Here is a 49,575-nt window from a genome sequence, read left to right on the forward strand (position 1 = left end):
GCCTCGCCAGCGCGCCGCGACGCGCTGGCTTCGCCGTCTGCGCTGGCTTCGCCGCGCGTGTCGCCGTCCGCGCCGTCTCCGGCCGCGCGCGGCGAGGGACCCTCGTCGTTCCCCGTGAGCCCGGTGGCTCCGTGGTCGGCCGTCGTGGTGGGTGCGGGCTGGGCGCCGGGGCGCTCCGGTTCCGGGCGTGCCGGGGCCGCGCCCGTCGGGTCGCGGTCGTCGGTGCCGGGTGCGGGCGCCTGCTGGCCGTCCGCCCTGGCGGGCGTGCTTTCGGACCGCGGCGTGCCGCTCCCGGCGCTCTCGTCCACGGTGTCCCCTCGTTCGAAACGTCTCCCGCCCCTGCCGTGGCGCGGTTCACACACGATCATGCAGGGCCGGAGGGTCTGTCGTCGATGGTATGCGGCCGTTGTCAGTGGTGGGTCGTAGGGTCTTCGTCATGGAGACCAGGACCGACGCCGCCGTGGCGTCCGTGACGGCCGCGCGCCCGGATTCGCTGTCGCCCTCGCGGGCCGGTGACTTCATGCAGTGCCCGCTGCTGTATCGCTTCCGGGTGATCGACAAGCTGCCGGAGAAGCCGAGCGAGGCGGCCACGCGCGGCACGCTGGTCCACGCGGTCCTGGAGAGACTGTTCGACGCGCCGGCGGTGGAGCGCACCGCGCCGCGCGCCAAGGCCCTGGTGCCGGGGCAGTGGGACCGGCTGCGGGAGGCGAAGCCGGAGCTGGCGGAGCTGTTCGCGGACGACGCCGAGGGCGAGCGCCTGGCGCGCTGGCTCGCGGACGCGGAGCGGCTCGTCGAGCGGTGGTTCACGCTGGAGGACCCCACGCGTCTGGAGCCCGCCGAGCGGGAGCTGTTCGTGCAGGCCGAGCTGGAGTCGGGCCTGAAGCTGCGCGGGATCATCGACCGGGTGGATGTGGCGCCCACCGGCGAGGTCCGGATCGTGGACTACAAGACGGGCAAGGCCCCGCGTCCGGAGTACGCGGAGGGCGCGCTGTTCCAGATGAAGTTCTACGCCCTGGTGGTGTGGCGGCTGAAGGGCGTGCTGCCGCGACGGCTGCAGCTGGTGTATCTGGGCAGCGGCGATGTGATCACGTACGACCCGGTGGCCGCGGATCTGGAGCGGGTGGAGCGGAAGCTGCTCGCGCTGTGGGAGGCGATCGTCACCGCGACCGAGACGGGTGACTGGCGGCCGCGGCCGACGAAGCTGTGCGGCTGGTGCGACCACCAGGCCGTCTGTCCGGAATTCGGTGGTACTCCCCCGCCGTATCCGCTGCCGGTGAGGGCGCCCGAGTCGGCCGTCGAGGAGCAGGGCAGAATGGGCCCGGGCTAGGCGAAGGAGAGTTACGTGGCCATCCGCGTCCTACTGGTCGATGACCAGCCGCTGCTGCGCACGGGTTTCCGGATGATCCTGGAGGCCGAGCAGGACATCGCGGTCGTCGGCGAGGCCGGAGACGGCCTGCAGGCTCTGGATCAAGTGCGGGCGTTGCAGCCCGATGTGGTGCTCATGGACATCCGCATGCCGCGGATGGACGGGGTGGAGGCCACCCGGCAGATCACCGGGCCCGGCCGGGACGGCCCGGCGAAGGTGCTCGTCCTGACCACGTTCGACCTCGATGAGTACGTGGTGGAGGCGTTGCGCGCGGGTGCCAGCGGCTTCCTGTTGAAGGACGCCCCGGCGAACGAGCTGGTGCAGGCGATCCGGGTGGTCGCCGCGGGCGAGGCGATGCTGGCGCCGAGCATCACGCGGCGGCTCCTCGACAAGTACGCGGGGCATCTGCCCTCGGGTGACGAGCCGGTTCCGGACACGCTGCACACGTTGACGGACCGGGAGGTGGAGGTCCTCAAGCTGGTGGCTCGGGGTCTTTCCAACGCGGAGATCGCCGCGGATCTGTTCGTGAGCGAGACGACCGTGAAGACGCACGTGGGGCACGTCCTGACGAAGCTGGGCCTGCGGGACCGGGTGCAGGCCGCGGTGTACGCGTACGAGAGCGGTCTGGTGCGGCCGGGGGCGCAGTAGCCCCCTGGGCCCGGCCGGGCCGCCGCGCGGCGGGAACCCGGCGGCGCGGCGAGAGCACGGCGAAGGCGAAGGCCCGCGCCCCGGACGGGGTGCGGGCCTTCGCCGCGTGGTGGGGCCGTCAGTCCTTGCTCAGCTCCCAGAAGCGGAACACGGTCGAGGCGTCCAGGCAGGACTCGACGCCGTAGACGTTGTCACGGGCCACCGCGTACTGCTTGGCCTGCCAGACGGGCAGCAGGGGCAGTTCGGTGGCGACGATGTCCTGGAGGCGGCCGTAGTCCTTGTCGGTGGAGTTGCGGTCGCTCTGGGCGGCGGTGGCCGGGATGATCTTCTCGGTGATGGCGCTGTTCTCGTAGTTGTTCGACAGGACGTTGCCCTTGCCGAAGAACGGCTGCGTGAAGTTGTCCGGATCCGGGTAGTCGGGCACCCAGCCCTTGACGTAGACGCCGTACTTGCCGGCCTTGATGTCCTTCTCGTACTGCTCGAACTCGATGGACTTCACGTCGGCCTCGAACAGGCCGCTGGCGTTGAGCTGCTTGGCTATGGCGCGCATCTCGTCGTCGGTCGCGGGACCGTAGCGGGAGGGCGTGGACCACAGGGTGAGCCGGACCTTGCTGTCGATGCCCGCCTGCTGCAGGGCGTTCGCGGCCTTGGCGCGCTGGGGGCGGGCGCCGTAGGTGTCGAAGAAGGCGGTGTTGTGGCCGCCGACTCCGGCCGGGACGATCGAGTACAGCGGTGTGGCGGTGCCCTGGTACACCTGGTCGACCAGTGCTTCGCGGTCGAGGAGGTAGGCCATGGCCTTGCGGACGCCGGGCTTGCCGACGACGGGGTCCTTCACGTTGAAGACCAGGTGCTGGACTTCGGCGCTGGTGCCCTCGACGACCTTCAGGTCGTGGTCGGAGTTCTTCTCGATGTCGGCGATGTCACCGGCGGCGAGGCCTCGGTAGGCGACGTCGATCTTCTTGTCGGTGAGGGCCCGCTTGAGGGCCTTGCGGTCGCCGTGGAAGAAGCGGAGGGTGACGCCCTCGTTCTTGGCCTTGGCGGAGCCGTGGTAACCGTCGTTGACGGAGAAGACCGCCTCCTGCTTGCTGAAGGAGTCCAGCTCGTAGGGGCCGGAGCCGACGGCCTCGCCGTCGGCGCGGAGCTTGTCCTTGGGGTACTCGCGGTGGTCGACGATGGAGCCCGCACCGGAGGCGATCTTGCTGGGGAAGGTCGCGTCGGGGAACTTCAGCCGGAAGACGACGGTCTTGGCGTCCGGGGTCTCCACGCGGTCGAGCATGGGGAACATCAGCGCCGGACCGTTGTCGTCGTTGATCTTCCGCATGCGGTCGAAGGAGAACTTGACGTCCTTCGAGGTGAGGGCGTTGCCGTTGCTGAACTTCAGCCCTTCGCGCAGCGTGCAGCTGTAGACGCGGGTCTTCTGGTCGGTGAAGCCGCACTTCCTGGCGGCTTCGGGCTCCGGTTCGGTGGCGCCCTTGGGGAAGCTCAGGAGCGACTGGAAGACGTTGTTGAACAGCAGCCACGAGCCCGGGTCGTAACCGGCGGCCGGGTCGGTGGCGAGCACCTCGTCGGACATGCCGACGACCACGGAGTCGCTGTCCTCGGCCGATCCGGAGGACTCGGAGCCACATCCGGTCAGCAGGGCGGCGGCCAGGCCGGAGGAGAGGGGCAGGGCCAGCCACGGGTTGCGCATTTTCACTTGCGTGCCTTGTCTTTGTATCCGTCTCGGGTGCGGCGCCGGTCAGTCGCCCACACCACGGGCGAGCTCCCACAACTGCAGGTTGGAGGAGGAGTTCAGGGCCCACTCGACACCGGTGATGTCGTCGCGGGCGGCGATGTACTGCTTGCCCTGCCACAGCGGGAGCACCGGGACGTCCTCGGCGACGATGTCCTGGATCCGCTCGACGCTCTTGGCGGCGCTGAGGCGGTCGGCCTCGCGGCGCGATGCGGGGATCAGCTCCGTGTTGATGGTGTTGTTGCGGTAGGGGGAGCCGAGGAAGTTGTCCTGGGCGAGGAACGGCGCGAGGAAGTTGTCCGCGTCGGGGAAGTCGGGGAACCAGCCCATGCCGTAGACGTCGTACTTGCCCTTCTGCGCGGCGGCGCGGAAGGTGTTCCAGACGTCGCCCTTGACGCTCACGTCGAACAGGCCGCTGTCGTTCAGCTGCTGGCGCAGCGTCTCGAACTCCTGCTTGGTGGCGGGGCCGTAGTGGTCGGTGGTGTAGTGCAGGGTCAGCTTCACCGGGGTGTCGACGCCCGCCGCGGTCAGCAGTCCCTTGGCCTTCTTGACGCTCGGCTCGTTGTAGCGGTTGAAGAACGAGTTCGAGTGGCCGGTGATGGTGGTCGGCACCAGGGAGTACAGCGGGTCGGCCGTGGAGCCGTACACCTTGCTGACCAGCGCGCCGCGGTCGATGAGCTGCGCCATGGCCTGGCGGACGGCCTTGTCCTTGACGGTCTGCGCGCTGGTGTTGAAGGCCAGGTAGCGGATTTCGAGGCCGGGCATGTCGACGAGGTCGATCTTCTTGCCCGGGCTGGCGTCGAGGCGCTCGATCTGCTCGGGGGACATCGTGCGCGTCATCAGGTCGATGTCGCCGTCTTCCAGGGCCTTGCCCATGGCGGAGGCGTTCACGAAGGTGCGCAGTTCGACCTTCTTGTTCTGCGGGGTGAAGGCGCCCTGGTAGTGCGGGTTCTTGGTGAAGACGGCCTTGACGAGCTGGTTGTTCTTCACTTCCTGCTTGACCGTGTACGGCCCGGAGCCGTCCAGGGCGAAGCCGGTGCGCAGCTTGTCCTTGCGGTAGTGGTCGGGGCTGACGATGCCCGCGGTCGGGGTCGCGAGCTTGTACGGGAAGGTCGCGTCCGGCGTCTTGAGGTGGAAGACGATGCCGCGCTCGCCCTGGACCTCGATGGTCTCGACGTTGGAGACGAGGCCGTCGGAGCCGCTGGGGTTGGCGACCTTCATGTCGCGCACGCGCTCGATGGAGAACTTCACGTCGGAGGCGGTGAGCGGCTTGCCGTCGGCGAACTTGAGGTCCTTGCGCAGGGTGCACGCGTAGCGCTCGTTGCCCGTGTCGGTGAAGCCGCACTTCTGGGCGGCCTCCGGCTCCGGCTCGCCGCCCCCGCGCGGCAGGGCCATGAGCGTCTGGAGGGTCTGGCGCAGGACGTTCCAGGACCCGGCGTCGTAGGCGTAGGCCGGGTCGAAGGGTGCCGGGACCTCCTTGGAGGCCGTGAACCGGTCGGTGGTGCCCGCTGCGATGGGGTCGTCGCCGTCCCCGCTGCCCGACCCGCCGCACGCGGCGAGGGCGGGGGCGAGCAGACCTATGAGGGCCGGCAGCACCAAAGTCTTGCGGTTCATGCTGGAAGTTCTCCAGAACTCTTGATCCCGTGTGTCCGGCAACGGCGGGGTGGGGTTGATAGGGCACGGGGGGTGGCGATGTTCTCGCGACGAGATTAGTCCGCACCGCCAGGAGCGCTGGCGAAGACCGGAGTTGGTCCGCCATCACACAGGGATACCGGGCGGGGACGCACCGATAATCCGACACCGGAAGGTTTCGTGCAGGGACGACTCAATCAGGACACAAGGTCAGGGTGCAACAGGGGGTCAGAGGGCTTCCTGCACACGTTCGCACCTCTGTCGACCCCCTTCCCAGTGGGAAACGTCACACTTTCAACTGGGCGCGCTGTCTGGGCTTTTCGGCCACGAGGCTCATTCCCCCTCGGCTCCCGAGGCTCATTCCCCTCAGCTCCGGGCGGCGGGGGCGCTCATGAGGCCGCGCAGGAACGTCAGGTCGACGTGTTCGAGGGACGGTACGACGGTCCGGCCCGCGGCCGGGGCGATGGGGGCGACGGAGGGCACGGCGAGGACGCGGCAGCCGGCGGCCTCGGCGGCGGCCACGCCGGTCGCGGTGTCCTCGATGACCGCGCAGCGGCCCGGTTCGGCGCCGAGGCCGGAGGCGGCGATGAGGTAGGGGTCCGGGTGCGGCTTGGTGCGCGTCACCTCGTCCCCGGCGACGGTCAGCGCGAAGTGGTGGGCGCCGATGGAGTCGAGGACGCGGTCGATGATGCGCCGGTGGGAGGCGGAGACCAGCGCCATCGGCACCTCGTGGGCCGAGAGCTCGGCAAGGAGCCGGGCGGCGCCGGGCATCAGCGGCAGGGTGCGGCTGATGCGGTCCTCGAAGCCGTCGTTGAGGAGGGTGGTCAGCTCGGCGAGGGTGATGTCGGCGCCGGTGGCCTCGATGAGGAAGCCCGCGCTGCGGGACATCGGACCGCCGACGACGACATCGCGCCAGGCCTCGTCGAGGGTGTGGCCGAGCGCGGCGAAGACCTCGACCTCCGCGTCCCACCAGAAGCCCTCGGTGTCGACGAGGGTTCCGTCCATGTCGAGCAGGACTGCCTGCAGGGCGGAGCCTTCGGCCGTTCGCGTACCGAGCGCGGGAACCGTGCTGGTCATCCGGGCACCTCCATAAGGGACGAGAAGGCCGGCCCCCAGCGGGGACCGGCCTACGAGCTGGACCGACCAGTGTACGACTGCCCCGATCCGCGCGCCTCGGGGATTCCCGGGGGCCGGGGCGCGGGGGCCCCGGCGCTCCGGCGCGGCGGTCAGCGGGCGTTGAAGTACTTGGCCTCGGGGTGGTGGATGACGATGGCGTCGGTGGACTGCTCGGGGTGGAGCTGGAACTCCTCGGAGAGCTGGACGCCGATGCGTTCGGGCTGCAGGAGCTCGGCGATCTTCGCGCGGTCCTCCAGGTCGGGGCAGGCGCCGTAGCCGAGGGAGAAGCGGGCGCCGCGGTACTTGAGGGCGAACATGTCCTCGACGTCGGCGGGGTCCTCGCCGCCGAAGCCGAGTTCGGCGCGCACGCGGGCGTGCCAGTACTCGGCGAGGGCCTCGGCCAACTGCACGGAGAGGCCGTGCAGTTCCAGGTAGTCGCGGTAGGAGTCGGCGGCGAACAGCTCGGCGGTGGCCTCGCCGATCTTCGAGCCGACGGTGACGACCTGGAGGCCCACGACGTCCGTCTCGCCGGACTCCTCGGGGCGGAAGAAGTCCGCGAGGCACAGGTGGCGGCCGCGGCGCTGGCGCGGGAAGGAGAAGCGGGTGCGTTCGTTGCCCTGCTCGTCCAGGAGGATCAGGTCGTCGCCCTTGGAGACGCAGGGGAAGTAGCCGTAGACGACGGCGGCTTCGAGGAGGTTCTTCGTCTGGAGGTCGTCGAGCAGGCCGCGCAGCCGGGGCCTGCCCTCGGTCTCGACGAGCTCCTCGTAGGTGGGTCCGTCGCCGGTGCGGGCCTGCTTCAGGCCCCACTGGCCCTTGAACAGGGCGCCCTCATCCAGCCAGGAGGCGTACTCCTTGAGCTGGATGCCCTTGATGACGCGGGTGCCCCAGAACGGCGGCGTGGGCAGGGGGTTGTCGATGGCGACGTCGGAGCGGGCGGGGCCCTCGGGCTCCTTGACCTCGACGGCGGGCGCCTCGCGCTTGGGGACGCGGCGCTGCTTGAGTTCGGGCAGGCTCGCGCCGGGCACGCCGCGCTTGACGGCGATGAGGGCGTCCATCAGGCGCAGGCCCTCGAAGGCGTCGCGGGCGTAGCGGACCTCGCCTTCGTAGATCTCGTGGAGGTCCTGCTCGACGTAGGCCCGGGTCAGGGCCGCGCCGCCGAGGATGACGGGGTAGTCGGCGGCCATCTGGCGCTGGTTGAGCTCCTCCAGGTTCTCCTTCATGATCACGGTGGACTTGACCAGGAGCCCTGACATGCCGATGACGTCGGCCTTGTGTTCCTGGGCGGCGTCGAGGATCGCGGCGACGGGCTGCTTGATGCCGAGGTTGACCACGTTGTAGCCGTTGTTCGACAGGATGATGTCGACGAGGTTCTTGCCGATGTCGTGGACGTCGCCGCGCACGGTGGCGAGGACGATGGTGCCCTTGCCCTCGGCGTCGGACTTCTCCATGTGGGGTTCGAGGTGGGCGACGGCGGTCTTCATGACCTCGGCGGACTGGAGCACGAACGGCAGCTGCATCTGGCCGGAGCCGAAGAGTTCGCCGACGACCTTCATGCCCTCCAGGAGCGTGTCGTTGACGATGTCGAGGGCCGGGCGGGTCTGAAGGGCCTCGTCGAGGTCGGCCTCCAGGCCGTTCTTCTCGCCGTCGATGATGCGGCGCTGGAGGCGCTCGTCCAGCGGCAGGGCGAGGAGTTCCTCGGCCTTGCCCGCCTTCATCGACTTCATGTTGACGCCCTCGAAGAGCTCCATGAGCTTCTGCAGGGGATCGTAGGCGGGTTCATCCCCTTGCTGGGGGCGTCGGCGGTCGTAGATCAGGTCGAGGGCGACCTTGACCTGCTCCTCGTCCAGGCGGGCGATCGGCAGGATCTTGGAGGCGTGCACGATGGCGGAGTCCAGGCCCGCCTTGACGCACTCGTCCAGGAAGACGGAGTTGAGGACGACGCGGGCGGCCGGGTTGAGGCCGAAGGAGATGTTGGACAGGCCGAGCGTGGTCTGCACGTCCGGGTGGCGCCGCTTCAGCTCGCGGATGGCCTCGATGGTGGCGATGCCGTCGCCCCGGGACTCCTCCTGGCCGGTGCAGATGGTGAAGGTCAGGGTGTCGATGAGGATGTCCGACTCGTGGATGCCCCAGTTGGCCGTCAGGTCCTCGATGAGGCGCTCGGCGATGGCGACCTTGTGCTCGACGGTGCGGGCCTGGCCCTCCTCGTCGATGGTCAGGGCGATCAGCGCGGCGCCGTGCTCCTGGGCGAGCGCGGTGACCTTGGCGAAGCGGGAGGCGGGGCCGTCGCCGTCCTCGTAGTTGACGGAGTTGATGACGGCGCGGCCGCCCAGCTTCTCCAGGCCCGCCTGGATGACGGGCACCTCGGTGGAGTCGAGGACGATGGGCAGGGTGGAGGCGGTGGCGAAGCGTCCGGCGAGTTCCTCCATGTCGGCGACGCCGTCGCGGCCGACGTAGTCGACGCACAGGTCGAGCATGTGGGCGCCTTCGCGGATCTGGTCGCGGGCCATCTCCACGCAGTCGTCCCAGCGGGCCTCCAGCATGGCCTCGCGGAACTTCTTCGAGCCGTTGGCGTTCGTACGCTCGCCGATCGCCATGTACGAGGTGTCCTGGCGGAACGGGACAGTCTGGTAGAGGGAGGCGGCGCCGGGCTCGGGGCGCGGCTCGCGCGCGGTCGGGGCGAGCCCGCGCACCCGCTCGACGACCTGGCGCAGGTGCTCGGGCGTGGTGCCGCAGCAGCCGCCGACCAGGGAGAGGCCGTACTCGCGGACGAAGGTCTCCTGGGCGTCGGCCAGTTCGGGAGCCGACAGCGGGTAGTGGGCGCCGTCCTTGCCGAGGACGGGCAGGCCGGCGTTGGGCATGCAGGCCAGCGGGACGCGCGAGTGGCGGGCCAGATAGCGCAGGTGCTCGCTCATCTCGGCCGGTCCCGTGGCGCAGTTCAGGCCGATCATGTCGATGCCCAGGGGTTCCAGGGCGGTGAGCGCGGCGCCGATCTCGGAGCCCAGCAGCATGGTGCCGGTGGTCTCCACGGTCACGGAGCAGATCAGCGGCAGGCGGGTGCCGGTGGCGTCCAGGGCGCGGCGGGCGCCGAGGAGGGCGGCCTTGGTCTGGAGCAGGTCCTGGGTGGTCTCCACCAGGAGCGCGTCGGCGCCGCCCGCGATCATGCCTTCGGCGTTCTGCTGGTAGGCGTCGCGCAGGAGGGTGTACGGGGCGTGGCCGAGGGTGGGCAGCTTGGTGCCGGGGCCCATGGAGCCGAGGACCCAGCGCTGCTGGCCGGTGGCGGCGGTGAACTCGTCGGCGACGTCGCGGGCGATGCGGGCGCCGGCCTCGGACAGTTCGAAGACGCGCTCGGGGATGTCGTACTCGCCGAGGGCGGCGTGGTTGGCGCCGAAGGTGTTGGTCTCCACGCAGTCGACGCCCGCGGCGAAGTACTCCGAGTGGACGGAGGCCACGATGTCGGGGCGCGTGACGTTCAGGATCTCGTTGCAGCCTTCGAGGTTCTGGAAGTCCTCGAGGCTGGGGTCCTGTGCCTGCAGCATGGTGCCCATCGCTCCGTCGGCGACGACCACGCGGGTCGCGAGTGCCTCACGAAGGGCGTCGGCCCGCTGCCCGGCGGAGTTGTCCGCCGTGGAAACGGATGAGGGGGTCGGCGACGAGGCCATGAATGAGCTCCCTGGAGTGCGACGGCTGTCGGCTTTGCGGCTTCGCTGGGAAGGCGCACCCGGCCAGGGTAGCTGGGACCCGGCCGCTGGCGTGAGGGCGTTCCACGGGCCGGACGAGTGGCTGGAAGTCGCCGGTGGGTCGTGCGGGAGGGAAACGGGCGGTGCGCATCCTTAGCCAGAGGTCGGCAACGACCGATAGTGTTCAGCATTGCCGAACGGTGACCCCGTTCGCTAGGTCGCCGCGGGATCGAGTGTCCGGCACAAGGGACGTGCAGGGGCACGGGACGGAGGAATGGGCTGCGATGGCACGCAACATCCAGTCGCTCGAACGGGCCGCCGCGATGCTGCGCCTGCTCGCCGGTGGCGAGCGCCGGCTCGGCCTCTCCGACATCGCCTCCGCCCTGGGGCTCGCCAAGGGCACGGCCCACGGCATCCTGCGCACGCTCCAGCACGAGGGGTTCGTGGAGCAGGACCCCGCGTCGGGGCGCTATCAGCTGGGCGCGGAGCTGCTGCGGCTCGGCAACAGCTATCTCGACGTGCACGAGCTGCGGGCGCGCGCGCTGGTGTGGACCGACGACCTGGCCCGGTCCAGCGGCGAGAGCGTGTACCTCGGCGTGCTGCACCAGCAGGGCGTGCTGATCGTGCACCACGTCTTCCGGCCGGACGACAGCCGTCAGGTCCTTGAGGTCGGGGCGATGCAGCCGCTGCACTCCACGGCGCTGGGCAAGGTGCTCGCGGCGTACGACCCCGTGGCGCACAGCGAGGCCCTGGAGGCCGACCGGATCGCGTTCACGGACCGCACGGCCAGTGGTGCGGCGGCGTTCGAGGCGGTGCTCGACCTGACGCGGGCGCGGGGGTACGCCACGGACACGGAGGAGACCTGGGAGGGCATCGCGTCCGTGGCCGCGCCCATTCATGACCGGCGGCGGATGCCGGTGGGGGCCGTGGGGGTCACGGGGGCGGTGGAGCGGGTGTGTCCGGGTGGGGAGCTTCGGCCTGAGCTGATCGCCGCGGTGCGGGATTGTGCGCGGGCGGTTTCCCGGGATCTTGGGGCCAGCCGGTTCTGAGGCCTCGCGGTGCGCCCCAGGCCCGCCCCTTCCCGATCCGGGGGCTGCCGCCCCCGGCCCCCCGCTCAACTGCATTGGCGCTTCGCGCCTCGTCCTCAAACGCCGGACGGGCTGGAAGCTCGCCGCTGCGCGGCTGGCCCTCAGGCACGGGGCAGGTGGGATTCACTCGGTCATCGATCGGTCTTAACGATCAATAACGATCGTGTTTTCAATTACAGAAGTCTTGACGCGCTGGTAACCCCAGAGTCAGACTCGCGTCCACCGGTCGGCATTGTCGAACAGCTAACGGCATTACGCGTTAGAGTGGGGCGAGCCTAGGGCCGGCAACGCCCTCACCTGAGGGCGCGGACCACCGGAGGGACCCGGGGTTCGCCTTCCCCTGGACGAAGGACAAAGGAGTCGCGGGTGTCCAGCCACGACATCTTCCTCGGCGAGACCATCGGTACCGCCGTGCTCATCTTGCTGGGCGGCGGCGTCTGCGCCGCTGTCACGCTCAAGCGCTCGAAGGCCAAGGACGCGGGCTGGCTCGCCATCACCTTCGGGTGGGGCTTCGCCGTCCTGACGGCCGCCTACCTGGCCGGCGGCGTCTCCGGCGCCCACCTCAACCCGGCCGTCACCATCGGCCTCGCGGTCGAGGGCGGCACCAAGTGGAACGACGTGCCGCTCTACCTGGCCTCGCAGCTCCTGGGCGCCATGATCGGCGCCGTGCTGATGTGGGCGACGTACTACGGGCAGTTCCAGGCCCACCTCACGGACCCCGAGGTGATCAAGGCACAGCCCGCTGAGGAAGGCCTCGTGGACCAGAAGGCCGCGCCGAAGGCCGGCCCCGTGCTCGGCATCTTCTCGACCGGCCCCGAGATCCGGAACATCGCGCAGAACCTCGTCACCGAGATCATCGCCACGACCGTGCTCGTCCTGGCGATCCTCACCCAGGGCCTCAACGACGGCGGCAACGGCCTCGGCACCCTCGGTGCCCTGATCACCGCGCTCGTCGTGGTCGGCATCGGCCTCTCGCTCGGCGGCCCGACCGGGTACGCCATCAACCCGGTCCGCGACCTGGGTCCCCGCATCGTCCACTCGCTGCTCCCGCTCCCCAACAAGGGTGGCTCCGACTGGTCGTACGCGTGGATTCCCGTGGTCGGTCCGCTGATCGGCGGCGCTCTCGCCGCTTTCCTCTTCAAGCTGTTCTGAGCGAACCCGCCGACCACACGACCACGACGTACTTCAGGAGCACACCGTGACCGACGCACACACCGCCGGGCCCTTCATCGCCGCGATCGACCAGGGCACCACGTCCTCGCGCTGCATCGTCTTCGACCGGGACGGCCGCATCGTCTCCGTCGACCAGAAGGAGCACGAGCAGATCTTCCCGAAGCCGGGCTGGGTGGAGCACAACGCCACCGAGATCTGGACGAACGTGCAGGCGGTCGTCGCCGGGGCCATCGAGAAGGCCGGCATCACGCGCGACGACATCAAGGCCATCGGCATCACCAACCAGCGCGAGACCACGCTGCTGTGGGACAAGAACACCGGTGAGCCCGTCCACAACGCCATCGTCTGGCAGGACACCCGCACCGACGCCCTGTGCAAGGAGCTCGGCCGCAACGTCGGCCAGGACCGCTTCCGCCGCGAGACGGGCCTGCCGCTGGCCTCCTACTTCGCCGGGCCCAAGGCCCGCTGGCTGCTCGACAACGTCGAGGGCCTGCGCGAGCGCGCCGAGGCGGGCGAGATCCTCTTCGGCACCATGGACTCCTGGGTCATCTGGAACCTGACGGGCGGTGTGAACGGCGGCAAGCACGTCACCGACGTCACCAACGCCTCCCGCACCATGCTGATGAACCTGCACTCCATGGAGTGGGACGAGCGCATCGCCGAGTCCATCGGCGTGCCGCTCGCCATCCTGCCCGAGATCCGCTCCTCCGCCGAGGTCTACGGCGAGGTCACCGGCGGCGAGCTCGGCGAGCTGCTCGGCGGCGTCCCCGTCGCCTCCGCGCTCGGCGACCAGCAGGCGGCCCTGTTCGGCCAGACCTGCTTCGCCGAGGGCGAGGCCAAGTCCACGTACGGCACCGGCACGTTCATGCTGATGAACACCGGTGAGAAGGCCATCAACTCCTACAGCGGGCTCCTGACGACGGTCGGTTACCAGATCGGCGACCAGAAGCCCGTCTACGCCCTCGAGGGCTCCATCGCCGTCACCGGGTCGCTCGTGCAGTGGATGCGCGACCAGATGGGCCTCATCAAGTCCGCCGCCGAGATCGAGACGCTCGCGTCCTCGGTCGAGGACAACGGCGGCGCCTACTTCGTCCCGGCCTTCTCCGGCCTGTTCGCCCCGTACTGGCGCTCCGACGCCCGCGGTGTGATCGCCGGTCTGACCCGGTACGTCACCAAGGCGCACATCGCGCGCGCCGTCCTGGAGGCCACGGCCTGGCAGACCCGTGAGATCACCGACGCCATGACGAAGGACTCCGGCGTCGAGCTCGCGGCCCTCAAGGTCGACGGCGGCATGACCTCCAACAACCTGCTGATGCAGACCCTCTCGGACTTCGTGGACGCCCCCGTGGTGCGCCCGATGGTCGCCGAGACGACCTGCCTCGGCGCCGCCTACGCCGCCGGTCTCGCCGTCGGCTTCTGGTCCTCCACCGACGACCTGCGCGCCAACTGGCGCCGGGCCGCCGAGTGGACCCCCCGCATGGACGCGGACGTCCGCGCCCGTGAGTACAAGAACTGGCTCAAGGCCGTGGAGCGGACCATGGGCTGGCTCGAAGACGAGAGCTGACCACACCCCAGCTCAGCTGACGAGGAGCAATAACCATGACCACCCTAGAGAGCGGCCCCGTCATCTCGGCACTCGGGACGCCGCCGGCCGCCGGCGGCAACCCGAGCCGCGCCGAGACCCGGGAACGCCTTTCCAAGGCGGCGTACGACCTCCTGGTGATCGGCGGCGGCATCCTGGGCATCTCCACGGCCTGGCACGCCGCGCAGTCGGGTCTCAGGGTGGCCCTGGTGGACGCCGGCGACTTCGCCGGCGCCACCTCCTCCGCCTCCTCCAAGCTTCTCCACGGCGGTCTGCGCTACCTGCAGACCGGCGCGGTGAAGCTGGTCGCGGAGAACCACTTCGAGCGGCGTGCGGTGTCCCGTCAGGTGGCACCGCACCTCGCCAACCCGCTCACCTTCTACCTGCCGGTGTACAAGGGCGGCCCGCACGGCGCGGCCAAGCTCGGCGCGGGCGTCTTCGCCTACTCGGCCCTGTCGGCCTTCGGCGACGGCGTCGGCCACCTGCTCTCCCCCGCCAAGGCGGCGCAGGACGTGCCGGAGCTGCGCACCGACAACCTGAAGGCCGTCGCGGTGTACGGCGACGACCAGATGAACGACGCCCGCATGGCCCTGATGACGGTCCGCGCGGCCGTCGAGGCGGGCGCCGTCGTCCTCAACCACGCCGAGGTCACCGGCCTGCGCTTCACCAACGGCCGGGTCACGGGCGCCGACCTCAAGGACCGTCAGTCCGGTGACGAGTTCGGCGTCAGCGCCCGGCTCGTCCTGAACGCCACCGGTCCCTGGGTCGACCACCTGCGCGCGATGGAGGACCCGAACGCGGCGCCCTCCATCCGCCTGTCCAAGGGCGCGCACCTCGTGCTCAAGCGGACCGCCCCGTGGAAGGCCGCCCTGGCCACGCCGATCGACAAGTACCGCATCACGTTCGCCCTGCCCTGGGAGGACATGCTGCTGCTCGGCACGACCGACGAGGAGTACGAGGGCGACCCGCGCGACGTGTCGGTCACCGAGAAGGACACCGCGCAGATCCTGGACGAGGCCGCGTTCTCCATCCGCGACCAGCAGCTGTCCCGTGACCTGATCACGTACTCCTTCGCGGGTCTGCGGGTGCTTCCCGGCGGGCCCGGCGACACCTCGAAGGCCAAGCGCGAGACGGTCGTCACCGAGGGCCGCGGCGGCATGCTGTCGATCGCGGGCGGCAAGTGGACGACGTTCCGCCACATCGGCCGCACCATCATGAAGAAGCTGGAGTCGCTGCCGGGCCACCCGCTGGGCGACGACTACGAGCCGATCTCCACGCTGCCGAAGAAGCTGCCGCTGCCCGGCATCGCCAACCCGCGCGCGGTCGCCCACCGCCTGCTGGTCGACGGCCCGGCGCCCGGCCCGCGCATGGCGCCGGACACCGCCCGCCACCTGGCGACGCACTACGGCTCGCTGTCCTTCGACATCGCCCGCCTGGCGAACGAGAACCCGGAGCTCGCCGAGCGCGTCCACCCCGACGCCCCGGAGATCTGGGCGCAGGTCGTGTACGCGCGCGACCACGAGTGGGCCGAGACGGCCGACGACGTGCTGCGCCGCCGCACGACCCTGACGATCCGCGGCCTGGCCACGGACGAGATCCGCGGCAAGGTCGAGGACCTTCTGGGCAAGAAGAGCTGATTCAAGGCCCGAGGCCCGAGGTCCAAGGGCAGTGGGTTTGGTAAGGGGCGGTCGCTATAGCGGCCGCCCCTTACTCATGCCTCTACAGGTACGCGTGTGTCTCTACAGGTACTCGTGTGCCTCTCCAGGGGTGCCATGCCACCGCTACACCCCCGCAATGTTCACCCCGCACAGTTGAAGCATGAAGTTTCAAGTGCTGTCTCTCATCTCGCACTCCCCGCACCCGCTGACCGGTGAACTGTCCACCGCCGCCGAGCGGTTCGAGGACGTCGTCGAGGTCGGCGTGGAGGCGGAACGGCTCGGGTACGACGCGTACGCGGTGGGCGAGCGGCACGCGGGGGCCTTCCTGTCGTCGAGCCCCACGGCCGTGCTCGGCGCGCTCGCGGCCCGCACGTCCCGGATCAGGCTGCTCACCGGCGTCACGGTGCTCGCGATCCTGGACCCGGTGCGGGTCGCCGAGGACTACGCGACGCTCGACCAGCTCTCGCGCGGACGCGTGGAACTGGTCGTCGGCAAGGGCGCGGAGGCGGGCCACTTCAACCTGTTCGGCCTCGACGAGGCGCGCCAGTGGGACCTCCAGAAGGAGAAGTACGAGCTCCTGCGGCGCCTGTGGCGGGAGGAGAACGTCAGCTGGGAGGGCGCGTTCCGGCCCGCCCTGAGCGACGTGACGACCGTGCCGCGCCCGTACGCGGGCCCGCCGCGCGTCTGGCACGGCTCGGCGACCTCCCTCAACTCCCCCGAACTGGCCGCGCTGCACGGCGACCCGCTGTTCACGGCCAACGCCATCCAGCCGCGCGCGGCGTACGCGAAGCTGATCGCGCACTACCGCGAGCGGTTCGAGGCCCACGGCCACGACCCCGCCGACGCCCATGTGGCGGCGGGCTCGGGCGGGCTGCTCATCGCGGACAGCGCGGAGCGGGCCGTCAGCCGCTACCGGGACCTGTACGAGGCGAAGGTGCGCCAGACGTTCCGGCCCGACCTCGCGGGCAAGGCGGGCTACAACACGCCCTTCCGCACGATCGAGGACGCCATCGCCGACGGGCCCCAGCTCATCGGCTCGCCGCAGCAGATCATCGACAAGATCCTCGGCTATCACGCGGTGTACCGGCACGATCTGCAGTCCATCACGGTCGATGGGTTCGGGCTTTCGCGCGGCGAACAGATCGACACGTTGCGGAGGTTCGCGGAGGAGGTCGTGCCGGTGGTGCGGCGGGAGGCGCCGTCTACGCTGTGGCAGCCGCCCACGGGCTAGCCTGCGCGGGGCGCCCCAGACCCGCCCCTTCCCGATCCGGGGGCTGCCGCCCCCGGGCCCCCGCTCAAAGCCATTGGCGCTCCGCGCCTCGTCCTCAAACGCCGGACGGGCTGAAGATCCCCGGCCGTGGCTGCGACAGTCTTAGCCCCCCCCCCAAGGAGCCCCATGCCCATGTCCGCCGCCGCCACGCACCCCATTTCCGGGATCCCCCGTGCCGGCCTCCCCCACCACGCCGTCGTCGTCGGCGACCCGTCGCGCGCGGCGGCGGTCGCCGCGCTCCTGGACGCCGCGAAGGAGGTCTCGTACCACCGCGAGTACCGCACCTTCACCGGCACCTGGAAGGACCTCCCGGTGGTGGTCGCCTCGCACGGGGTGGGCGCGCCGGGGGCGCTGCCGCTGTTCCAGGAGCTGGCGCGGTCGGGTGTGACGCATGTCATCCGCCTTGGCACGGCGGGCGCGATCCGCCCGGGCGTCGGGGACGGCGACCTGGTGATCGCGGACGCGGCGGTGCGCGACGACGGGGTGACCCAGCAGTTGATCCCCGCCGAGTACCCGGCCTTCGCGGCGCCGGAGGCGGTGCTCGCGCTGCAGCGGGCGGCCCGTGCCGCCGGTGCCCCGCACCACCGGGGCGTGGTGTGGACGCGGGCGGCGTTCCAGCCGGGCTTCCTGCCGCTGCCCGCCGCGGCGTACGAGCGGGCGGGGGTGGTGGCCATCGAGATGGAGCTGAGCGCGCTGTACGTGTTCGCGGCCACGCACGGCCTGGTCGCGGGCGGCGCGCTGGTCGTCGACGGCGCGAACGCCGACGAGCTGGTCGACGCGGAGGCCACCGGCGGCTACGACCCCCACAAGGCCGCGGTCGCCGACGGGGTCGCCCGCGCCGCCCGGATAACCTTGGACGCGCTGCGCTCACTGGCCGCCGACGTCCCCGCGCAGTCCGGCTAGCGCCATCCCCGCGATCGCGCCCCTCGCACCACCCTTCGCACCACCCCTCGTACCCCTGGAGAACCGCACCGCATGCTCCCCATCGACCTCCTCGTCCACGGCGGCGACGTCCTGACCGTCGACGCGTCCGGCACCGTGGTGCCCGACGGCGCCGTCGCCGTGCGCGCGGGCGAGATCGTGGCCGTCGGCCCGGCCGCGCGCCTGCGCGCGGAGTACGACGCGGTCGAGGAGATCGACGCGCGCGGCTGCCTCGTCCTGCCGGGGCTCGTCAACGCGCACACGCACCTGGGGATGACTCTGCTGCGCGGCACCGCCGACGACGTCACGCTCCAGGAGTTCCTGGAGCGCGTGGTGCCGCGTGAGGCGGAGCTGCTCTCCGCGGAGACGGTCGCGGTGGGCACCCGGGCGGCGATCGCCGAGTCGGTGCGCGGCGGGGTCACTACCGCGCTCGACATGTTCTGGTTCCAGGAGGCCGCCGAGGCCGTGGCGCGCGAGGCCGGGTGGCGTCTCCTGACGGGGCCGACGTTCATGGACGTGCCGGGCCCGCCGGACGGCCGCCCGTACGCGGAGCGGCTCGGCTGGGCGGGCGCGTATCTGGCGGGCCGCACCCCGGCGCCGGGCACCCGTCCCGTCGTCTTCGCGCACTCCGCGTACACGCTGGCGCCCGAGCAGCTCGCCGCGATCACCGCGCTCGCGCGGGCCCATGACGCGCTGCTGCACCTGCACGCCGCCGAGAACGCGGCGGAGGTGGCCACGGTCACCGAGCGGTACGGCATGCGGCCGGTGGAGCTGCTCGACTCCCTTGGCGTGCTCGGCCCGGACACGCTCCTCGCGCACGCCGTCGACCTGACCGACGGCGAGATCGCGGCCCTCGCCCGCACCGGCACGGCCGTCGCGCACTGCCCGGCCTCGAACCTGAAGCTGGGCTGCGGCATCGCCCGCGTGCCCGAGCTCCTGGCCGCGGGGGTCACCGTCGGCCTCGGCACGGACGGCGCGGTCAGCTCCAACACCCTGGACGTCCTTGGCGCCGTGCGGCTCGCCGCGCTCGTGCACAAGGCGGGCGGCGACCCGACGGCCGTCGGCGCCGAGCAGGCCGTGCGGATGGCGACGATCGAGTCGGCGCGGGCGCTCGGCCTCGGCGACCAGCTGGGCTCCCTGGAGCCGGGCAAGCGCGCCGACCTGATCGTGCTCGACCTCGCCCGCCCGCACCTGGCGCCCCGCCACGACCCGTACGCGACGCTCGCGTACGCCGCGGCGGCCGCCGACGTGCGCGACACCGTCGTCGACGGCCGCGTCCTGATGCGCGACCGCGCCCTGCTCACCCTCGATGAGCGACGCGCCCTGGCCGCACTCCAGGAGGCCGTCGCCCCGTCCGCGCCGGTGCGCGTGCGATGACCCCCGAGCGCCCCGCGCCCACGCGCGGCTTCACCGGCCGCGCCCGCGCCGCCGACCGCGACCCCCGGCTGCCCCCGGGGCAGTACGACGCCCGTGACACCTGGCCGGTGCTTTCCGCCGAGGTCACGCCGCGCCTGGCCGCCGCCGACTGGACGTTCCGCGTCGCCGGGCGCGTGGCCAACCCGCGCTCCTGGAGCTGGGACGAGGCGCACGCGCTGCCCGCGTCCGAGTACCGGGGCGACATCCACTGCGTGACCAGCTGGTCCAAGTTCGGGGTGCGCTTCGGCGGCGTCAGCGTGGACGCGTTCCTCGCCGCCGCGGGCGGCCCGCTGCCGGACGCCACGCACGTTCTCGCGTACTCCCACACCGGCTACACCGCGAACCTGCCGCTCGCCGACGTCACCGGTGGCAGGGCGTGGATCGTCTGGGAGTACGAAGGGCGGCCGCTGGCGCCCGAGCACGGCGGCCCGGCCCGGCTGATCGTCCCGCACCTGTACTTCTGGAAGAGCGCCAAGTGGATCGCGGGCCTTGAGGTCCTCGACCACGACGAGCCGGGGTTCTGGGAGAAGAACGGCTACCACCACCGGGGCGACCCGTGGCGTGAGGAGCGTTACGCCGGTGACTGACAGCTCTCCACGGCCGTTCGTGCCCCCGACGGCCTTCGCCGTGCCCGGCCGCATCGCGGTGAGCGAGCAGGCCGCGGCCCACTGGCAGCCCGCGCTGATCACCGAGATCCGCCGCGAGACGCCCGCCGCTTCGACGTTCCGGCTCAAGGTCCCCCAGTGGCGGGGTCATCTGCCGGGACAGCACCTGATGCTGCGGCTGACCGCCGCGGACGGCTATGTCGCCCAGCGCCACTACTCGCTGGCCTCGGCGCCCGACGACAGCGGCGAGATCGAGCTGACCGTGGACCACGTGGCGGGCGGCGAGGTGTCGGGGCATCTGCACACCGTCGCGGCCGTGGGCGACACCGTGGAGGTGCGCGGCCCGCTGTCCGGGTTCTTCGCCTGGCCCGGCGACCGGCCCGCGCTGCTGCTCGGCGCGGGCTCGGGCGTGGTCCCGCTGATGTCGATGATCCGCCACCACCGGCGGGCGGGCCTCGGCGTGCCGCTGCGTCTGGTCGTCTCGGCGCGCACCCGCGAGGACCTCATCTACGCGGCCGAGTACGGCGCCGAGACCGATGTCCTGCTCACCCGGTCCGAAGGCCGTCTGAGCGCCCGGCACCTGGCGCACCACCTCGGCGCCGGGCGGCCCGCGGGCGGCTGGGAGGCGTACATCTGCGGCTCGAACGGCTTCGCCGAGCACGCCTCGCGGCTCCTGGTGGACGGCGGGCAGCCCGTGGACCGGATCAGGATCGAACGGTTCGGCTGACCCGTGGCCCGGGCAAGGGCCATAATCATCCGATACATCCGACGTCTGAGTCACTGGGGCGAGGTGCCATGGCGGTCACGGACGAGGCCATCGAAAAGATCAAGGGCATGATCGTCTCGGGCGCGCTGCGCCCCGGCGACCGGCTGCCCAAGGAGAGCGAACTCGCCGCGGAGCTCGGCCTGTCCCGCAACTCGCTGCGCGAGGCGGTGCGCGCGCTCTCCCTGATCCGCATCCTGGACGTACGCCAGGGCGACGGGACGTACGTCACCAGCCTGGACCCGCAGCTGCTGCTCGAAGCGCTGAGCTTCGTGGTCGACTTCCACCGCGACGACACGGTCCTTGAGTTCCTCGCCGTGCGCCGCATCCTGGAGCCGGCCGCGACGGCCATGGCGGCCTCGCTGATCAGCGAGGCGGAACTGGACGCGCTCACCGAGCAGTTGGACGCCCTGGGCGCCGAGCCTTCCGTGGAGGAGCTGGTCGCCTGCGACCTGGAGTTCCACCGCGGCATCGTCAAGGCGGCCGGCAACTCCGTGCTGTGCTCGCTGCTGGACGGCCTCTCCGGGCCGACGACCCGGGCCCGCGTCTGGCGCGGCCTCACCCAGGAGGACGCGGTGAGCCGCACCCTGCACGAACACCGGGCGATCCTCGGCGCGCTGCGCGACCGGGACGCGGAGGCGGCCAGGTCCTGGGCGACGGTGCACATCGCGAGCGTGGAGCAGTGGCTGCGCTCGACGCTCTGAGCGCGCCTGCCCGGCGCACCCCTGTGCCGCGGGCTCGGCGGGACGCTCGGCGTGGCACTCGGCGTGACACTCGACGGGACAGGAGTGACGGGCAGCTGACCTGGGCAGTGATCCGGCACTCGGCGTCACCAGGGGGCTGCGGAGGCCCCCGCGGGACGCCGTAAGGTTGGGGCGTACTTAGAGGAGAACGTCGGAAGGAGGCCTGGGTGATCGAGCTCGAGGGGGTACCCGAGCTGATCGACCCGGTCATGGTGGCCGCGTTCGAGGGCTGGAACGACGCCGGCGACGCCGCCTCCACCGCGGTCGCGCATCTCGACAAGGAGTGGAAGGGCGAGGTGTTCGCGGCGCTGGACGCCGAGGACTACTACGACTTCCAGGTCAACCGTCCCACGGTGTGGCTGGACGGCGGAGTGCGCAAGATCACGTGGCCGACGACCCGGCTCTCGGTGGTCCGCGTAGGCGGCGAGAAGCCGCGTGACCTCGTCCTGGTGCGGGGCATCGAGCCGTCCATGCGCTGGCGCTCGTTCTGCAACGAACTGCTGGGCTTCGCCCACGAGCTGGGGGTCGAGCTCATCGTGATCCTCGGCGCGCTCCTGGGCGACACCCCGCACACCCGGCCGGTCCCGGTCAGCGGCGTCACCTCGGATCCGGACCTGGCGCGCACCATGGACCTGGAGGAGACCAAGTACGAGGGCCCGACGGGCATCGTCGGCATCCTCCAGGAGGCGTGCACGCACGCGGGCGTGCCCGCCGTCAGCCTCTGGGCCGCCGTGCCGCACTACGTCTCGCAGCCGCCGAACCCGAAGGCGACGCTCGCGCTCCTGAACCGCCTGGAGGACCTGATCGACCTCAGGATCCCGCTGGGCGAGCTGACGGAGGACGCGCGGGCCTGGCAGCTGGGCGTCGACCAGCTGGCCGCCGAGGACAGCGAGGTCGCCGAGTACGTGCAGTCCCTGGAGGAGGCGCGGGACACCGCGGAGCTGCCGGAGGCGTCGGGCGAGGCCATCGCCCGGGAGTTCGAGCGCTATCTGCGGCGGCGTGACGGGGGTGGGCCGGGTCCCGGCCAGGTCGGCGGGGTTGGCGGGGTCGGCGGGGTCGCCTCGGAGGGCGACGGGGCGGCGTATCTGCGCGACGCCCCGAGCGAGCGCACCCGCCCGCCGAAGCCGCAGCCCCGCCCCGAACCGGGCCCGGAGTCCGGCACGGGCCCCGCGCCCAGGCCCACGACGGGCGACAAGCGGGACGACGACGGGGACGAGGCGCGCCGGGACGAAGCAGGGCCGGACGAGGCGCGGCCGGACAAGGGCCAACCCGACAAGGCCCGACCGGACGAGGCCCGACCGGACGAAGCACAGCCGGACGACTCCCCCTCCGAAGAACCTCCCGAGGGTCCATCCGGAACCTCGTCCGGAGATTCGTCCGAGGACTGAGCACCCGCGTCGGCAGACGCACCGGCCCGTCCGGCCCCAGGGGCGGCACCCGCGAGGGTGCCGCCCCCGCGTGCTTTCGCACACCGCCCGCCCCAGGCGTCTCGCTCACCTTTGGCCGGTTTGCGGCGTGACATGGATTAATCGGTGAATTGCACACGGTTCCCCGGTCAACTTCTCTTCAAACGCAGTTGGGCGAAAGGGGTCTGGACGTCCTGGCGCGTCGGTAGCAGGGTGTGCAGCGACCGAACGCCCGGGGCGGCAATCGAAGGGAGCGGTGAAGTGATGACCGACCAGGTGGGGCACGGTGGCGATCCGGGAGGCAGCGGCCCTGGACCGGACGGAGCGGGATTCACCTATCGGGCGGCCGAGCGCGAACTCATCGTCGTCGCACGGCCGGAGGCCCGGCTGCGCGCCCAGGAGCGGGGCGTCCGCTCGGCGTCGGGCGCTGACCTGTCGGCCCTGAACATGTTCCTCAGCGACGAACAGCTCGCCTTGGAGCCGCTGTTCGGCGGCGAGGACCGGCTGCGGGCGGCGCCGGGCGCCGTCGAGGACGTCACCGACCTGACGCTGTTCTACCGCGTGCGCGGCGGCGACGACCGCGCCGATGAGCTGCGGGCCCGGATCGCGGCGCTGCCCGGCATCGACACCGCGTACGTCAAGCCCGGCGCGGTGCCCGCCACGCTCGGCGCCCTCGGCCGCCACGGCGGCACCGGGGAGCCGGACGAGACCCGGCGCCGCAAGGAGGGCGCCCCGGTCACCCCCGACTTCAGCGGCCGCCAGGGCTATCTGCGCCCGGCGCCGGAGGGCGTCGACGCGCACTGGGCCTGGCAGCGGCTCGGCGGCGGCGGCGAGGGCGTGACCGTCATCGACATCGAGGGCGCCTGGCAGCTGAGCCACGAGGACCTGGCGGCGAAGCTCGCGGGCGTGGTGATCGGCACCCCGATCCAGGACCTGGCGTGGCGCAACCACGGCACGGCCGTCATCGGGGTGATCGGCGGCGACCGCAACGCGTTCGGCGTCACCGGCATCGTGCCGGACTCGGTGACGGCGGCCGCGTCGTTCCTGCCGAGCGGCACGGCGGCGACGATCCACGCGGCGGCGGACCGGCTCGCCTCCGGCGACGTCATCCTGATCGAACTGCACCGCCCGGGGCCGAGGTTCGACTTCGAGGAACGCGACGACCAGCGCGGCTACATCGCCCTGGAGTGGTGGCCCGACGACTATGCGGCGATCCGCTACGCCACGGCCAGGGGCATCGTCGTCGTGGGCGCGGCGGGCAACGGCGCCGAGTCGCTCGACGACGCGGTGTACGAGCGCCGTCCGGACGAGTTCCCGTCCTGGTGGCGCAACCCGTTCAACCCGTCCAACCCGTCCTCCGACGCCGTCCTGGTCGGCGCGGGCGCGCCGCCGCCCGGCACCCACGGCCGCGACCACGGCCCGGACCGCTCGCGCCTGGCGTTCTCCAACTACGGCGCCCGTCTGGACGCGCAGGGCTGGGGCCGTGAGACCACGACGTCCGGCGGCTTCTGGAACCAGCCGGGCGACCTGCAGGGCGGCGTGGAGGAGATCGCCTGGTACACGGACACGTTCTCGGGCACGTCGTCGGCGTCCCCGATCGTGGTCGGCGCGCTCGTCTCGCTCCAGGGCATGCTCAAGGCCGCGGGCCAGCAGCCGATGACGTCGACGCACGCGCGTGACGTGCTGCGGGCCACGGGCTCGCCGCAGCAGGACGGCCCGGGCCGGCCCGCCTCCCAGCGGATCGGCAACCGCCCCGACATCAGGGCCGCGGTGACCAAGCTGCTGCCGTCGGCGGTGGGCTCGGGCCGCGCCGAGCGCTACTGGGACGAGCTGATCCCGTATCCGCCCGAACTCCCGCCGCGCCTGCGGCTCTTCGTGGCCGGGGAGTGGCGGAACCTGAACCACCCGACGCCGGAGATCCGCCAGGCGGTGCACTCCGCCTTCGCGAGCGGCTCCCCGGACGTACGCGTCTGGTTCTCCGACGACGAGGTCGTGGGCCTGGTCGTCACCGGCTGAACCGGCACGGCACGGCACTGCACGGCACGTACAGGAAACCAGGAAGCCTGGAAACCAGGCACCAGGAAACAAGGCAACGGACCGACCATTGAGGGAAGGTGGCACCCGCATGAGCACCACCCCGCAAATGAGTCAGCTGGGCCAGCAGTACGGTCAGCAGCCCTTCGGCTCGCAGCAGTACGGCCAACAGCAGCCGTTCTCCCAGCAGCAGTTCTCCCCGCAGCAGTACGGCCAGCAGCCCTTCGGCCAGCAGTACGGCCAGCAGGGCCCGAGCACCGCGCCCCCGCAGACCGGCCAGCAGGGCCAGCGGCAGACGTTCGGGCAGCCGGGCATGTTCCCCGGCCAGCAGGGCATCGGCCAGCAGCAGGGCCAAGGGCAGCAGTTCCCGGGCCAGCAGACGCAAGGCCAGCAGATCCCGCCGCACCTGCGCCAGCAGATGCAGCAGCTCGGCCAGCAGCCGCCGTTCCAGCAGCTGCTCCAGCAGCTCGGCCAGCAGCAGGTCCCGCAGGCGCAGGCGCCCACGATCTCCACGCAGGCCCTGTCGGGCAACGTGGCGGAGAGCTTCTGGGACGTCCTCCAGCCCCTGCCCGGCCAGGCGACGCTGCTCTATCTGTACGTCGACGGCGACTGGCGGGTGTTCATCAACCCGCTCGACCGCACCCGCGACCAGGTCCAGGAGGCGTTCGCGTACGGGCAGCCGGTCATCGGCTACTACGACACCAACAACCCGGGCATCCTGCTCGCCATCGTGATCACCAAGTGATCCGTACGGCAGGAGCGTGAGGCGTACGTGCGACGGCGGCGCCGGGCGGAATGGTTCCCGCCCGGCGCCGCTCGCCGTGTCCGTGTGCCTACAGGGCCACGCCCAGCAGCGCGTCGACGGCGCGGGACACCACGCCGGGCGCGCCCTCGTCCGTGCCGCCCTCGGTGTCCTGGCGGGCGGCCCAGCGGTCGACGGCGGCGAGCGCGGCGGGCGCGTCCAGGTCGTTGGCCAGGGCCTCGCGCAGCTCCTCGACGAGGGCGTCGGCGCCGGGGCCGTCAGGACGGGACACGGCGGCGCGCCAGCGGCCGAGGCGCTCGACGGCGTCCTGGAGGACCTGGTCGGTCCACTCCCAGTCGGCGCGGTAGTGGTGCGCGAGGAGCGCGAGCCGGATCGCGGCGGGGTCCACGCCGTCGCGGCGCAGCTTCGACACGAACACCAGGTTGCCCTTGGACTTGGACATCTTGGCGCCGTCGAGGGCGACCATGCCCGCGTGGACGTACGCCTTGGCGAAGGGGTGCTCGCCGGTCAGGGCCTGCGCGTGCGAGGCGCCCATCTCGTGGTGCGGGAAGGCGAGGTCGGAGCCGCCGCCCTGGATGTCGAAGCCCATGCCCAGGTGGTCGAGGGCGATGGCCACGCACTCGATGTGCCAGCCGGGGCGCCCGGGGCCGAGCGAGGCGCCGTCCCAGCTCGGCTCGCCCTCGCGGGCGGCCAGCCACAGCATCGGGTCGAGCGGGTTCTTCTTGCCGGGCCTGTCCGGGTCGCCGCCGCGCTCGGCGGAGAGCAGCCGCATGGCGGCGGCGTCGAGCCCGGAGACCTCGCCGAAGTGCGGGTCGGACTCGACGGAGAAGTAGACGTCGCCTTCGAGCTCGTAGGCGGCGCCGAGGTCCCGCAGGCGTTCGACGAGCGGCACGATGCCGGGTATCGACTCGACGGCGCCGACGTAGTGCTGGGGCGGCAGCAGCCGCAGGGCGGTCATGTCCTCGCGGAACAGCGCGGTCTCGCTCTGCGCGAGCTCCACCCAGTCCTTGCCGTCGCGGTTGGCCCGCTCCAGGAGCGGATCGTCCACGTCGGTCACGTTCTGTACGTAATGAACCTGCCGCTTGGTGTCGAGCCACACGCGCTGCACGAGGTCGAACGCGTTGTAGGTCGCCGCGTGACCCATGTGGGTCGCGTCGTACGGAGTGATCCCGCAGACGTAGAGACGGGCGACGGGACCGGGCTCGAGGGTGACGAGTCCACCGGTCGCGGTGTCGTGGATCCGGAGGTCGCGGCCCTTGCCGGGCAGGGCGGGGACCTCAGAAGCGGGCCAGGCATACATGCCCTGAGCCTAACCGGATGCACCGTCCACATACGACCCCGGGATCGTGATCACCTCGCGGACGTGTCCGGGCGGCGTCACACGGGCGGCCTCCGGGGGCGGCGTCACACAGGCGGCCAGGGAATGGCGGGCCACTCGCCCGAGGGCGCGGGGTGCCGCCCGGCGGCGAGCAGCGCGTCCACGCGGGCCCGGATGGCCGCCACCTCGGCGGACGTGATCAGCTCGGCGAGCCGCGCGGCGAGGGGCCGCTCGGCGCCGAGCGCCTCCCGCAGGGCCCCCAGGCGGGCGACGGCCTCCTCGGTGAGCTTCTCCCCGGCCCACCCCCACAGGAGCGTCCGCAGCTTGTCGTCGACGTGGAAGGTCACTCCGTGGTCGATGCCGTACAGCCGCTCTTCGACCCCCACCAGCAGGTGCCCGCCCTTGCGGTCCCCGTTGTTGATCACGGCGTCCAGGACGGCGAGGCGCCGCAGGCGGGCGTCGTCGGCGTGCACGAGCAGCGCCGTGCGCCCCTGACCCACCTCGGCGAACCCGACGGCCTTCCAGCCGTCCCCGGGCTCCTCCCCCTCGACCAGCGCGAGCAACTCGTCACCGCCGCCGTCGCCGTCACCCTCCGGGTCGGGCGCCTCGATCCACAGCTGGACCATGCCCTGCCCGTAGGGCCCGTCCCGCAGCACGGTGGGCGGCACGAGCCCCCATCCCAGGGCCTCGGACACCTCGTAGGCGGCGACCTCGCGCTGGGCGAGGGTGCCGTCGGGGAAGTCCCACAGGGGCCGCTCCCCGGCGACGGGCTTGTAGACGCAGGGCACCGACTCGTCCGCGTACGCGGCCGTGCAGTACAGCACCGCGTTGGACGCCTCCCGGATCTGTCCGCGCACGGTCAGCTCGCCCCGGGTGAGCAGCTCCGCGACGGTCAGGCTCCCCGTCGGTATCCGTTCTGGCGCGGGCATACGTGTCCTTCCGGGTCGAGCGGCAGGCTGCACAGCGGGCACGGCGGGCGCCCGGCGTTCACGACGTCCAGGGCGCGCTTGGTGAAGGCCCTGGCCTGTGCGCCGGTCAGCCGGACGCGCAGCATCGGGGGGCCGTTCTCCTCGTCCTGCAGGAGCCTTTCCTCCGCCTCCGCGAGGTCTTCCTCGGAGTCCGCGTCCAGCTCGACGAGGGCCTGCGCCTCGACGATCATCCGCTCGGCCTCGCCGTCCCAGGCGAGCGCCATCGTGCCGACCCGGAACTCCTCCTCGACGGGCGAGTCGAGCGGGGCGCTGTCGGTGATCTCGGCGGGCGCGACGGCGGGCACCGGGGCGCTGCCGCCGCTGCGGCGCACGACCTCGTCGAGGAGCTCCTCCATGCGCTCGGCGAGCGCGGCCACCTGGGTCTTCTCCAGGGCGACGCTGGTCACGCGCACCCCGGCGGACGCCTGCAGGAAGAAGGTACGCCGCCCGGGGAGCCCGACGGTTCCGGCCACGAAGCGTTCCGGCGGGTCATAGAGGAACACCTGACGGGACACGTCCTGTCTCCATTGGAATCGACTGCATGTTCTTGACGCGACAACTGAACTGAACCCTACTGCGGGAGACGATCACGGTCATCGCGCGTCTCACGGTGCGCCCGCGTCGCCCCCCACCTGAGCATCCTCGCTCGCGGGCGCCGCGCGCGGGGCAAGGGCCGCGAAGTCCCCGGTGTCCCCTAGGCGGACGAGGAAGGGGCGCAGCCGTGTGTAGCGGATCGCCGTGATGGAACAGGGCTCTACGGAGATGCGCTGAAAGAGGTCGAGATGCAGTCCGATGGCGTCGGCGACGAGGGATTTGATGATGTCGCCGTGGGAGCACATGAGGTACACGGCGTCGGGGCCGTGATCGCGCTCCACGCGCGCGTTCCACTCGCGTACGGCCTCGGCGGCGCGGGTCTGCATGGCCCGCAGGGACTCGCCGCCGGGGAAGGCGGCGGCGGACGGGTGCTGCTGGACGACCTCCATCAGGGGCTCGTCGGCGAGCTCGGCGAGCTTGCGGCCCGACCAGTCGCCGTAGTGGCACTCGCCGATGCGCTCGTCGGTGTGCGCCCTGAGCTCCGGGCGGGCCGCGAGGAGCGGCGCGAGGGTCTCCTGGCAGCGCTCCAGGGGGCTCGTGACGACCTCGGCGAGGGGCAGCGCGGCCAGGCGTCCGGGCAGCGCGGCGGCCTGCTGGGCGCCGCGCTCGTCGAGCCTGACGCCGGGGGTCCACCCGGCGAGCAGGCCCGCGGTGTTGGCGGTCGAGCGTCCGTGCCGGACGAGGATCAGCGTGGGCATGCCCGCCACCCTAAGCCGCCGACCGGGTGCGGCAGCAGTGCCGCTTGGGAAGAATGCACCACGTGATCGTCGACTGTGCCATCTACCAGCACGGGCGCCGGACCAAGGGGCCCGATGACTTCTCCGACGCCCTGGACGAGGCCCGCGCGGCGGGGGACGCGTTCGTGTGGATCGGCCTGCACGAGCCGACGGAGGACGAGTTCGACCTGGTGGCGGAGGAGTTCGGGCTGCATCCCCTGGCGGTCGAGGACGCCCTGAAGGCACACCAGCGGCCCAAGCTGGAGGTGTACGACGACTCGCTGTTCGTGGTCTTGAAGCCGGTGGTGTACGAGCCGGACAGCGACACGGTGACGTCGGGCGAGCTCATGCTCTTCATGGGCGACGCCTTCGTGGTGACGGTCCGGCACGGCGAGGGCGCCCCGCTCAGCACCGTACGACACCGTCTGGAGGCCGATCCCGAGGTCCTGGGGCACGGCCCGACGGCGGTGCTCTACTCCATCGCCGACGCCGTGGTGGACCACTATCTGGAGGTCGCGGACGAGCTGCAGGCGGACCTGGAGGGCCTGGAGGCGGAGGTGTTCTCGCCGGACAGCGGCGGCTCGCGGCACTCGGCGTCGCGGATCTACCGGTTCAAGCGCCAGATCCTGGAGTTCCGGCGGGCGACGGGGCCGCTCGCGATGCCGGTGGCCCGGCTCGCGGGGGTGGGCGCGGTGGGCCGCGCGGTGCCGTTCGTGAACGCGTCGGCGCAGCCCTATCTGCGGGACGTCCATGACCATCTGACGCGTGTGAACGAGTCGGTGGAGGGCCTGGACCGCCTGGTCACGGACATCCTGTCGGCGCATCTGGCGCAGATGAGCGTGCGCCAGAACGACGACATGCGCAAGATCTCCGCCTGGGCGGCCATGGCCGCGGTACCGACGATGATCGCGGGCGTCTACGGCATGAACTTCGACCACATGCCCGAGCTGCGCTGGTGGTGGGCGTACCCGGCGGTCATCCTGCTGATGGCCGCCCTGGAGGTCGTCCTGTTCCGGACGTTCAAGCGCCGCGGCTGGCTGTAGTCCACGCCCACGCCCACGCGCGCGTGGGCGTGGGCGTGGGCGTCAGGCGAACTCGGGGGACGAGGTGGCGGGACCGCCGAGGGCGTCGCGCCGCTCGGGCATCTTCAGGCTGACCATCTTGCGCCAGCCGCCGAGGCGTTCGTACGCGTACATGGCGTGGATGCCGAGCGCGAGCGTTCTGGACTTGAGGGGCGGCCAGTGCAGGATGCGGCCCATGTGCTCCATGACGGCGAGGCTGACGTCGCGGTAGACGCGGATCTCGACCAGGGCGCACTCGCGGAGGGTGCGCTGGATGGTGCGGCCGTGCCCGGCGCGGGCGAGGCTGAGCAGTTCCTCGTGGCAGTACGCCAGGTGGTTGTCCTCGTCGTTCGAGATCATCTTGATGGCCTTGCCGACCTCCGGATGGTCGGCGAAGTACCTGCGGAGCATCACCATCTGGTCGGCGGCCCGCTGTTCGGTGACGCGGCTGTGCGACAGGTACGTGATGATGTCCCGCTCGGTGAGCCGCTCGTCGGCGCGGAGCTTGTCGTGCGCCAGGCCGATGCCGTGCTGCTCCAGGAGCAGTGTGTAGTCCGTCTCGTGCGGGACCTCGCGGGGCTTGAGGCCGCGCTTCTTCAGGAGCGCGTTGAAGATCCGTCCGTGCTTGTCCTCGTCGGCGCCGTGCCGGGTGATCTTGGGGGCGAGGTCGCGCTGGCTCTCGGGGACGAGGGCGGCGATGCGCCCGTTCTCCCAGCCGCCCTGGGACTCGCCGCTGGCCGCGATGGAGCAGAACAGCCGGAACGACTCGTCGTCGCCGATGATCTCCTGGAAGAGGCTCTTGGCCGAAAGCATCGCAGGCACCTCCATGCCTTCACAGACCACACGGGCTTCCGCACGGACTTCCGCGAAGACCACGGACTTCCGCAAAGAAGGAGTCAAATGCGGGGCGCGTCAGGAGGCAACAGGTGTACGGGTCAGCTCAGCCGAACGAAGGACCCACACCGCCGAACGGGGCCGTAACCGGAGGGCTCGTCACGGCGTTGTGCTCCATGACGGCCGTGGCGGGGAAGACCCCCGAGCCCCCACCACGGCCGCGGAAAATTCCCCCGCTTGTGCCCTAGGGCCTGTCGTCAAATCCCCCGCCGTTCGCCCGAAGGGCGGGCCGCGCGGCGTCTGGTGCGTGCGATCGCAAGGCGCCGGAAGGTCCTCGTAGCGGAGCTACTAGGGCCTTTCGGCAACGCGGCGAGCGTGCGTGCCAGGCGCCGCGCGGCAGGCGGGGGATTTGACGACAGGCCCTAGGCCAGTCCGGCCCGCTCCAGGGCCTCGGTGCCCGCCCGCAGCGAGGCGAGCCGCTCCTCCAGCGTGAAGCCCGCGGGCGCCAGCGTGAGCGTGGTGACCCCGGCCTCCGCGTAGACCCGCATCCGGTCGGCGACGCGGCCGACGGAGCCGAGCAGCGTCGTGGAGTCGATGAGGGAGCGCGGCACGGCGGCGGCCGCGCCGTCCTTGTCGCCGGACAGGTACTTGTCCTGGATCTCGCCCGCCTCCTTCTCATAACCCATGCGGCACGCCAGCTGGTTGTAGAAGTTCTGCTGGCGGCTGCCCATGCCCCCTACGTAGAGCGCGGTGTACGGCCGGAACATGTCCGCGAGCGCGTCGACGTCCTCGTCCTTGCCCACGGCCAGCGGCAGCGTCGGCACGACGTCGAAGCCGTCCATCGTCTTGCCCGCCTTCTCGCGCCCGGCGCGCAGGTGCCGCAGCGCGGTCTCCTCCAGGTGCTCGGCGGCCGGGAAGATCAGCAGGGCGCCGTCGGCGATCTCGCCGGTCTGCTCCAGGTTCTTGGGGCCGATCGCGGCGATGTACAGCGGGATGTGCTCGCGCTGCGGGTGCACCGTCAGCTTGATCGGCTTGCCCGGGCCGCCCGGCAGGGGCAGTGTCCAGTGCTCGCCGTCGTGCGTGAGGCGCTCGCGGCTCATGGCCTTGCGCACGATCTCGACGTACTCCCGCGTGCGGGCCAGCGGCTTGTCGAACTTCACGCCGTACCAGCCCTCGGAGACCTGCGGGCCCGAGACGCCGAGGCCGAGGCGGAAGCGGCCGCCGGACAGCGAGTCGAGCGTCGCGGCGGTCATCGCCGTCATCGCGGGCTGCCGGGCGGGGATCTGGAAGATCGCGGAGCCCACGTCGATGCGCTCGGTCTGGGCCGCCACCCAGGAGAGCACCGTGGCCGCGTCCGAGCCGTAGGCCTCGGCCGCCCAGCAGACCGCGTAGCCCAGCTTGTCGGCCTCCTTCGCGACGGCGAGGTTGTCCGCGTCCATTCCGGCGCCCCAGTAGCCGAGGTTGATCCCGAGCTGCATGACCGCATCCCCTTACCCGTGAGTAACGTCTCTGTGCCGGGACTGTAGCGCGCGGGCCCCCGATCCGGCAGGGGCGGGCGCTCAGGTCGTCCGGGGGCGGGCCAAGGGGGTCATCGGGTTGTCCACAACCGCGCGTTTGTCCACAGCCGCACACGACGTCGATACCCGGCCAGTAATGTCGCGCCCATGGAGCAGAGGCATCTCGGCCGTACGGGTCTGCGCGTGTCCCGGATCGGGCTCGGCACCCTGAACTGGGGCCGCCCCGAGGAGACCGGTGAGAACGACGCGGCGGACCTGTTGAAGGCCTTCTGGGAGGCGGGCGGCACCCTCGTCGACACGGCCGACGTGTACGGGGACGGTGGCGCCGAATACCTCCTCGGGCGGCTCATGGAGCGGCTCGTGCCGCGCCGCGACCTCGTCATCGCCACGAAGGCGGGCAGCGTGCCGGACCCCGACCGCCGCTTCGACGGCTCGCGCGGCCACCTCCTGACAGCCCTGGACGCCTCCCTCGCCCGGCTCGGCACGGACCATGTGGACGTGTGGCAGGTCCACGCCTTCGACCCGGAGACACCGCTGGAGGAGACGCTCCAGGCCCTGGACATCGCGGTCAGCAGCGGCCGCGCGCGGTATGCGGGCGTGTCCAATTTCAGCGGCTGGCAGCTGGCGAAGGCCGCCACCTGGCAGCTGGCCGCCCCCGGCGTCCGCACCCGCATCGCCAGCACCCAGATGGAGTACTCCCTCCTCCAGCGCGGCATCGAGCGCGAGGTGCTGCCCGCCGCGCTCGACCTGGGCGTGGGCCTGCTGCCGTCGTCACCGCTCGGCCGCGGCGTCCTCACCGGCAAGTACCGCCACGCGACCCCCGCCGACTCTCGGGGCGCCTCGGAGCAGTTCGCGCCCTTCGTCGCGCCGTATCTGGACGAGGCGGCGAGCCGGGTCGTGGACGCCGTCGCGATAGCGGCGGACGGGCTCGCCGTGACTCCGCTCCAGGTGGCGCTCGCCTGGGTGCGCGACCGCCCCGGCGTGTCCGCCCCGATCGTCGGCGCGCGCACCGCGCAGCAGCTCGCGGCGGCTCTGTCAGTGGAGACCCTTAGTCTTCCTGACGAGATCTGCCAGGCGCTCGACGACGTGTCAGCGCCCGTGCACCGCTACCCAGACCAGGACTGGAGCACGTTGTGAGTACGGAGTCCGCCGCCGCGGAGGTTGCCGAGCCGAGCGCCCCGGAGGCCCGGGCGGAGCCCGAGGCCGGGGCCGCCGCACCGGAGACCGCCGCGTCGGACGCTGACGCCGGGGCCGCCGGGGCCGCCGGGGGTGACGGTCCCGAGGGTGCCGCGGAAACCGCCACGGACACCGCTGTGGACACCTCCGTGGACGCCTCCGCAGACGCCTTCGTGGACGGCGAGGCCGACGGCGAGGGGCAGGCCGCCCCCGAGGACGGCACGGGCAGCGAGGCGAAGGCGGACGAATCGGCGGCGGGCGAGTCGGCGGCGAACGCGGACGGCGGTGGGGCCGAGCTCTCCGAGGCCGAGGCCGAGCTGGCCGCCCAGCGGGAACTGCGGCAGCGGATCGAGGAGCGCAAGGCGGCCAAGGGCGCCCCGGTGGCGGCCGGCGCCAAGCTCCAGGGCACGGCGGCCGACCTGCTCGCGGCGGTGCGGGCCGTGGAGAGCGGCGACAAGCCCGCCGCCTCCGCGTTCCGCGCCCCCGAGCCCGTCGCGCCGCGCAGGCCCGCGCCGGAGCCGGTGCGGCGCCCGGCCCCCGAGGCTCCGGCCGCCCCGGCCGAGCCCGCCGCGGACGCCGTCGCCGCGGTGGCGGCCGTGCTCACCGAGGGCGGAGCGCCCACCACGCTCGCGGCCAGGGCGGCGGCCCTGCTCGGCGAGGGGGCGGCCGAGCGGCTGCGGGCGGATCCCTGGCAGCTGCTGCACGTCACGGGCGTGCGGCCCGAGCAGGCCGATGGATTCGCGCGGGCCCTGCTCGGCGGCGGCTGCGAGCCCGGGGACGAGCGCAGGGGGCGCGCCCTGACCGTATGGCTCCTCGAGCAGGCCGCGCTCGCCGGTCACACGGCGCTCGACGCGGCGGCGCTCACCGCCGCGCTCGGTCAGCGCGCCGTGCCGGACCCGGACGAGGCGGTGCAGAGCGCGCTCGCCGAGGGCGACGTGCTCGTCTTCCAGGACGCCCTGGAGGAGGCCGCGCAGAGCGCTCCGCCCGCGCGCCGGGCCCCCGCGCAGGAGAGCGCCGAGGCCACCGAAGGCGAGGCGGACGAGGCGGACGAGGCGGAGGCCGCACCTCCGGTCCGTGTCCTGTTCGGTCTGGAGCGGTATGCCCTGGCGGAGGAGTCCCTCGCCGACGGTCTCGCGCGCGTGCTGAACTCACCGCCGAAGGAAGACGGTTCGGGCCGGGGAGCCGAGGCGTGGGAGGCCGCCGCCGGCGCGGCCTCGGGTTCCGCCGCCGAGCTGATCCGCGCGGCCGCTGGGCACGGCCTGGTGCTGCACACCGGCGGTGAGGCGGCCCGCGCCGAGCCCGCGGCCCTGGTGGCGGCGGCCCGTTCGCTCGGGCTGCGGGTGTGTGCGGCCGCTTCGTGCGCGGACGGCAGCCGACGCCTCGCCGCGCTGGTGGGCGGCGCCGATGACGCCGAAGGCACGGTCGTGACCGTGGGCGGGCTGCTGTCCGGGCAGCAGGGCCCGGGGCGGGACGCGGAGGGCGCGCTGGCCGTGGACGTGCTGGTGGTCCTGGACGCGCCGCAGCTGGACGTGGAGGCGGCGGCGATGCTCGTCGAGTCGCTGCCGGACGGCGTCCGCCTCGTGCTCAGCGGCGACCCCGGGGTGCTGTGGTCAGCGGGTCCGGGCCGGGTCTTCGCCGACCTGCTCGCGGCGCGGGCCTGCCCGGTCGTCGTCTCGCGCACCCCGGACCCCGGTCCGATCGGGGAGCTGGTGTCCGGTGTCGGCGTCGGTGAGCTGGGCGAGGTCGCGGCGCCGGACAAGGAGGTCGTGATCGTGCCGGTGCGGGACGCCGCCGAGGCGATCCACCGCACGGTGCAGCTCGTCGCGGACTCGGTGCCGCGCGCGATCGGGGTGCCCGCCGAGCAGACGCAGGTGGTCACGCCCGGCCACGGTGGCGCCGCGGGCACGCGCGCGCTGAACGCGGCGCTCAAAGAACGGCTGAATCCCGGCCCCGGCCGGTTCGGCGGCTTCGACCCCGGTGACCGCGTCGCCCACGCCCCGCTGCCGGGCCGCACCGCGCTCGGCCATGTCGTGCGGGCCGACGCCCAGGGGCTGCATCTGGAGTGCGACGGGGCTCCGGTGATCGTGCCGAAGGAGCAGGTGGAGCAGAGCGTGCGCCACGCGTGGGCGCTCACCGCGCACCAGGCGGCGGGGCGCCGCTGGCCCGCCACGGTGGTCGTGCTGCCCGGCGACACGACGGCGGGCCTGACCCGCCCTTGGGTCTACACGGCCTTCAGCCGTGCCGAGCGCCATCTGTCGGTGGTCCAGGGCGTCGGCCAGGCCCTGCCCCAAGCGGTGGCGGAACGCCCGGCCAAGGAGCGCACGACGCGGCTCCGGGCGCTACTGCGGCCCCAGCCGCCGCAGGCGGACTAGTCCGGCTGGGCCCGCAGGCGGCCGGGCCCGCATGGCGGCGGGGGCCGCGTCGGCCGCCGTGCGGGCCCGCCGCCCGTCCTGAACGGGCGGCGTCCCGGGTCAGCCTCCCAGGCGGACAGCCTGGGCGACTACCTTGGCCTGCCTGGCCTGCCTGGCCTGCCCTGGCCTCCTGGGCAGGCACCCTGCGCTATCCGTGCCCCTAGGCGGACTCGCCACGCCGCCGGTCGATGACCTCGATGTCGTCGGTGTCGTCGGTGTCGTCGGCGTCGTCCACGTCATCGGCGTCATCGGCGTCATCGGCGTCATCGGCGTCATCCACGTCGTCCACGACCTCGGCGTCGTCCGCTCCCTCGACGTCCGCGTCGCCCTCGACCTCCGCGTCCTCGACATCGTCCACGTCCTCGACGTCTTCGACGTCCTCGACATCCTCGACGTCGTCCAGGGACACCGCCTCGTCCGGGTCGTAGTCCAGCTCGCCGTCGAGGTCCGGGGCGGCCGTGCCCCGTCCGGTGGCCGCGCCGTCGGGGTCGTCTGGCGCGTCCAGGTCATCGAGGTCGTCGAGGTCGTCCGCCTCGTCGTCGAAGACCGCGCTGACGTCGAAGCGGCAGACCACGCGCTCGGGGTCCGCCTGGTCGAAGGGGGACTCCAGCCACTCGCCCGCCTCCGCCGGTTCGGCCAGGGCGGTCACCCACAGCGTGGAGTCGCCCTCCTCCAGGCCGAACTCCTTGTGCCGGGTGGCGATTTCGTCTGGTTCGAACTCCCCGAAGAGCAGGCCGATGGCGCCGGGCACGGTGCCCGCCTGGCGGTCGTCGTCCGCGGCGTCCTGGTCCGCGGCCTCGACGCGGGCGGCCTGGGCGAGCAGCCGCTGCGGCTCCGCCACGGCGTAGTCGCGCCGGATCAGCACGCTCAGGGCGGTCGGCTCCGCGGGACCCTGGTACGGCGGCAGGCTGTCCTCCGCGCCGGGGATCTCGAAGGGCGTGACCTCGTCGAAGCGGTCGTAGAGCAGCTCGTCGTAGGCCTCGGCCGCGGCGGCCAGCTCGTTGAACGCGTCGTAGACGGCCGGATCGTCCTCGCCCGACCTGCGTTCGACCGCGGCGAGATGGCGGTCGAGCGCGGTCTTGACCGCCTCCGCGGCGGCGCGTACCTCGGCAGCGGTGGGCTGCGCAGCATCAGACATAGTGCAGACGCTATCCGTACCGGGCCCGTGCCCGCACAATAGATGCGATGCCGGAATACGAATTTGTCGACGTGTACGTTCCCCGTGGAGTCTCCCGCAAGGAAGCCACGCGTCTGCTGACGGACCACGCAGAGTACGGACACTGGGAGTTGGACCGCCTCAGCCTGCACGCCGACGGCAGTCGGCGCGTGCGGCTGCGGCGGCGCATCATCCGCCAGCTGCGGGCCACGTGGTGAGCCGGTGCGGTGAGGGGCGGATGGCGTGAGTACGGAGCGGGCCCCGCGATCGCGGGGCCCGCTCCGTACTCACGCCGCTGTCACGCCGCCGTCACGCCGCCTCAGGCCTGCGCCTTGCGGTACAGGACCGAGCCCGCGAGCAGCATGCCCGCGCCCATCGGAAGCGCCATGCCGACCGGCAGGGAGCTGCCGGTCTGCGCCAGTTGGTCCCGGCCCGCGGGCGGGGTGACCACCTGTACGGCCGGCTGGTTCGGCTCCTCGGACCGGCTCGGGGCCTCCTGCCCCGGCTGACCCGGCCGCTCCGGGCTGCCGGGCTCCCCCGGGTGCCCCGGCGTGCCGGGCTGACCGGGCGTGCCGGGCTGCCCCGGCTCCCCGGGATTGCCCGGGTGTCCCGGCTTACCAGGCTTCCCGGGTTCTCCGGGCTTACCAGGCTGCCCCGGCTTCCCTGGCTTCCCCGGCTCTCCGGGCTTGCCCGGATGGCCCGGCTCACCCGGCTTCCCTGGCTGATGCGGATTCCCCGGCTCGTGCGGCTTGCCGGGCTCACCCGGCTTCCCCGGCTTCCCCGGCGGCGTCCCCCCGTCGTCGCCGTGGTTCCCCTCGTCGCCGTGGTTTCCGCCGTCGCCGTGGTTCGCGCAGTCGTTGCCGACGGCCGCGTTGCCCGCGCCGCCGATGGTGACGGCGTTCCCGCAGACGTTCACGGGCGCGTGGATCGGCGCCTGCACGCTGTTGCCCGAGCCGACGCCGGGCGAGTGGCTCGCGCCGCCGTCGGCCGAGGAACCACCGCCCGAGGGCCGCTGGCCGTACCCGCCGTCGTGACCGTACCCGCCGTCGTCACCGTATCCACCACCGTGCCCGTGCCCGTGCCCGTGACCGTGACCGCCAGAGCCAGGGGCATTCGTACAGTCATTGCCGACCGCGGGATTCAGTACTCCCACCACATTCACGGTGTTTCCGCACGCGTTCACGGGAACGTGCACGGGTGCCTGTACGGAATTTCCCGACAGCACACCCGGGGATTCCGAAGTGCCGCCGCTCGCGCCCGAGTCGGCGTGGGCGTAACCACTCGTGACCGCGAGAACTCCCCCAGCGGCGGCCGCGGTGATCAGCCCCTTGCGCGTGACCTGTCGCATTGCTCTCCCTCCCTTGCCTTCAGGAAAAGGCACGGCCTGTTCGCGCCGTGCCCCTCAATGCCCGTCGGCCCCGGAGCGCATGGCACGCACTCCGGGGCCGACGGACTCAAACCCACTTGGGTGACGCCCCTCACGGGGCGAGGCACAGCGGCGTCACTTGTTGACGCAGTAGTTGCCGAAGGCAGGGTTGAGCACGCCGATCACCGAGATGGTGTTGCCGCAGGCGTTCACCGGCACGTGCACGGGGATCTGCACGACGTTGCCGGAGGCGACGCCCGGGGAGTGCACGGCGGCGCCCTGCGCACCGGCGTCGGCAGCGGCGACACCCGCGCCGGCGAGCACCAGACCGCCCGTGGCGACCACTGCGGCGACGACCTTCTTGATCATTGTTCCTCCTAGTTGGCAATGCGGTCCCAGCCGCGGACCGCACCACCTGTAACGAGGAGGGAGTAATGGAGCTACGAGCTTATCGTCGCATTCACTCTTTTCAGTCGAATGCGCACGCGTAACCGAATATTGGAGTTTCGTTTCGGCAACCGGCAGCGCGTTCGGATCACGCGACGCGGAAATACCGGTGCCACCACCGCCCGTTCAGGAGGCGTCGATAAACCGGTCGAGCACACGCACGCCGAACTTCAGGCCGTCCACGGGCACACGCTCGTCGACGCCGTGGAACATGCCCGCGAAGTCAAGCTCCGGCGGCAGCTTGAGCGGCGCGAAGCCGAAGCCGCGGATGCCGAGGTCGTCGAAGGACTTGGCGTCCGTGCCGGCCGACAGCATGTACGGCACGGCGCGGGCGATGGGGTCCTCCGCCTGGAGCGCGGTCTGCATGGCGTCCACCAGCGCGCCGTCGAAGGTCGTCTCCAGGGCCTTGTCCGCGTGCACGTCCTCACGCTTGACGTTCGGCCCCAGGATCCGGTCCAGGTCGGCGAGGAACTCCTCCTCGTACCCCGGCAGGAAGCGCCCGTCGACGTGCGCGGTGGCCTGTCCGGGGATGACGTTGACCTTGTAACCGGCGCCGAGCTGCGTCGGGTTCGCGGTGTTCTGGAGGGAGGCGCCGATGAGCTTGGCGATGCCGCCGAGCTTGGCGAGCGTCTCGTCCATGTTCTCCGGGTCGAGCTCGGTGCCGAGGGCGTCGCCGAGCTCGTCGAGGAAGTGCCGCAGCGTCTTGGTGACGCGGATCGGGAACGTGTGCCGCCCGAGGCGGCCCACGGCCTCGGACAGCTCGGTGATCGCGTTGTCCTTGTGGATCATCGAGCCGTGCCCGGCGGTGCCGTCCACGGTCAGCTTCATCCAGTGCATGCCCTTCTGGGCCGTCTCCACGAGATACAGCCGCAGCTGCTCGTTGACGGTGAAGGAGAACCCGCCGACCTCGCTGATCGCCTCGGTCACGCCGTCGAAGAGGTCCGGGTGGTTGTCCACCAGGTGCCGCGCTCCGTACGTACCCCCCGCCTCCTCGTCCGCGAGGAAGGCGAGCACGATGTCGCGCGGCGGTTTGCGGCCGCTGCGCAGCCGGTCGCGGACGACCGCGAGGGTCATCGCGTCCATGTCCTTCATGTCGACGGCGCCCCGGCCCCACACACAGCCGTCGGCGATCTCGCCGGAGAAGGGGTGGTGCGTCCAGTCCTGGGCATTGGCGGGTACGACATCGGTGTGGCCGTGGATGAGGAGCGCGGGCCGCGAGGGGTCCTCGCCCTCGATGCGCGCGACCGTGGAGGCCCGCCCCGGATGCGATTCGAAGATCCGCGGCTCGAGCCCCACCTCCGCGAGCTTCTCCGCGACGTACTCCGCGGCCTTGCGCTCCCCCGGCCCCGAGTGATCGCCGTAGTTGCTGGTGTCCATCCGGATCAGGTCCCGGCAGAGGTCGACGACCTCGTCCTCACCGGAGACGGCCCTCGCCCCGTTCACCCTGCCACCCGTGGTCGGCTCGCTCACGCTGTTCCTCCCGCTGTCGCGCTCTCGGTCCCTCCCATCCTCCCGCGCCACCCGTCCGCGCCCAAGGCCGGGCGGCCCTCGTCATACGCCGTTCACGCGCACGACCTGCGTGATCAGGCACCCCCGAATGTTTGCTATGGTTTTCCACGTCGCCGCGGGAAACCGCGACAGACCACCGGTCCGGGTGGCGGAATGGCAGACGCGCTAGCTTGAGGTGCTAGTGCCCTTTATCGGGCGTGGGGGTTCAAGTCCCCCCTCGGACACCAGTAAGAACAGCAGCACCAGCAAGAACAGCCCCTCTCGAGGGGCTTTCTTCATGTCTGGGCCGCATGTCTGGGCCGCGGCGTGACCAACCGCGTGACCAACGGCCCGGCGATTCCCCTGGCCAGACCGAGGACGCACACCGGCGGGCGGGCTGGCTGGAATGTGGCTCATGTTGGGGGCCCGGGGCCGTTGAGACTTGCGGGCATGGCTAACGGCGCCGAGTTGTTCGTGCGGGGGCTCGCGGATGCTGGGGTGCGGGTGTGCTTCGCGAATCCCGGGACGTCCGAACTGCATCTCGTGGCCGCGCTCGACGGGGTGCCGCGGATACGGCCGGTGCTGTGCCTGTTCGAGGGCGTGGCGACGGGCGCCGCGGACGGGTACGGGCGGATGGCGGGGCGGCCCGCGTGCACGCTGCTGCACCTGGGGCCGGGGCTCGCGGGCGGCCTGCCCAATCTGCACAACGCGCGCCGGGCCGGTACGCCCGTGGTGAACGTCGTCGGTGAGCACGCGCTGCGGCACAAGCGGCTCGACGCGCCCCTGGAGTCGGACATCCAGGCCCTGGCCCGGACCGTGTCCGGGTGGACGCGGTGCGCGTACGACGCGGGGGATCTCGCGGAGGACGCCGCCGACGCCGTCGCCGCCGCGGTCGGGCCGCCCGGAGGCGTCGCCACCCTCGTCGTGCCCGCCGACGTGGCCTGGGCCGACACCGCCGCCAAGGAGCCCGGGGCCGGGCGGCGGGCCGCCGGGTCCCGCGGGCTCGTGTCCGGTCCTGGCGTCGCCGAGGCCGCGGTGGCGCTGCGGTCCGGGGAGCCCGCCGCCCTGCTGCTCGGCGGTGCCGCCACGCACGGCGCCGGGCTGCGGGCCGCCGCGCGGGTCGCCGCCGCGACCGGGGCGCGGCTGCTGTGCGAGACGTTCCCGGCGCGCCTGGAGCGCGGTGCCGGGCTTCCGCCCGTCGAGCGGCTCGGCTATCGCGCCGCCGACGCCGCCGGTCAGCTCTCCGGCGTACGCCACCTCGTGCTCGCCGGGGCCTCGGTGCCGGTGCCGTTCTTCGCGTACCCGGGGCACGGCGCGGGCGTCCTGCCCGACGGGTGCGAGGCGCTGGCGCTGGCCCCCGAGGGCGCCGGGCAGGACGTGGCCGCGGCGCTGCGGGAGCTGGTCGCGGCCGTCGGCGCCGACTCCGCCGTGCCCGTGGCACAGGTCGCGGGGCGGCCCGGCGTGCCCGGCGGGGCCCTCACCGCGCAGACCGCGGCCGCGGTGATCGGGGCGCTGCTGCCGGAAGGGGCCGTCGTCGTGGACGAGGCCAACACGTCCGGTCTCTGGCTGCCCGGCGCCACGGCCGGGGCTCCGCCGCACGACTGGCTGACGCTCACCGGCGGGGCGCTCGGGCAGGGGCTGCCGCTCGCCGTCGGCGCGGCCGTGGCGGAGCCCGAGCGGCCGGTGGTCGCGCTGGTCGCCGACGGGGCCGCGATGTACACGCTGCCCGCGCTGTGGACGCAGGCGCGCGAAGGGCTCAACGTCACCACCGTCGTCTTCAGCAACCGGGCGTACGCGATTCTGGGGCTTGAGCAGGCCATGATGGGCGGGGCCGTGGGGGCCACGGGGCGGGAGCTGTTCGATCTCGGGCGGCCCGATCTGGACTTCGTGGCGTTGGCTCGGGGCATGGGGGTCGCCGCGGGGCGGGCCTCGACGGTGGAGGGGTTCGCGGCGCTGCTGGAGCGGGGGTTGGGGGAAGCGGGGCCGTTCCTGGTGGAGTGCGTGGTGCCGCCGATCGGTTGAGGGGTGTCCCCACGGGTGGGGCCCGCCTTTTCCTCGCGGTGTCCTCGACCCCCGGTTCCTCCTGGCGGGCTCACTGGCGGCCTCACTGGCGGCCAGGCTGTCTTACTCCCCCACCCGCCCGCCCCCTCGTCGCCCTTCGGGCTCGTCCTCAATCGCCGGACGGGCTCTTGGTCCTCGCCCGCCCCTTCATCGCCCTCGAACGCCGGGCGGGCTTGAAACCGGGCCCGTCAGGGCGTCAGGTGGGTGGGCGGCTGCGGGTGGCGCCACGGGGCGAACGCCGTGGCGGTGCGTGGGAGGAGAGCCGCCAGTTCGGGGCAGTGGCGGAGGATGACCGTGTTCATGCCGCCCTTCTGGACCCAGTCGATGCCGAGCGGGGTGTAGATCTCGGGGCGGAAGTCGACGGTCAGGAAGCGGTCGCTCTGCAGGCGGCGCGTGGCCATCAGGACGAAGACGCGGAACGCCGTGTCGCTGAAGCCGAACCCGGCCGGGGGGTTCTCAGCGAACAGGCCGACCATCGTGTCGATCTCGTCGACGGAGCGGTACACGTCCTTGAGGCGGGCCAGCGTCCCGGGGTCCTCCGTGAGGTCCTCGAAGCGGCGCAGGCGCGGCTTGTGCAGGCCCGCGCGGAAGTCGTTGTAGCGCGGGACGCCGCGGCGGCGGGTGCGGACGAGGTCGACGACGGACAGGTCGATGACCTCGCCGTCGCGGACGAACCGCTCCAGGGAGCGGGGGAAGTTGTGCAGCGTGATGGCGCCGGGGTGGGCGATGCCGAAGGAGTACAGGGTGTTGGCGAGGCCGGTCTTGCGGAGGGCGCCCTCGGCCGCGCCGCCGTGGATGTCAAGGAAGCCGACGGTCTCCTGGCGCTGCCCGAAGTGGTGCTCGCACAGCTCGAAGTCGTCGGGCATGAGCGGGTGCATGCGGTAGACGGTGACGAAGTCCTCGGTGAGGGAGTACGGCGCGCCGTGGTGGTCGGGAAGGGTGGCGGGGATGCCGGTGAGCGAGTGGGTTTCGAAGAGCCACAGGCCGAGCTTGGTGAGCCAGGTGTCCGGGGGTCCTTCCCAGTTGGTGTGCAGGCCGATGTCGAGGGCCTCGGTGGCGAGGATCGCGGGCGTCCACTCCACGGTGTGGATCTTGGCGATGAGCGCGGAGACGACGAGACGGGCCGTGTGGTAGACGGACTCCTGGCTCATGGAGGGGTACGCGCCGCGCAGCGCGTCGCAGACGGCGTTGTGCTCGCGGGCGAAGAGGGTGTGCAGGGCGCTGAGGCCGAGCCACCAGTTGTCGGTGAAGCCGCTGAGCGGGACGCCGTGGTGGCCGAGCGGCAGGTGCCCCTGTTCGAGGCGGAGGCGGGCGCCGCCGTCGGGCTCCCGCAGGGACCGCGCGGTCGCCTCGTCGGCGCCGTACACCTCGGAGCCGTCCCACCAGTGTGACGCGGTGTTGGCGAAGCGGACGGGCGGCTCGCCCTCGGGCCCGGGCAGGGCCTCGTTCTCGGCGAAGCGCATCACGGTCTCGGCGGGGCCGTCCGGCGTGTTGTGCCAGGACATCCCGGCGGGCAGCGGCACCTCGACGGCCTTGGTGCCCGCGGGGTGGCGCCGGTGGTTGACCCAGTCGTGGACCTGGAACTGGATCCAGGCGGCGGCGAGGACGTTGAGGCTGGTCGCGGGCAGGAAGGTCTCGCGGTGCAGGAGTTGGCGGCTGACGGTGACGGGGTTGGGGGTGTCGAAGAGGTCGGGGCGGTAGTCGGGCGCGAGGTTGCGTCCGAAGGGCGTGCCGACGGAGCCCATGGCGGGCGCCGACAGGTCGTTGTACGTGCCGTCGTAGGAGCGGGCGGTGCGCAGCCGCTCGTCGGCGGGCGGCGGGACGGGCTCGGCCCGGGGCGGCGCCTCGTGCGCCTCGGTGTCGATGAGGTTGTGGCGGCGCAGGGCCCGGCGTACGTAGACCAGGTTCAGCAGGCTAAGGCGCGTGGGCAGCCGGTGCCAGGGCACGGTGCGGTTCAGGAGCCGGAACGCGGCGCCCGCGGGGACCGCGAGGATGCGGTTGTGCGGGGGTTCTTCGGGCAGGAAGCGCAGGCCCTTGCGGTGGGCGGCGCTGGCTTCGTAGACGGACTTGCGGGCGCGGTTGAGGTTGCCGAGCGGGCGGAAGTCGTCGGTGGTGTACCAGGGGTTGAAGGCGAGGTCCTCCACGCGCCGGGCGGCGCCGCGGGCCTCGGCGTCGTCGAGGTCCTGGCCGGGGATGGTGAGCCGGGCGACGGGCAGGGCCGGGGCGATGGCCTCGCGCCAGTCGGCGGAGCCGTCCTCGACGGGGGTGCGCCGCTCGTCGACGTACCGCTGGACGCACAGGTCGAAGGCGATGTCCCCGGCGGCGAGGCGCCGTTCGAGGTCGCGGCGCAGGTGGTTCGGGTCGCGCCGGTCGGCGGGTGGCGCGGGGGCCGCGCCGCCCGCTGGGCGCAGCAGGTAGCGCACGGGGCCCGCGGTGCCCCACAGGAGGGCTCCCCGGCTCCAGTAGGTCTCACCCGCGAGGCTGGTGACGACGTGCCGGGTGGCGGCCTGGAGGGTGCGGCGCATGCGGTCGGCGGTGGCCGGGCCGACGGCGAGCGGCAGCTTCACGAAGAGCGCGAACGCGATCTGGAGGGGGCTGCGGGCGCCCGCCATGGCGGTGGCGAAGGCGACGAACTCGGTGGCGTCCTTGGCGTGCGACACGGGCCAGTTGGTGGCGAGCAGGTCGTGGCTCTCCTCGGCGGACACGCCGACGCGTACGGCGATGCCGCGCAGGTCGGGGGCGGCGTCGGCCTGCGGGACGCCGCTCGCGCCGGAGATCCGCACGGTCGCCGGGTACTCGGCGCCCGGCTTGGCGAAGCCGCCGCGCAGCGCCTCGGGCAGGTCGTCGTGGAAGCGCAGCCGGGCGTTCTCCACGCCGAGGGCGGGCTTGGCGTGCTGGGCGCGGGCGGGGGAAGCGGCGCCCGCGGCGCGCTGGTTGACGGCCTGGACCTTCATCATCGCGTGGGCGAGCCGCTCGAAGACGAGGCGCTCGGCTTCGGGGCTGCCGCCCAGGTAGCGCTCGTAACCGCGCTCGTACTGTGTCGCGTGGGCCATCGGGCGCATCCCTTCGTACGAGGTCGCGTACGCGGTGGGGGGCGTCGACGCTACTGGCGGCGCCGGACGGCCGACAGCGCCCGATCCCGCCATGTGCGCGGGGCGCCGCGCGGGTCGAACTGGCGGGCGGGCGGCGCCGTTCGGGCCCGTCAGGGGCGCGCCCGGGCGGGCCCGGCGGCGGCGGGGTGCCCCTCGCGGCCCTCGCGTGGCCCCGCACCCCAGCCCGCCGGTTCCGCCGGTGGCCGGGTCGTGACGGGTGCCGGGGGCGGTGGCTGTCAGGGAGTGCGGAGCGGGGTGGCCGTCAGTCGAGGAACTGGCCGTCCACGTACACCCAGGCGCCGTCGACGCGCTCGAAGCGGCTGCGCTCGTGCAGCGAGTCGGCGCGGCCGTCGTCGCGGTAGCGGGCGCGGAAGGTCACGGTGCCGGTGCTGTGGAAGGCGGTGCCGTCGGTCGTCTCCTCGACGTCCAGGCCCGTCCAGCGCAGCGCCTCGTCGAAGGCGATGCCCGGCGGCCGGGTCCGGGGGTGCCAGGTGCGCAGCAGGTACGCCTCGTCGCGTACGGCGAAGGCGCTGTAGCGGGAGCGCATCAGCTCCTCGGGGGTGGCGGCGGCCGCCTCGCCCCGGTGCAGACGGCCGCAGCACTTCTCGTACGGCGAGGGGTGGCCGCAGGGGCAGGTCCGGGGGCGCCCGGCGGGTGCGGGGCGTGGGGTGCGCGGGGACATGCGGATCATTCTCCCCCGTCGGCGGGGGCATGCGCCTCCGTCGGCGGGGCGGCGGTCACGGCGCCAGGATGTCCAGCTCCTGGAGCGCGCCCTCGGCGATCTCGCGGGTCAGGGCCTCGGCGCGGGCGGCGTCGCCCTCCCGTACCGCTTCGGCGACGCGCACGTGCAGGGTCACGGCGGCGGGGTCGGGGTCCTCGAACATGACGTCGTGGTGCGTGCGGCCCGCGAGGACCTCGGCGACGACGTCGCCGAGGCGGGCGAACATCTCGTTGCCGGACGCGCTCAGGACGACGCGGTGGAAGGCGATGTCGTGCACCAGGTACCCCTCCAGCTGCTGGCCGCGCGAGGTGGCGACCATGCCGAGGGCGCACTCGGTGAGGGCGGCGCACTGCTCGGCCGTGGCGTGGCGCGCGGCCAGGCCCGCGGCGACCGGTTCGATCGCCGAGCGCAGGACGGTCAGGGAGCGCAGCTGGCGCGGGCGGTCGGCTCCCGTCAGGCGCCAGCGGATGACCTGCGGGTCGTAGACGTTCCACTCCTCGGCGGGCAGCACGGTCACGCCGACGCGGCGCCGGGAGGCGACCAGGTGCATGGACTCCAGGACCCGCACCGCCTCGCGCATCACGGAGCGCGACACCTCGAAGCGCTGCGCGAGCTCGTCCGTGCGCAGGACGCTGCCGGGTGGGTACTCGCCCGCGGTGATGGCGGGCCCGAGGCTGTCCAGTACGCGGGCGTGCAGCCCTCGGGCCTGTGCGGTCATGAGGTCAGCGTACGAGGAGACCGGCACAGCCAAAAAGTCAGACTTTTCTGTCACAGACCCTTGAATTCATCAGACCTAATGCGTTTCAGTGGCGTGAACGGAGCGGGTCCTTGTCCGAAAGCGGGGCGGACCCGGCCGATGTCGAAGAAGACAGCGAGGCAGCAGCGATGAGCACCCCCCATGTCGTCGTCGTGATGGGCGTAGCGGGCACCGGCAAGACCACGGTCGGCCCCCTGCTCGCGGCCCGGCTCGGCGTTCCCTACGCCGAGGGCGACGACTTCCACCCGCAGGCGAACATCGCCAAGATGTCCTCCGGCACTCCCCTGACCGACGACGACCGGTGGCCCTGGCTCGACGCCATCGGCGCGTGGGCGCACGGCCGTGCCGGGCACGGCGGGGTGGTCAGCTGCTCGGCCCTCAAGCGGAGCTACCGCGACCGGCTGCGCGCCGCCGCGCCCGGCGTCGCCTTCGTGCACCTCACCGGCGACCGCGCCCTCATCGAGGACCGGATGAGCCAGCGCAAGGGCCACTTCATGCCGACCGCGCTGCTCGACTCGCAGTTCGCGACGCTCCAGCCGCTCGGCCCGGACGAGGCGGGCGTGTCCGTCGACGTCGCGGGCTCGCCGGAGGAGATCTCTCAGCGGGCGGCGGAGGCGCTGGCGGCCCTGGCCTGACCGCCCGCGGCCGGCCTCCGCCGCCCGCACCACCCCCGTACCACCCCCATCCTCCAGTCCGTACTCCCGTACGGCCCTGTCCCCGTACGCCCCCGTACCTCCCCACGCACAAGGAATCACCGTGACCAGTCTCAGCGTCGAGATGCTGGCAGCGGACCCCGTCGAACCGATCACTTCGGCGGGCCATGCCCAGCTCGGCATCGCCGTACTCGCGGGCATCGCCGTCATCGTCCTGCTCATCACGAAGTTCAAGGTCCACGCCTTTCTGGCGCTGACCATCGGCTCGCTGGCCCTCGGCGCCTTCGCCGGGGCCCCGCTCGACAAGGCGATCAGCAGCTTCACCAGCGGGCTCGGCGCCACCGTGGCGGGCGTGGGCGTGCTCATCGCCCTCGGCGCGATCCTCGGCAAGCTGCTCGCGGACTCCGGCGGCGCGGACCAGATCGTCGACACGATCCTGGCCAGGGCCGGGGGCTCCGGCGGGCGGGCCATGCCGTGGGCGATGGTCCTGATCGCGTCCGTGATCGGGCTTCCGCTCTTCTTCGAGGTCGGCATCGTGCTGCTGATCCCTGTCGTCCTGATGGTCGCCAAGCGCGGCAACTACTCCCTGATGCGGATCGGCATCCCCGCGCTCGCCGGTCTCTCCGTGATGCACGGCCTCATTCCGCCGCACCCGGGGCCGCTCGTCGCGATCGACGCGGTCGGCGCCAACCTCGGGGTCACGCTGGCGCTCGGTGTCCTCGTCGCCGTCCCGACCGTGATCGTGGCCGGGCCGCTGTTCTCGAAGGTGGCCGCCCGCTGGGTGGACGTCGCGCCGCCGGAGAAGATGATTCCGCAGCGCGCCACGGACGACCTGGAGCAGCGGCCCGGCTTCGGGGCGACGGTCGCCACCGTGCTGCTGCCCGTGGTCCTGATGCTCTCCAAGGCCCTCGTCGACATCGTCGTGGACGACCCCGAGGCCACCGTGCAGCGGGTCTTCGACGTCATCGGGTCGCCGCTGATCGCGCTGCTCGCGGCGGTGCTCGTGGGCATGTTCACGCTGGGGCGGGCGGCCGGGTTCACCAAGGAGCGGCTCTCGACGACCGTCGAGAAGTCCCTCGCCCCGATCGCGGGCGTGCTGATGATCGTGGGCGCGGGCGGCGGCTTCAAGCAGACGCTCATCGACGTCGGCGTGGGGCGGATGATCCTCGACTTCTCCGAGGACTGGTCGATCCCCGCGCTGCTGCTCGCCTGGCTGATCGCCGTCGCGATCCGGCTCGCGACGGGGTCGGCGACCGTGGCGACGATCTCGGCGGCGGGCCTGGTGGCGCCGCTGGCCGCGGACATGTCGACGGCGCACACGGCGCTGCTCGTGCTCGCGATCGGGGCGGGGTCGCTGTTCTTCAGCCATGTGAACGACGCCGGGTTCTGGCTGGTGAAGGAGTACTTCGGCCTGGACGTCGGGCAGACGGTGAAGACGTGGTCGGTGATGGAGACGATCATCTCGGTGGTGGCGGGCGGGATCGTGCTGCTGTTGTCGCTGGTGATCTAGCCCCCCACCCCGCCCCTTCCCGATACCGGGGTGGGGGGGGGGGGGGGGGGGGGGGGGGGGGGGGGGGGGGGGGGGGGGGGGGGAGGGGGGGGGGGGGGTGGAGGGGAGAGGGGGGGGAGGGGGAAGAGTGGAGACC

At 72.4% G+C, this 49,575-nt stretch carries 38 protein-coding genes, 1 tRNA gene and 2 pseudogenes; 23 read left to right on the forward strand and 18 right to left on the reverse strand.

Translation table 11 applies throughout. From position 1 onward, the window contains the following. A pseudogene (locus tag AC07A4_RS24670) lies at positions 1 to 308 on the reverse strand (hypothetical protein); the annotation flags it as partial. Positions 309 to 436: 128 nt separating this feature from the next. Between AC07A4_RS24670 and AC07A4_RS24675 the strand changes: the two are divergent. Together AC07A4_RS24675 and AC07A4_RS24680 are read left to right on the forward strand one after the other, a co-directional pair. Next, positions 437 to 1,327 carry a RecB family exonuclease gene (locus AC07A4_RS24675; protein WP_478602261.1) on the forward strand — a complete coding sequence of 297 codons (891 nt, stop codon included), beginning with the start codon at positions 437 to 439 and terminating at the stop codon, positions 1,325 to 1,327. A 15-nt stretch (positions 1,328 to 1,342) separates the two neighbouring features. Then, on the forward strand, positions 1,343 to 2,014 hold the full coding sequence (locus tag AC07A4_RS24680) for a response regulator (protein WP_030356234.1): 672 nt from the start codon (positions 1,343 to 1,345) through the stop codon (positions 2,012 to 2,014). A 118-nt stretch (positions 2,015 to 2,132) separates the two neighbouring features. Here the strand turns inward: AC07A4_RS24680 and AC07A4_RS24685 are convergent, their stop codons facing one another. The 4 genes from AC07A4_RS24685 to metH all read right to left on the reverse strand — a co-directional run bounded on the left by AC07A4_RS24685 (position 2,133) and on the right by metH (position 10,153). Continuing rightward, on the reverse strand, positions 2,133 to 3,704 hold the full coding sequence (locus tag AC07A4_RS24685; protein ID WP_478602263.1) for an ABC transporter substrate-binding protein: 1,572 nt from the start codon (positions 3,702 to 3,704) through the stop codon (positions 2,133 to 2,135). A 48-nt stretch (positions 3,705 to 3,752) separates the two neighbouring features. Then, positions 3,753 to 5,360 (reverse strand): ABC transporter substrate-binding protein, encoded by a 1,608-nt coding sequence (locus AC07A4_RS24690; RefSeq protein ID WP_478602265.1) that lies wholly within the window; start codon positions 5,358 to 5,360, stop codon positions 3,753 to 3,755. Between the two features lie 384 nt (positions 5,361 to 5,744). Continuing rightward, positions 5,745 to 6,455 (reverse strand): HAD family hydrolase, encoded by a 711-nt coding sequence (locus AC07A4_RS24695; protein WP_478602267.1) that lies wholly within the window; start codon positions 6,453 to 6,455, stop codon positions 5,745 to 5,747. A gap of 149 nt (positions 6,456 to 6,604) precedes the next feature. Next, positions 6,605 to 10,153 (reverse strand): methionine synthase, encoded by a 3,549-nt coding sequence (gene metH / locus AC07A4_RS24700; RefSeq protein WP_478602269.1) that lies wholly within the window; start codon positions 10,151 to 10,153, stop codon positions 6,605 to 6,607. A 302-nt stretch (positions 10,154 to 10,455) separates the two neighbouring features. Here metH and AC07A4_RS24705 point away from each other — a divergent pair, with 302 nt between their 5' ends. The 13 genes from AC07A4_RS24705 to AC07A4_RS24765 all read left to right on the forward strand — a co-directional run bounded on the left by AC07A4_RS24705 (position 10,456) and on the right by AC07A4_RS24765 (position 25,575). Next, positions 10,456 to 11,220, forward strand: coding sequence for an IclR family transcriptional regulator (locus AC07A4_RS24705; protein WP_478602271.1), 765 nt, complete (start codon positions 10,456 to 10,458; stop codon positions 11,218 to 11,220). 405 nt (positions 11,221 to 11,625) lie between these two features. Further along, positions 11,626 to 12,411, forward strand: coding sequence for an MIP/aquaporin family protein (locus tag AC07A4_RS24710; RefSeq protein ID WP_478602272.1), 786 nt, complete (start codon positions 11,626 to 11,628; stop codon positions 12,409 to 12,411). Positions 12,412 to 12,457: 46 nt separating this feature from the next. Continuing rightward, positions 12,458 to 13,996, forward strand: a complete 1,539-nt coding sequence (glpK, locus tag AC07A4_RS24715; protein ID WP_478602274.1) for a glycerol kinase GlpK — start codon at positions 12,458 to 12,460, stop codon at positions 13,994 to 13,996. Positions 13,997 to 14,031: 35 nt separating this feature from the next. Beyond that, positions 14,032 to 15,651, forward strand: coding sequence for a glycerol-3-phosphate dehydrogenase/oxidase (locus tag AC07A4_RS24720; RefSeq protein WP_478602276.1), 1,620 nt, complete (start codon positions 14,032 to 14,034; stop codon positions 15,649 to 15,651). Positions 15,652 to 15,832: 181 nt separating this feature from the next. Then, the gene (locus AC07A4_RS24725) at positions 15,833 to 16,903 is read left to right on the forward strand and encodes an LLM class flavin-dependent oxidoreductase (protein WP_478602278.1); all 1,071 of its coding nucleotides are present in this window, start codon (positions 15,833 to 15,835) and stop codon (positions 16,901 to 16,903) included. A 165-nt stretch (positions 16,904 to 17,068) separates the two neighbouring features. Beyond that, a complete protein-coding gene (locus tag AC07A4_RS24730) occupies positions 17,069 to 17,845 on the forward strand; it encodes a phosphorylase family protein (protein ID WP_478602280.1) in 777 nt (258 codons plus the stop codon). A 72-nt stretch (positions 17,846 to 17,917) separates the two neighbouring features. Beyond that, a complete protein-coding gene (locus tag AC07A4_RS24735) occupies positions 17,918 to 19,240 on the forward strand; it encodes an amidohydrolase (protein ID WP_478602282.1) in 1,323 nt (440 codons plus the stop codon). Continuing rightward, positions 19,237 to 19,866: a sulfite oxidase-like oxidoreductase gene (locus tag AC07A4_RS24740; RefSeq protein WP_478602284.1), complete on the forward strand. Its 630-nt coding sequence runs from the start codon at positions 19,237 to 19,239 to the stop codon at positions 19,864 to 19,866. The genes AC07A4_RS24735 and AC07A4_RS24740 overlap by 4 nt, the downstream gene beginning before the upstream one ends. Next, positions 19,859 to 20,611, forward strand: a complete 753-nt coding sequence (locus AC07A4_RS24745; RefSeq protein ID WP_478602286.1) for a ferredoxin reductase — start codon at positions 19,859 to 19,861, stop codon at positions 20,609 to 20,611. The genes AC07A4_RS24740 and AC07A4_RS24745 overlap by 8 nt, the downstream gene beginning before the upstream one ends. A gap of 68 nt (positions 20,612 to 20,679) precedes the next feature. Further along, complete coding sequence (locus AC07A4_RS24750; RefSeq protein WP_478602288.1) at positions 20,680 to 21,351, forward strand: FadR/GntR family transcriptional regulator; 672 nt, start codon at positions 20,680 to 20,682, stop codon at positions 21,349 to 21,351. 206 nt (positions 21,352 to 21,557) lie between these two features. Then, positions 21,558 to 22,778 carry a PAC2 family protein gene (locus AC07A4_RS24755; protein WP_478602290.1) on the forward strand — a complete coding sequence of 407 codons (1,221 nt, stop codon included), beginning with the start codon at positions 21,558 to 21,560 and terminating at the stop codon, positions 22,776 to 22,778. 282 nt (positions 22,779 to 23,060) lie between these two features. After that, positions 23,061 to 24,812, forward strand: a complete 1,752-nt coding sequence (locus tag AC07A4_RS24760) for a S8 family peptidase (RefSeq protein WP_478602291.1) — start codon at positions 23,061 to 23,063, stop codon at positions 24,810 to 24,812. A gap of 109 nt (positions 24,813 to 24,921) precedes the next feature. Then, a complete protein-coding gene (locus tag AC07A4_RS24765) occupies positions 24,922 to 25,575 on the forward strand; it encodes a hypothetical protein (RefSeq protein WP_478602293.1) in 654 nt (217 codons plus the stop codon). Positions 25,576 to 25,663: 88 nt separating this feature from the next. On the opposite strand, the gene mshC is transcribed toward AC07A4_RS24765, so the two are convergent. The 4 genes from mshC to AC07A4_RS24785 form a co-directional block, all read right to left on the reverse strand. Further along, positions 25,664 to 26,893 (reverse strand): cysteine--1-D-myo-inosityl 2-amino-2-deoxy-alpha-D-glucopyranoside ligase, encoded by a 1,230-nt coding sequence (gene mshC / locus AC07A4_RS24770; RefSeq protein ID WP_478602295.1) that lies wholly within the window; start codon positions 26,891 to 26,893, stop codon positions 25,664 to 25,666. Positions 26,894 to 26,997: 104 nt separating this feature from the next. Next, the gene (locus tag AC07A4_RS24775) at positions 26,998 to 27,840 is read right to left on the reverse strand and encodes an SCO1664 family protein (protein WP_478602296.1); all 843 of its coding nucleotides are present in this window, start codon (positions 27,838 to 27,840) and stop codon (positions 26,998 to 27,000) included. Continuing rightward, a complete protein-coding gene (locus tag AC07A4_RS24780) occupies positions 27,804 to 28,394 on the reverse strand; it encodes a DUF3090 domain-containing protein (RefSeq protein ID WP_478602298.1) in 591 nt (196 codons plus the stop codon). Before AC07A4_RS24780 ends, AC07A4_RS24775 begins: the two co-directional genes overlap by 37 nt. A 90-nt stretch (positions 28,395 to 28,484) precedes the next feature. Continuing rightward, a complete protein-coding gene (locus tag AC07A4_RS24785) occupies positions 28,485 to 29,171 on the reverse strand; it encodes a histidine phosphatase family protein (RefSeq protein WP_478602300.1) in 687 nt (228 codons plus the stop codon). A 62-nt stretch (positions 29,172 to 29,233) separates the two neighbouring features. Between AC07A4_RS24785 and corA the strand changes: the two genes are divergently transcribed. Further along, positions 29,234 to 30,232, forward strand: coding sequence for a magnesium/cobalt transporter CorA (gene corA, locus AC07A4_RS24790; protein ID WP_478602302.1), 999 nt, complete (start codon positions 29,234 to 29,236; stop codon positions 30,230 to 30,232). Positions 30,233 to 30,274: 42 nt separating this feature from the next. Here the strand turns inward: corA and AC07A4_RS24795 are convergent, their stop codons facing one another. After that, the gene (locus AC07A4_RS24795; RefSeq protein WP_478602304.1) at positions 30,275 to 31,063 is read right to left on the reverse strand and encodes a ferritin-like domain-containing protein; all 789 of its coding nucleotides are present in this window, start codon (positions 31,061 to 31,063) and stop codon (positions 30,275 to 30,277) included. 443 nt (positions 31,064 to 31,506) lie between these two features. Then, on the reverse strand, positions 31,507 to 32,562 hold the full coding sequence (locus tag AC07A4_RS24800) for an LLM class F420-dependent oxidoreductase (protein ID WP_478602305.1): 1,056 nt from the start codon (positions 32,560 to 32,562) through the stop codon (positions 31,507 to 31,509). A gap of 186 nt (positions 32,563 to 32,748) precedes the next feature. On the opposite strand from AC07A4_RS24800, the gene AC07A4_RS24805 reads away from it, so the two are divergent. Both AC07A4_RS24805 and AC07A4_RS24810 read left to right on the forward strand, forming a co-directional pair. Continuing rightward, positions 32,749 to 33,738 carry an aldo/keto reductase gene (locus AC07A4_RS24805; protein WP_478602307.1) on the forward strand — a complete coding sequence of 330 codons (990 nt, stop codon included), beginning with the start codon at positions 32,749 to 32,751 and terminating at the stop codon, positions 33,736 to 33,738. Then, positions 33,735 to 36,149, forward strand: a complete 2,415-nt coding sequence (locus AC07A4_RS24810) for a helix-hairpin-helix domain-containing protein (protein ID WP_478602309.1) — start codon at positions 33,735 to 33,737, stop codon at positions 36,147 to 36,149. Before AC07A4_RS24805 ends, AC07A4_RS24810 begins: the two co-directional genes overlap by 4 nt. Before the next feature lie 454 nt (positions 36,150 to 36,603). Here the strand turns inward: AC07A4_RS24810 and AC07A4_RS24815 are convergent. Next, a pseudogene (locus AC07A4_RS24815) lies at positions 36,604 to 37,326 on the reverse strand (hypothetical protein); the annotation flags it as partial. 47 nt (positions 37,327 to 37,373) lie between these two features. Between AC07A4_RS24815 and AC07A4_RS24820 the strand changes: the two are divergent. After that, a complete protein-coding gene (locus tag AC07A4_RS24820) occupies positions 37,374 to 37,562 on the forward strand; it encodes a DUF5703 family protein (protein ID WP_030356204.1) in 189 nt (62 codons plus the stop codon). A 101-nt stretch (positions 37,563 to 37,663) separates the two neighbouring features. On the opposite strand, the gene AC07A4_RS24825 is transcribed toward AC07A4_RS24820, so the two are convergent. The 3 genes from AC07A4_RS24825 to AC07A4_RS24835 all read right to left on the reverse strand — a co-directional run bounded on the left by AC07A4_RS24825 (position 37,664) and on the right by AC07A4_RS24835 (position 40,627). Next, on the reverse strand, positions 37,664 to 38,692 hold the full coding sequence (locus tag AC07A4_RS24825) for a chaplin (protein ID WP_478602311.1): 1,029 nt from the start codon (positions 38,690 to 38,692) through the stop codon (positions 37,664 to 37,666). A 153-nt stretch (positions 38,693 to 38,845) separates the two neighbouring features. Further along, complete coding sequence (locus AC07A4_RS24830) at positions 38,846 to 39,079, reverse strand: chaplin (protein ID WP_478602313.1); 234 nt, start codon at positions 39,077 to 39,079, stop codon at positions 38,846 to 38,848. 204 nt (positions 39,080 to 39,283) lie between these two features. Next, entirely contained in the window at positions 39,284 to 40,627 is a 1,344-nt protein-coding gene (locus AC07A4_RS24835; RefSeq protein ID WP_478602315.1) for a M20/M25/M40 family metallo-hydrolase, read from the reverse strand. A 178-nt stretch (positions 40,628 to 40,805) separates the two neighbouring features. On the opposite strand from AC07A4_RS24835, the gene AC07A4_RS24840 reads away from it, so the two are divergent. Together AC07A4_RS24840 and AC07A4_RS24845 are read left to right on the forward strand one after the other, a co-directional pair. After that, positions 40,806 to 40,893, forward strand: a tRNA-Leu gene (locus AC07A4_RS24840). Positions 40,894 to 41,095: 202 nt separating this feature from the next. Continuing rightward, positions 41,096 to 42,667 carry an acetolactate synthase large subunit gene (locus tag AC07A4_RS24845; protein WP_478602317.1) on the forward strand — a complete coding sequence of 524 codons (1,572 nt, stop codon included), beginning with the start codon at positions 41,096 to 41,098 and terminating at the stop codon, positions 42,665 to 42,667. Positions 42,668 to 42,894: 227 nt separating this feature from the next. On the opposite strand, the gene AC07A4_RS24850 is transcribed toward AC07A4_RS24845, so the two are convergent. From AC07A4_RS24850 to AC07A4_RS24860, 3 genes are all read right to left on the reverse strand, one after another. After that, positions 42,895 to 45,759: a peroxidase family protein gene (locus AC07A4_RS24850; RefSeq protein ID WP_478602319.1), complete on the reverse strand. Its 2,865-nt coding sequence runs from the start codon at positions 45,757 to 45,759 to the stop codon at positions 42,895 to 42,897. 301 nt (positions 45,760 to 46,060) lie between these two features. Next, entirely contained in the window at positions 46,061 to 46,480 is a 420-nt protein-coding gene (locus tag AC07A4_RS24855) for a YchJ family protein (protein WP_478602321.1), read from the reverse strand. Between the two features lie 55 nt (positions 46,481 to 46,535). Then, positions 46,536 to 47,237: a FadR/GntR family transcriptional regulator gene (locus AC07A4_RS24860; protein ID WP_478602322.1), complete on the reverse strand. Its 702-nt coding sequence runs from the start codon at positions 47,235 to 47,237 to the stop codon at positions 46,536 to 46,538. A gap of 167 nt (positions 47,238 to 47,404) precedes the next feature. Here AC07A4_RS24860 and AC07A4_RS24865 point away from each other — a divergent pair, with 167 nt between their 5' ends. Both AC07A4_RS24865 and AC07A4_RS24870 read left to right on the forward strand, forming a co-directional pair. Beyond that, entirely contained in the window at positions 47,405 to 47,911 is a 507-nt protein-coding gene (locus tag AC07A4_RS24865) for a gluconokinase (RefSeq protein WP_478602325.1), read from the forward strand. Between the two features lie 121 nt (positions 47,912 to 48,032). After that, a complete protein-coding gene (locus AC07A4_RS24870; protein WP_478602327.1) occupies positions 48,033 to 49,439 on the forward strand; it encodes a GntT/GntP/DsdX family permease in 1,407 nt (468 codons plus the stop codon). The last annotated feature ends 136 nt before the right edge of the window (positions 49,440 to 49,575 follow it).

It is taken from the genome of Streptomyces sp. NPDC043996, assembly GCF_056435225.1.

What these genes read in the sequence shown, in the direction of transcription:
- AC07A4_RS24800 (WP_478602305.1), bottom strand. Translation starts at nt 32,562, where the DNA reads ATGCAGCTCGGGATCAACCTCGGCTACTGGGGCGCCGGAATGGACGCG.
- AC07A4_RS24685 (WP_478602263.1), bottom strand. Translation starts at nt 3,704, where the DNA reads ATGCGCAACCCGTGGCTGGCCCTGCCCCTCTCCTCCGGCCTGGCCGCC.
- AC07A4_RS24775 (WP_478602296.1), bottom strand. Translation starts at nt 27,840, where the DNA reads ATGCCCGCGCCAGAACGGATACCGACGGGGAGCCTGACCGTCGCGGAG.
- AC07A4_RS24740 (WP_478602284.1), top strand. Translation starts at nt 19,237, where the DNA reads ATGACCCCCGAGCGCCCCGCGCCCACGCGCGGCTTCACCGGCCGCGCC.
- AC07A4_RS24750 (WP_478602288.1), top strand. Translation starts at nt 20,680, where the DNA reads ATGGCGGTCACGGACGAGGCCATCGAAAAGATCAAGGGCATGATCGTC.
- metH (WP_478602269.1), bottom strand. Translation starts at nt 10,153, where the DNA reads ATGGCCTCGTCGCCGACCCCCTCATCCGTTTCCACGGCGGACAACTCC.
- AC07A4_RS24785 (WP_478602300.1), bottom strand. Translation starts at nt 29,171, where the DNA reads ATGCCCACGCTGATCCTCGTCCGGCACGGACGCTCGACCGCCAACACC.
- AC07A4_RS24820 (WP_030356204.1), top strand. Translation starts at nt 37,374, where the DNA reads ATGCCGGAATACGAATTTGTCGACGTGTACGTTCCCCGTGGAGTCTCC.
- AC07A4_RS24760 (WP_478602291.1), top strand. Translation starts at nt 23,061, where the DNA reads ATGACCGACCAGGTGGGGCACGGTGGCGATCCGGGAGGCAGCGGCCCT.
- AC07A4_RS24730 (WP_478602280.1), top strand. Translation starts at nt 17,069, where the DNA reads ATGCCCATGTCCGCCGCCGCCACGCACCCCATTTCCGGGATCCCCCGT.
- AC07A4_RS24865 (WP_478602325.1), top strand. Translation starts at nt 47,405, where the DNA reads ATGAGCACCCCCCATGTCGTCGTCGTGATGGGCGTAGCGGGCACCGGC.
- AC07A4_RS24690 (WP_478602265.1), bottom strand. Translation starts at nt 5,360, where the DNA reads ATGAACCGCAAGACTTTGGTGCTGCCGGCCCTCATAGGTCTGCTCGCC.
- AC07A4_RS24850 (WP_478602319.1), bottom strand. Translation starts at nt 45,759, where the DNA reads ATGGCCCACGCGACACAGTACGAGCGCGGTTACGAGCGCTACCTGGGC.
- AC07A4_RS24795 (WP_478602304.1), bottom strand. Translation starts at nt 31,063, where the DNA reads ATGCTTTCGGCCAAGAGCCTCTTCCAGGAGATCATCGGCGACGACGAG.
- AC07A4_RS24720 (WP_478602276.1), top strand. Translation starts at nt 14,032, where the DNA reads ATGACCACCCTAGAGAGCGGCCCCGTCATCTCGGCACTCGGGACGCCG.
- AC07A4_RS24675 (WP_478602261.1), top strand. Translation starts at nt 437, where the DNA reads ATGGAGACCAGGACCGACGCCGCCGTGGCGTCCGTGACGGCCGCGCGC.
- AC07A4_RS24705 (WP_478602271.1), top strand. Translation starts at nt 10,456, where the DNA reads ATGGCACGCAACATCCAGTCGCTCGAACGGGCCGCCGCGATGCTGCGC.
- AC07A4_RS24845 (WP_478602317.1), top strand. Translation starts at nt 41,096, where the DNA reads ATGGCTAACGGCGCCGAGTTGTTCGTGCGGGGGCTCGCGGATGCTGGG.
- mshC (WP_478602295.1), bottom strand. Translation starts at nt 26,893, where the DNA reads ATGTATGCCTGGCCCGCTTCTGAGGTCCCCGCCCTGCCCGGCAAGGGC.
- AC07A4_RS24805 (WP_478602307.1), top strand. Translation starts at nt 32,749, where the DNA reads ATGGAGCAGAGGCATCTCGGCCGTACGGGTCTGCGCGTGTCCCGGATC.
- AC07A4_RS24695 (WP_478602267.1), bottom strand. Translation starts at nt 6,455, where the DNA reads ATGACCAGCACGGTTCCCGCGCTCGGTACGCGAACGGCCGAAGGCTCC.
- AC07A4_RS24765 (WP_478602293.1), top strand. Translation starts at nt 24,922, where the DNA reads ATGAGCACCACCCCGCAAATGAGTCAGCTGGGCCAGCAGTACGGTCAG.
- AC07A4_RS24830 (WP_478602313.1), bottom strand. Translation starts at nt 39,079, where the DNA reads ATGATCAAGAAGGTCGTCGCCGCAGTGGTCGCCACGGGCGGTCTGGTG.
- AC07A4_RS24825 (WP_478602311.1), bottom strand. Translation starts at nt 38,692, where the DNA reads ATGCGACAGGTCACGCGCAAGGGGCTGATCACCGCGGCCGCCGCTGGG.
- AC07A4_RS24860 (WP_478602322.1), bottom strand. Translation starts at nt 47,237, where the DNA reads ATGACCGCACAGGCCCGAGGGCTGCACGCCCGCGTACTGGACAGCCTC.
- AC07A4_RS24725 (WP_478602278.1), top strand. Translation starts at nt 15,833, where the DNA reads ATGAAGTTTCAAGTGCTGTCTCTCATCTCGCACTCCCCGCACCCGCTG.
- AC07A4_RS24855 (WP_478602321.1), bottom strand. Translation starts at nt 46,480, where the DNA reads ATGTCCCCGCGCACCCCACGCCCCGCACCCGCCGGGCGCCCCCGGACC.
- AC07A4_RS24735 (WP_478602282.1), top strand. Translation starts at nt 17,918, where the DNA reads ATGCTCCCCATCGACCTCCTCGTCCACGGCGGCGACGTCCTGACCGTC.